The organism is Agrobacterium sp. 5Ca50 (assembly GCF_055381905.1).
Map to the genome: position 1 here is coordinate 576202 of NZ_AP026439.1, position 57671 is coordinate 633872.

Consider the following 57671-nt stretch of genomic DNA (forward strand, 5'->3'; position numbering starts at 1 on the left):
TGGCGTCGTGGTCGGACTGGTTGCCGGTTATTACCGTGGCTTCTGGGACATGCTGGTCATGCGCTTTGCCGACCTGCAGCTTGCCATGCCGTTCATCCTGTTGGCGATCACCTTCATTGCCATCGTCGGTGGCAGCCTGACCAACACCATAATTCTGCTGATCGTATCGCAATGGGTGCAGTACGCCCGTCTGGTGCGTGGCTCGGTGCTGACATTGCGTGAGCGCGAATTCATTCTGTCGGCGCGAGCGATTGGTGTCAAAGACTGGCGCATCATCTTCCAGCACCTTCTGCCGAACCTGATAGGTCCGGTAATCGTGCTGATGACCCTGAACGTTGCCAACAATATTCTGCTGGAAAGCAGCCTGACATTCTTGGGCCTTGGCGTTGATCCGACAATTCCGAGCTGGGGTGGCATGCTGGCAGACGGCCGCACCTACCTGCAAACGGCCTGGTGGGTCAGCGTATTCCCCGGTCTGGCCATTCTGTTGACCGTTCTTGGCCTAAACCTTCTGGGTGACTGGCTGCGTGACAGTCTCGACCCTACCGGCCGTACTTCGAGGTAAATTGCCATGACAATTCTATTCGACCGCCGTTTGACGCGCACGCTTGATACTTTGCTTGCAGAAGCGTTGCCTGGCAGCACATTGCAGGCCTGGACTTTCGACGACCGGGCAAGCCGCCGTACCGCCGAGCGCGCTTTTGCTGAAAGAGGCATTACGGCGCGGCTGCGCAGCGCCTACAAGCCGCTGCTTTATGCTTTTTTGGAAGAAATTAATCTCGACGGCGTTGAAAGCATTGAAGTGTTTTATCCAGTGCATCCCAATGCACCGGAAAACAGGTTTCGTCTCGAGGCCTATCCCCTTGCAGAAATGGTCGGAGCGCGCGCGATAAGCTTCACCGCTCGCAAGGACGCGAACCTGCATTATGACGTTGTCCTACATCGAATGGGTCGGACAGAGACCATCAAGGTCCTTGCTCCCAACCGTGTGCATGTTGATGCGGCGGACGAAACCAATCTGTCTCCGACCGGCTGGGTGCAGCGTGACGACGAGCCAGGGGTGCGATTGGAAACCGATTATGAATCGCTGTTTGCCTCTGCGATCGACGCTGTTGCCACTTACGACTGGGGAATGGATGAGCCTTATTTCGAAGAGCTCAATATTCGTGTTGCATTTCCTGCCGACGATGAGCGGATTGCGGTTGGCGACGAGGCGATAAGCCTGCGTGAAGCGCTGCACGAAGATTTCTACTTTTCGCTTCTGGAATTTTTCCAGAAAAAGTCCGGCCGTCCCATTGGCGATCGCGGCTTGAAACCGGGCCAGATTGTTCCTGAGATCCTCAGGGACGGAAATGCCGTCTCGGTCTGCGTTTCTCTGCGCCCGCTGACGACCGGCTACCTCGATGGTGAGGTCCAGAATCTCGATACGGCGACACGCCCGCTAGCCACGCAGCAGATCGTTACCGCACTTTCCGAGGTGGGTGGCGAGGCCTTTGAGGCGCGCTCCAGAGCAGGACGTGTGCTGCATGCCCGTTATATCAATGGTACTGACGCTGCCGTGATGATCAGCGGTGGTCAACATCCTAATGAGACCACTGGCATTTGCGGCGCGGTCAGGGCCGCAAAACAGCTCGTGCAACGGCCGGGCGCACATTTTACGATTTCTCCGCTGGAGAACCCGGACGGTTACGCACTACACCAGCGCCTTTGTGTCGATAATCCGCGCCATATGCATCATGCCGCCCGCTACACGGCACTTGGTGACGATCTTGAGTATCGCACCGAAGAAACCGCAGCTGGCCATATCAACGAAAAGCAGATCCGCTTTGATGCGCAGCAATTGAGCGGCGCGTTGCTGCACGTCAATCTGCACGGTTACCCGTCCCATGAATGGACGCGTCCGCTTTCGGGTTATGTGCCGCGCAATTTTGCGATGTGGACGTTGCCGAAGGGCTTTTTCCTGGTGGCGCGTTACCACGCCGGTTGGGAACCGCAGGCCGAACGTCTACTGGACCGTGTCACACAGCACCTCAGTGCGATACCGGGCCTGCTGGCCTATAATGAGCGCCAGGTTGCGCTCTATGAAATTCATGCTGGAGAAACCGGTTTCCGTGTCATCAATGGTTTCCCATGCCTGGCATCGGTTGATGATCGCCACACGGTGCCAATGACGCTGATTACCGAATATCCTGATGAAACCATCTATGGTGATGACTTCATTGCCGGTCATACCGCGCAGATGGATACGGTACTTTCGGCCTATGAGGCCTGGCAGGATATCGTTGCAACATCCTGAACAGCCCTGACCGCATTATAAAATAAGGGCGACTTCATACGGCAAGATGAGGTCGCCCTTTGTTTTTATCAGAGCGCGTGCTGCCGGTTTAAGCCGGATGTTGCTGTACGCTCAATCCGCCGTCGACGGTCAGGCATGTGGCATTCATGAACGGGCATTCGTCCGAAATCATGAACACCGCTGCCATGGCGATTTCTTCTGGCGTGGCGATGCGGCCGGTCGGGTGCAGTTTCATGGTTTCGGCCTTGGCGGCTTCGGGGTCCGGGAAACTGTTCCAGTAGTCGATGACTTTCTGGGTCGAGACATAACCAGGTGCCAGCGCGTTGACCCGTACATTTTGCCCCGCATATTCAAGACCGAGCGACTTCGTCAGTCCCAGCAGCGCATGTTTGGCTAGTGGGTACGGGAATGTGTGCGGAATAATGGTGAATGCATGGGTCGAAGCAATATTGAGGACAACGCCGCCACCTGTTGCGATCATATCTGGCAAAACCGCGCGGCAGCAATTCCAGGCGCCCTTGAGATTGATATCAAAGCAACGTGTCCATTCTTCATCGGTGGTCGACAGCGGATCGGAAAACACGTTCACGCCGGCATTGTTCACCAATGCGTTGAGTGTTCCAATTTCGTCCTTTGCATAGGCTATGGCCTCAGCCATTGTGGCAGCATTGGAGATGTCACCAGTGCGGTGAGCGATCTTGTTGCCGGACTGTTTCAAACGCTGTGCCGTTGCAGCCAGCAGATCGCCATCGAGGTCAACCAGCAGCAGATCGGCACCCTCGCGCGCGAATGCTTCCGCGATAGCAAGGCCGATACCTTGCGCGGCACCCGTGATCATGATGCGTTTGCCGTTTAATCTGCTAGTCATTTGATGATTTCCTGAATTGGATGCTGAAACCGGACTGAAGTTGCTGGCCGTTTTCAAGGAGGACCAGACCTCCAAAGTCAGCCAAATGATGACCATTGGGAAGATGTGTCATCGGCTCGAAACAAAAGAAGTCGCGACGTTCGGTTGGTGTGTAAAACATGACGACGTCGTTGTTGGGCGTTGCCTCAAGGTCTGCGTTTATGCCGAGTTCCGGCCAGATGATTTCAGCGCGACCATCCCAACCCGAAAACGCATTGTTGATAAAACGGGCGGGCAGGGTGGTACCATCAGAAAGATTGATATCTGCAGGAATAGCAGCGCTCGGCCCCGGTAGATGCCCTTGGCGTTCTGTCCAGAAGGTCTGGACTGCCGCCTTTACCGTAACAGCTTCGGTGCGGGCAAAAAACGGATGAAAACCAAGGCCAAATGGCATGGGCTTGGCCGCTTCATTCTGCACCGACAGTTCCATTGTCAGGCGCCCTTCGAAGACAGAGATCCTTTGATGTGCGACATAGTCATACGGCGTTATATCATTGGCGCAATGACGCAGCGACAGTTCAATCGTCTGTGAGTTGCTATCGGTGATTGTCCAGTCTTCCAGCCAGCCATCGCCGTGCACATAGAGTGGATCACTGCTGTTCGGCTGAAAGCGATAGACCTCATCTCCAACATTGAAGCTGTTGAATTCTACCCGATTGCCAAATGGCACCAGAGGAAAACATGCAGCCTGTCGGTCTGGTCCGCCAGCCGCCACAAAGACAGGTGTTCTTTCAAAAAAGGCGGCGCTTACGCTACCGCCTTTTGTTGAAACCCATACGTCGAGCTGTCCGTCGTGCAGATGATGTCCTGTCTGTTCTGTCACTGGCGGCGACCGGCTGCAGAGGAGCGCAGATTGTCGAGCAACACGGCCAACAACAAGATCAGGCCACGCACCACATATTGGTAGAAAGCCTGAATGTTCAGGAGGTTCATGACGTTTTCGGCAATCCCCATAATGAGGACACCAACGATAACGCCGCTAATGGCCGCACGACCACCTGCCAGGGACACGCCCCCAAGCACGCAAGCCGAGATAACTGACAGTTCAAGGCCGGTCGCGGCATTGGGCTGGCCAGAGGTAATTCTGGACGCAAGCAACACACCGGCCACGGCGCAGACCAGACCCTGCAACATGAAAATCCAGACACGCATGTTGACGACATTAACGCCGGCAAGACGCGAGGCTTCCGGGTTGCCGCCGATTGCCAGTGTGTTCTTGCCGAACACGGTGCGGTTCAGCAGAAATCCGAAGGCAATAAACATAGCAGCCATGACCCAGATCGGTGTGGGAATGCCCAGGAATTTGGACAAGGCCAGCTGGTAAAAGCTCGGATCATTAATGCCTACGGCGCGACCATCCGACGCGATAAGCGCAAAACCACGGACAATCTGCATGGTGGCAAGCGTGGTGATCAGCGCATTGATGCGGAATTTCGCAATCACCAGACCATTGATGAGGCCAACGGCGCCACCGCACAGCAGCGCCGCGATCAGGCCGAGAATGATGGAGCCGGTGGCGTTGGAGGCCATAACGGCCACCATGCCTGAAAAGGCAACGGTCGAGCCGACCGAGAGGTCAAAGTCACGTGAAGCCAGGCAGAACATCATGGTGCAGGCAACGATGCCGATCGTCACGACGGATTGCAGCAGGCCAAGCATGTTGCGTTCAGTCAGGAAGTTCGGAACGGTCAACGCCACGATCACGAAGGCGATGGCAAAAAGAACGACGAGCCCCTGTTCGCCGAGAAGGAGTTTTTTCAGAGAGGTCATCGTGCTTGTACCTGTTGGGTTGGAAGTTCGCTCGCGTTGGACACATCAGGCAGTGCCGCCGCCAATATGCGGTGTTCGTTGAAATCGGGCCGTTCGACATCGACTGCGACACGGCCTTCGCACATCACCAGGATGCGATCGGAAATGCCCATGATCTCAGGCAATTCACTGGAAATGACGACAATCGCCATGCCCTGCGCGGCCAGTTCATAGAGGATTTCGTAAATTTCGGCCTTGGCGCCGACATCAATACCGCGCGTTGGTTCGTCGATAATCAGGACTTTGACGCCCTGTTCGGACAGCCAGCGTGCCAGGATGACCTTCTGCTGGTTGCCGCCCGACAGGTTGATGATGTCCTGCTGACGTGACGGCGTGCGCACACGCAGCTTTGCGATGAAGGTGTCGGCCAATTCTGCTTCTTTTTTCGGCTTCAACACGCCAAATGGCGAGAAATGGCGCCGCGAGGAAATTGAAATGTTTTCCTCGATGTTGCGCCCCTGAATGATGCCGTCAAATTTTCGGTCTTCAGGGCAAAGAACAATGCCGGCCCGTATGGAGTGGGGAGGGCTGTCAGCCGCGACAGCTTGTCCGTCGACAGTGACTTTACCTTGCGAACGGGTGTCGGCACCATAAACCAGGCGCGACATTTCGCTGCGGCCGGCACCAATCAGACCGAAGAAACCAAGAATTTCTCCCTGACGGACGGAGAAACTGATCGGCTTGGGTAACTTATGGCCACTGAGGTCTTTCACATCAAGGCGAACTTCGCCTTTTGGACGGTCACGCCAGCCCCAGATGTTCTTGATTTCGCGGCCAACCATCTCTGAAATGATCTGCTCGCGTGTGACATCTGCAATATGAGGGTGATGTGCGGCAAGTTTGCCGTCACGCAGCACCGTCATGCTGTCGCAGAGGCGGAAAATCTCATCCAGTCGATGGGACACGTAAAGGATGACGATGCCCTGAGATTTGAGCTTCTCGATCAGTGCAAACAGGATTTCGCTTTCACGGGACGAGAGCGATGAGGTGGGTTCATCGAGCGCTATGACGCGTGCATCCGCCATGATCGCCTTGGCAATTTCCACCATCTGGCGTGCGCCAATCGATAACGAAGCAACCTTGTCGGAGGGGTCGATATCGATGCCGATTTCGACGAGCTTCTGTTTGACGACGCTGATCATTTCGCGGCGGTTGATAACACCAGCCTTGCCCGGAAACCGGCCAAGCCAGAGGTTTTCCGCCACTGTCAGCTCAGGAACGAGTTGCAGTTCCTGATGGATGACGATGACGCCGGCATCGAATGCATCACGCACCGATCGATAATTTTGAACGGCACCATCGATAAGGATTTGCCCCTCATCAGCCGCCTGATCGCCCGACAGAATACGGATGAGGGTCGATTTTCCCGCCCCGTTTTCACCCATTAGGCCGTGCACGCAACCTTTGCGTACGCCAAGAGAAATGTCAGCGAGCGCCTGCACGCCGGGATATCCTTTGGATATCGACCTGAATTCCAGAAAATCTTGCATAGTGCACTCCGACAGGAAATCCGGCCGCCTTACGCGGCCGGTCATTGCTTTTCGGATCAGTGGTTATTCAATGCCGAGGTCGGCACGAACTGCCTCGTAGTTATCGCGCAGCGCGACCTGACCAGCCGTCAGAATAAGCTTTTCCGGCTCTTTGTCGTTGGCAATCCACTCATACATGTTGAGAGCGGTTTCATAACCGTGGCGCTTCGGGGAAATGATGACGGTACCGAAGAAACCGGTCGCGTCAGCCTTCTTGAACTCGTTGATCGCGGATTCTGCGCCGCCGATTCCAACACCGATCATGTTGTCAGCCGTAATGCCAACGCTTTCCGTTGCGCGGACCGCACCGAGGACGGCTTCGTCGTTGAGGCCGACGGCGACCCACTTCTTGATCTTGGCATTCTTGTTGAGAACGACAGTAGCTGCGTTGAGAGCGGCTTCCGTATCAGTTTTTGCCTGTGGCGCATCAAAGATGTTGGCTTCCGGAAAACCTGCAGCTTTCAGAGCGTCAAGCGCACCGTTCACGCGGTCAACGGCCGTCGGCAGCTGGTCGTAGGAGACGCGGATTGCGCCCACTTCGTTCATGTCCCAGCCGCGCTTCTTGATTTCATCCACGATTGTCTGGCCAGCGGCCTCGCCAATCTTTGCGGCAGAAATGCCCATATGCGGCACATCTTCAATCGGGCTGCCATCTGCATTTACCAGGCGGTCATCAACAGTCATGATCTTCAGGTCGTTGGCTGCCGCCTTCGCAACGATGCCGGGGCCGAGCTTCACGTCGGGGGTGCAGATGATGAAGCCCTGCGCGCCCTGTGCGCCTAGGTTGTCGATGGCGGATTGTACCTTTTCACCATCTTCAGCGCCAATTTTGACAAGGGTAAAACCCTTTTCCTTTGCGGCGATGTCAGCGAATTTCCATTCGTCCTGGAACCACGGTTCTTCCGGCTGCTTGACGATGAAGCCGATCTTGACGTCGGCGGCGAATGCGGAGGTCGCGGCGAATACGGCGACAGTGCCAGCCAGTATGGCTGTTTTAACAAAGCCCATTGTCTCTCTCCCTAGGTGACTGCCTTTGCAGTGTATGTTGTTTAGTTTCTTTCATCATATTCGTCAATTGCATTTGTATGATGAATAAAAAGTCAGTATATGACATATAGCGGTCGTGATATGCGACACGGCATCGCCATGTGAGTGAAACTGCGATAAGGATCGCGACATGTGGCGAAGCAAGCGGGAGGTTAAGAGTGGCGTTGCAAGAACGGCAGGAACAGGCTGTGCCAGCCAATGGTGCCGGGAGCGTCAAACGCCCTCGTGTCCAGAAAAATGTAACGCGAGCGATTGCGACTGATATCTTTGCCGATGTGTTTCCCGCAGGAAGCATGCTGCCCACAGAAAACGAGCTGTGCACGCAATATTCCGTCAGCCGGACAGTGATCCGGGAATCGTTGAAGATTCTCGAATCCAAAGGCCTGGTACGTGGACGTTCCCGTATCGGCACGCAGGTCTGCGTCAAGGAAGACTGGAACATCCTCGATCAGCAGGTTCTGGAGTGGATCGGTCCGCGCATTTTTGAACTGGATCTTTTGCAATGCGTGCTCGATGCCCGCCGGGCAATCGAACCATTTGCCGCCGAACTTGCCGCGCAACGCGCCAGCATGCAGGAGATTGCCGAGATAGAGCAGGCTTGGCAGCAGATGCGTGATTCTGAAGGTGATGTGGAGAAATTCACGCAGGCGGATGTTGCCTTCCATGCCGCTTTGCTCAAAGCCAGTCACAATCAGGTTTTCATGCAGCTTTCGAGCATTATTAGCGCCGCGCTGGAGTTTTCCCTGCACGCCTCCAACGAGGCAGTGGATACCTCGGGTCGAGGCGCTGGATGTGCACTATCAGCTTGTTGAAGCCTTGCGTGTGCGTGATGCCAATGCGGCACGGACATGCGCCAACCACATGCTCGAAATTGCAGCGCGCGATCTTGCAATCGCTGTGCGCAAACATCCCGATCACTGTCCCGTCTGATCGCGGATTTCCCTTCCGGACTTTATTGCTAGATGAGTGAAGCTTCATGAAAATTACGAAACTGACGACCTACATTGTCCCTCCGCGCTGGATGTTCCTGAAGATAGAAACGGATGAGGGAATTGTCGGGTGGGGTGAGCCGGTTGTCGAAGGCCGTGCGCTGACCGTTGAAGCAGCTGTGCATGAACTGGCCGATTATCTCGTTGGCAAAGATCCAATGATGATCGAAGACCATTGGCAGGTCATGTACCGCGGTGGTTTCTATCGCGGTGGTGCCATCCACATGAGTGCGCTTGCCGGTATCGATCAGGCGCTTTGGGACATCAAGGGCAAGGCGCTGGGCCAGCCCATTCACGCTTTGCTGGGTGGACAGGTTCGTGATCGGATCAAGGTTTATTCCTGGATCGGGGGTGACCGGCCGAGCGATGTGGCCAACAATGCCCGTGATGTGGTTGCCCGTGGTTTCAAGGCAATCAAGCTCAATGGCTGCGAGGAAATGCAGATCGTTGATACCTGGGAAAAGGTTGAAAAGGCCGTTGAAACCATCGCGATAATTCGCGAGGCCGTTGGCCCGCATATCGGCATTGGCGTTGATTTCCATGGCCGGGTGCACCGGCCGATGGCCAAGGTCCTGGCCAAGGAATTGCAGCCCTATAACCTGCTGTTCATTGAAGAGCCCGTGCTGTCTGAAAACCGGGAAGCGCTGAAGGAAATCGCCAACCATTGCTCGACGCCGATTGCGCTTGGTGAACGTCTCTATTCACGTTGGGACTTCAAGTCTGTTCTATCTGACGGTTATGTCGATATTTTACAGCCGGATTTGTCCCATGCTGGCGGCATTACCGAGTGCCGAAAGATCGCGACGATGGCGGAGGCCTATGACGTGGCGCTTGCTCCGCATTGCCCGCTTGGTCCAATCGCTCTTGCTGCCTGCCTGCAGGTTGATGCCGTGAGCTACAATGCCTTTATTCAGGAGCAGAGCCTCGGCATTCACTACAACAAGTCCAACGATATCCTTGATTACATCTCCAACAAGGACGTGTTTCAGTATGCCGATGGTTTTGTTGGCATTCCGCAGGGACCTGGCCTCGGTGTTGAGGTTGATGAAGCCTATGTGATTGAGCGCGCCAAGGAAGGGCATCGCTGGCGCAACCCCGTCTGGCGCCATGAAGATGGCAGCGTCGCTGAGTGGTGATACAGCAATAGGTGCGGTGATAGAGTTCACCAAAAGCAAACGCCGTGACATATCGCTGTCACGGCGTTTTGTCGTTGTCTATTTATGGCCGGAATTTGTTTTGGCGGATACGACTAGTCGACGCCACAATCATGTTTTTTTAGGCAGAAAACCGCCGAAATTTTTCGACGGTTTTCCTTAGCTTCAGACTTTCGGCGGGATCAGATCATTCTGCTGCAAGCTGCTTAGGGCTCAGGCGCAACGCCGCAGCGCGGCGGTGACCTTCAAGCTGTTCTGTCGCGCTCTGGCGAACAGCGGCAGGAGCAACCGCAGCAACGCCACGCTCATCCAGCCACTGGTGGGTGGCGATCTTTACATACGAACCAACCCAAAGGCCTCCAGTATAACGACCCGCGGCCATCGTTGGCAGCGTGTGGTTGGTTCCGCAGCACTTATCGGAGTATACAACGCTTGCGAGTTCACCGATAAAGATGGAACCATAGTTGCGCAGCTTCCTCGCTGTTGCCATCGCGTCGCGCGTGTGGACCTGAAGGTGCTCAGTTGCGATGTAATCGGAATAGGCGATCATCGTTTCCTCGTCCTCTACGAGGGTAACTTCGCCGTAGTCCTTCCACGCGACACCGGCAACAGCAGCCGTCGACAGTGTTTCGAGCTGCTTCTCGACTTCCTTTATGGTCTCATCTGCGATCTCACGGCTGGTCGTTACAAGACCAACACGAGTACGCACATCGTGTTCGGCCTGGGCCAGCATGTCGGTCGCGAGTGTTGCTGGGTTGGCAGTTTCATCGGCAACGATGAAGATTTCACTCGGTCCCGCCAACTGGTCAATACCGACTTGACCAAAGACCTGACGCTTCGCTTCGTTGACAAATGCGTTGCCCGGGCCGACGATTTTATCGACGGCAGGAATGGTCTCGGTCCCGTAAGCCATTGCTGCAATAGCCTGTGCACCGCCCACTCGGAAGATACGGTCTGCGCCAGCGAGGTGGCAGCCAGCAATCATGGCAGGATGTGCATTTGGGGGTAGGCAAGCAATCACCTGGTCGCAGCCAGCTACCTTAGCGGGGACTATCGTCATAACCGGTGCCGAAAGAAGTGGATAGCGTCCACCTGGCACATAGCAACCGACGATCTCAATGGGAATAACGCGGTGCCCCAAGTGCAGGCCCGGAAGACTCTCGATTTCGAGCGGAAGAATGGTGCCGAGCTGAGCCTCTGCGAAGCGGCGGACGTTTGCTATGGCAAACTCGGTGTCTTCGCGTGTCTGTGGGTCAAGATCAGCAAAAGCCTTCTGCTTCTCTTCCTCTGTGACTTCAAAGGTAGCGACATCGGCTTTGTCGAAAGCGAGCGAGTATTCACGAACCGCTGCGTCGCCACGCTCGCGGACATTAGCGATAATGTCCTTCACCGTTTTTTCAACGGGAGCCGTGTCGGAGACAGCGTCTCGCGTGGGTTCTTTAATCTTTATAAATTTGCCTTTCAGCGCATTGAGACGCGACGTCATCGAAACCTCCTATGTGGTATGATTGACGTGAGCATCTTCCACGACGAGCTTTCCGGCAATTGCCCCTAAACCACTTGTTCATTATATTCACCACATGAAGTGTATTTGCTGGGGCTGGGTATCTCACCCGGGCTTGGGGTGTCATGGTCGTCCGCATGCTGAAACAGAAGGGTCTGACTGATGCCTAAAATTGGGAGTAAACTTCGAGAGCTCCGCCGCCGCCGAGACTTGGGCGTTAGGGAGCTGGCAGCGCGCTCGGGAATATCGCATTCGACGATTTCCTTGATCGAGCGTGACCGGATGAGCCCGTCTATAGATACGCTTGGTGCGGTTCTGGATGCACTTGGTACAACACTTCCCGGTTTTTTCTCTGATCTGCAATCCAGTCTGCCGTATTCACCCTTCTACTCGTCCGCAGACCTCGTGGAGATTGGAAAGGTTGATACAATTTCATATCGCGTTATCGGACTGGACCATCCCAACCGGCAACTCCTGATGCTGCATGAGCGCTACGCGCCTGGTGCAGACACCGGCGAGGAATTCACTCACGCAGCCCAGGAAGCGGGCATGGTGCTGTCGGGAATGGTTGAGATCACTGTGGGCAATGTTAAAAAGGTCCTGAAGCCTGGGGACGGATATTATTTTGATAGCAGGCTTCCCCATCGCTTCCGCAATGTTGATGAAGGGCCTAGCGAAATCCTGAGCGCTATTACACCACCGACTTACTGATGTTCAAACCTGCAGAAGGGTGGTGAGTATAGTGAACAAGGTGGTTAACCCCGCTTTTCAAAGTTTGGAAACGTGCTTTCCTATTGGCCGGTCGATAACACAAAGGGGAGCGTCCGATGAAAATCTTTAAAGCTACAATCATTGCATCCACCATCCTGATGGCAGGCAGTTTGAGTGCGCAGGCACGTGATCTGACAGTCGTGTCTTGGGGTGGAAACTTTCAGGATGCTCAGCGTAAAATCTTCTTCGAACCCTATGCAGCCGAAACTGGTAAGCCGGTTCTCGACGAAAGTTGGGATGGTGGCTACGGCGTTTTGCAGGCCAAGGTCAAGGCTGGCGTGCCCAACTGGGATGTCGTCGAAGTTGAGGCTGAAGAACTGGCGCTGGGTTGCGCCGATGGCATATATGAAAAAATCGACTGGGAAAAACTTGGCGGTAAGGACGCCTACCTTGCTGCCGCGGTCAGTGACTGCGGCGTTGGCAACATCGTATGGTCGACTGGTCTCTCTTATGACGGAGAAAAACTGAAGGAAGCCCCAAAGACCTGGGCAGACTTCTGGGATACCAAGAAGTTTCCTGGCAAGCGCGGCTTCCGCAAGGGTCCGAAATACGCTCTCGAGTTCGCTCTGATGGCTGATGGTGTACCTGCCAAAGAGGTCTACGACGTTCTCAGTGGTGAAGGTGGTGTTGATCGCGCATTTAAAAAGCTCGATGAATTGAAGGCCGACATCATTTGGTGGGATGCAGGCGCTCAGCCACTGCAGCTCCTGTCGTCGGGACAAGTGGTCATGACCACGGCCTACAATGGCCGTATCAGCGGTATCAACCGCTCGGAAGGCAAGAAGTTCGGCTTTGTGTTCCCGGGTAGCATCTACGCTATCGACAGCTGGGTGATTTTGAAAGACAGCCCAAACAAGGACGCAGGCATGGATTTCATTAGCTATGCGAGCAAGGCCGAAAATCAGGCCAAGCTGCCCGAGTATATTGCTTATGGTCTGCCCAACCTGGGAGCGACCAAGTTGGTCCCTCAGCAGTTCCAGGAAGAACTTCCGACGACTGAGGCAAACATTAGTGACGCAATCCCGCTTGATGTAGACTTTTGGACCGACAACGCGGAGGAGCTGACGCAACGCTTCAACGCCTGGCTCGCGCAGTAAGCGCCAGCCTTTTCATGTCCTGATATCCGTTGCCCGAAAAAGGGCAACGGACCTTCCCTCATCAGAGAGAGGAGGGAGGTTGCGTTATCCAATACGAGCGTAGGTTATGATGAGCGACGCGTTTATAAATTTCGACAAAGTCAGCAAAGCGTTCGGCATCATGACTGTCGTTGATAATCTAGACTTGTCTATCGGCAAGGGCGAGTTCGTCAGCATGCTTGGGCCTTCCGGGTCTGGAAAGACGACGCTTCTCATGATGCTGGCAGGGTTTGAGAGCCCGACCAGCGGTGCGATCTCCGTAGCTGGTAAGCGCGTCGATTCCCTTCCACCCCATAAGCGAAATATGGGTGTCGTTTTTCAGAACTATGCACTCTTTCCCCACATGACCGTTGCTGAGAATGTGGCGTTTCCGTTGAGAATGCGTGGCGCCTCCAGGAGTGAGATCGTTGAACGGGTGACGAAGGCGCTCGACATGGTTCAGCTCGGTGCGTTTCAGGAACGCAAGCCCATACAACTGTCCGGTGGGCAACAGCAGCGCGTTGCTTTGGCCCGCGCATTGGTTTTCGAACCAGAGGTCGTCTTGATGGACGAGCCATTGGGCGCTCTCGACAAAAAGCTTCGCGAGCAGATGCAAATGGACATTCGCGATCTTCATCACCGCTTGGGGCTTACCATTGTCTTCGTTACGCACGACCAGACAGAAGCACTGACAATGTCGGATCGGATTGCGATCTTCAATCATGGAAAAATTGAACAAATCGGAGGTCCGTCGGAAATATACGACAGGCCAAGAACTCAGTTCGTCGCCGAGTTTATTGGAGAAACAAATCTTCTCTCTGGAAAGGTGACGTCTTCATCTAACGGCCTTCTTAACGTTACGTTGGAAGGCAGTCAGCCGATAAAGGTAGCTTCTACCGCAACTTATGAACCTGGAAAGCACGTTAAGGTATCGGTGCGCCCAGAACGTATTGAGCTCGGCGCGGTCGGTGAGGGCCAAAACGAGCTCAAGGTGAGAGTGACTGACATTGTCTACCACGGAGACCATCTTCAAGTGGAGGTCAATGCTGGTGGTCGGAGGCTTGTCGTCAAAGCCAATCGAAAGGCAGTGGCTCCAGAGATTGGGCAAGACATTGTAGCGTCGTTCAGCCCCGAACAATGTTGGATCGTAACATGACGCAAACATCGTGGCTCTCCAAACAAACCAAGTCGTTTGCGCTCATTGCACCACTCGCAATTTTTCTGGTTTTCTTCTTCGTGGCGCCTCTCTTCACGATGATGAAGTCCGCTGTTTCTGATCCGGTCGCGTCAAATGCTCTTCCTACGGTTTCAGAGGCGTTGGAAGGTTGGGATCGGTCATCGACACCTTCTTCAGAGGCACAAGCGTCGCTGGCCGCTGATATACGTAATATCAGTGACGATCAGTTATTTGGTGATCTCGTCCGTCGACTGAACAGTGCTAAGTCCGGTTTCCGCACTCTGATGACCAAGACACGTAATGCTGTAGCTGACCAGACAGTTACCGACTTGGTGTCCGTTGATGCGCGGTGGAGCGACCCGGCATTCTGGATCGCCGTCCAAGACGCCGCGAGCGCTTCCCTTACAGACAGAAACCTGCTGGCAGCTGTCGATCTGCAACGAGACGCCAGCGGCAACATTGCGAACGCTCCAGAGGGTACCTCGGCCAATCGCACTACGCTGATCCGTACATTGATCATGGCTGGCATCGTGACAATCTGCTGCATCGCCGTGGGCTTGCCGTTCGCAATGGTTGCTGCATCAACGACCGGGTGGAAACGCCAACTGCTTCTGGGAGCTGTACTTCTTCCACTCTGGACTTCATTGTTGGTGCGCACTGCCGCCTGGTACATTATCCTTCAGGACAACGGTCTCATCAACTTGACGCTTCAAACGCTTGGATTGACGAGCGGGCCTGTTCCTCTGATCTTCAACCGGCTCGGCGTTGTTATTGCGATGACCCATGTGCTCCTACCTTTCATGGTCCTACCAATTTTTAGCGTTCTTATCGGTATTCCCAAGAACCTTATGCCAGCGGCAGCCTCATTAGGCGCTTCACCTATCCGCGCATTCCTGTTGGTTTTACTTCCGCTCAGCCTTCGCGGTGTCGTATCAGGCGCGCTGCTCGTCTTCATGAGTGCTCTCGGCTATTACATCACGCCTGCGCTTATCGGTGGAGCACAAGATCAGATGATAAGCTCGGTTATCGCCTATTACGCGACTGGTGCGGCAAACTGGGGCATGGCTGGCGCTCTCGGTATGGTTCTTTTGGCAGCAACGATGATCCTCTATGTTGTATACCTTCGCCTTTCCTCCGAGGAGGCGCGCACATGAAAACGCTTACCGCCAGCAAAGCCGTATTCGGATCGACCGTAATTTTCTTCCTTATGGCACCGCTGTTCGCAATTCTTCCGCTCGCTTTTACAGACAGCATATTTCTCAACTATCCCATCCCTGGGTTTTCATTCAGGTGGTTCCATGAGTTGTTCACGGCTGACGCGTGGCGTCGGTCCATAATCAATAGTCTTTTGATTGGAAGCGGAACGACTATTTTAGCGACCATCATGGGAACTGTTGCAGCTCTTGGATTGCGAGGAAAATCAGTTTCGCTGTTGTTTAGTTTCTTCCGGACTTTGTTCCTCCTACCAATGGTTGTTCCGGCAGTCGTGTTGGGGGTGGGTATGCAATTGATGTTTGCTCAGTATGGTCTCGCCAACACATATGTTGGGGTTATCATCGCGCACACTGTTATTGCTATCCCATTCGTCGTGGTCAACGTTACTGCGGCGCTGCAAGGCATTGATCGACGGCTTGAGAATGCCGCAGCAAGCCTTGGCGCATCGCCAGTTGTCGTCCTTCAGAAAGTGACCTTGCCGCTTGCCATGCCGGGTATTGTGTCGGGTGCTGTTTTCGCCTTCGCCACATCCCTGGACGAAGTTGTTCTAACGCTGTTCGTCGCGGGCCCCAATCAGCGCACTGTTGCCCGCCAGATGTTTTCGACAATCAGGGAAAACATCAGCCCTGCAATTGCTGCTGCAGCATTGCTGTTCATTGTGGGAACCGTGCTCATAGCGGGACTAGTCCTTTTGGCTCAGAAAAAGAGCCCGCGGGCGTAAAGACAAGTCACCTGCGCTGCCGTCCTTCGTTAGTGACGCAATAACATGACACTTTGTGGTGAAGAGGACGTTCCAAAGCCCTCGAAAGGACGAGTTCTGTTTGTGGAGGATTTGCCTTTATCCGTACCCGGCTATTCTCACATTTACGGGTGTCAAGGCTGGCGGCAATGATTTCGTCGTCGGTCGTTCTGTGTTGATCAGCAACCTTAGAAAACAGCCAACTTCCAACGAGGTTGATAGCGACCCAAAGAGAAACTTCGCGACTTTCCCTTTGGGCCGTTTTCTCATGTACTGGGCTCAGATTGCTGTGTGGAATACTTTAGTGGTGTGCCGTGGTCGATGAATGCCTCAATGCGCTCACGCCACGGCTTGATGTCCAGCTTCTGCTCTTCAATCCATTTCGGATTGTAATAGGTTGCGGAGTAACGGTCTCCGCTATCACAGATCAGGGATACGAGTGATCCGTCCTTGCCTTGGCGCATCATTTCGCTGGCAATGCACAAAAGACCGAAGAAGTTTGTGCCGGTTGAACCACCAACACGACGGAAAAGCCGGTCGGACAGGACGTGGGCGGCAGCAATTGAAGCGACATCCGGCACGCGGATCATATGGTCGATCACGCCGGGTACGAAGGAAGGCTCGACGCGTGGTCGGCCAATGCCTTCAATGCGACTGCCCGGAGCAGTTTTTTCCATGTCGCCACTTGCCCAGGCATCATAGAAGGCAGAACCCTCAACATCGACGACCGCGAGGCGCGTTTCGAGGTTCTTGTAGCGGATGAACCGACCAATCGTTGCCGATGTCCCGCCTGTGCCAGCGCTCATCACTACCCAGTCCGGGACGGGATGACCCTCATATTGCATCTGTTCGAACACGCTCTGGGCAATGTTGTTGTTACCGCGCCAGTCCGTTGCTCTTTCGGCATTGGTGAACTGGTCCAGATAATGGCCGCCAGATTCAGTGGCGAGTTTCTGCGCCACGGAATAGACGTCGCCAGCATGGTCTACGAAATGGCACTTGCCGCCGAAGCGCTCGATCGCCTCAACTTTCTGCGGGCTGGTGGAGCGCGGCATGACGGCGATGAAGGGGAGATCCAGCAGGTTCGCAAAATAGGCCTCTGAGACTGCGGTCGAGCCGGAAGATGCCTCAACAAGCGTTGTGCCCGGACCGATTCTGCCGTTACAAATCCCGTAAAGGAAAAGAGAGCGTGCCAGACGGTGCTTGAGGCTGCCCGTCGGGTGTGTGCTTTCGTCCTTCAGGTATACGCTGATGTTTTTCAGGCCGGGAAAAATCGGTTTGACGAGGTGCGTGTCTGCAGAGCGATGTCCATCGCCCTGCAGAATATTCAATGCGCGTCGCGTCCATTCGCGGTCAGCCGCTGCTATCGGCAGTTCAAAGTGATGTTCGCAACACATGTCAGTCATGTCAGGCGTCCTTGAGGGCGATGACAGCTTCGATTTCGATCTGGGCACCCTTTGGCAGCGCCGAAACCTCGAAGGTCGCGCGGGCGGGGAAGGGCGCCTTGAAGAATTCTGCGTAGGCGGCGTTAATGTCTGCAAAGCGCGACAGGTCGCGTACCAGCACTGTTGTCTTGACGGTTCTGGAAAGATCCGTACCAGCGGCCTCTGCAATGGCTGCGAGATTGCGCAGGCACTGGCGGGTCTGTTCAACCGGGTCGTTGGACGAAAATTCACCGGTGGCCGGGTCGATTGGGATCTGTCCTGAGACAAAAAGCAGTCCGTTCACGGCGATAGCTTGTGAATATGGGCCAATGGCGGCTGGTGCGGCGTCGGTGGAAACAGGCTTCATGGAAATCTCACTTTTGGTTTTGTCGGGCGTTGGTGTCGCAGCGGTGGCGTCACTGCGATGATTCTTGTTGTGCAATATGGTGCTGCCACACTGGGACCTGTCAACGTTATCGCATGTGAAGGCTTGTCCAAAGCCAATTACGTCACCGTTTGCAGATGATTTTTCCAGACTTGTTTGCAGCTGTCCGGGCGAGGTTGGAGGTTTTTTTAAGGTTTTCCAATGATGTAGACCAACCTGTCATCCAGAATAAAAAATCTGTCGTACAGATTTGACAAAATCTGATATTTCTGTCTAATTATGTCAGGCAGAATGATGAGGGCGTGATGCGCCCATGCTTGCATACGGGAGGAATTATGATCATCACCGACGTCGAAGTGCGCGTTTTCCAAACGACGACCCGTCGCCATTCGGATAGTGCCGGTCATGCACATCCCGGACCCGCGCATAAGGTGGAGCAGGCCATGCTCACCATTCGCACCGAGGATGGTCTGGAAGGCCACTCATTTACGGCGCCTGAAATTGTGCGCCCGCATGTCATCGAAAAATTCGTGAAAAAGGTACTGATCGGTCAGGACTACCGTGACCGTGAACGCTTGTGGCAAGACCTTGCGCACTGGCAGCGCGGCTCTGCCGCGCAGCTGACAGATCGCACTCTGGCGGTCGTGGACTGCGCATTGTGGGATCTTGCCGGCCGGGCTTTGAACACACCTGTATACAAGTTGATCGGCGGTTATCGCGACAAGGTTCTCGCCTATGGTTCGATCATGTGTGGTGACGAACTTGAAGGTGGACTGGCGACTCCGGAAGATTACGGTCGGTTTGGCGAAACGCTGGTCAAGCGTGGCTACAAGGGCATCAAGCTGCACACCTGGATGCCGCCTGTCAGCTGGGCGCCTGACGTGAAAATGGACCTGAAGGCGTGCGCTGCAGTTCGCGAAGCTGTTGGTCCTGATATTCGCCTGATGATCGATGCGTTTCACTGGTATTCGCGCACCGATGCGCTGGCGCTGGGCCGCGGACTTGAAAAGCTTGGTTTCGACTGGATTGAAGAACCAATGGATGAGCAATCCATGTCGTCCTACAAGTGGCTTGCCGATAATCTCGATATTCCGGTTGTCGGGCCAGAAAGTGCAGCCGGCAAACATTGGCATCGCGCAGAGTGGCTGAAGGCAGGCGCTTGCGACATTCTCAGAACGGGTGTCAACGATGTCGGGGGTATAACGCCAGCATTGAAGACCATGCATCTTGCGGAAGCATTCGGCGTTGAATGCGAAGTGCACGGCAATACCGCCATGAACCTGCATGTGGTCGCCGCGACCAAGAATTGCCGCTGGTACGAGCGTGGCCTGCTGCATCCATTCCTCGAATATGACGACGGTCACGATTACCTGAAGTCGCTGTCAGATCCGATGGACAGTGACGGTTACGTCCATGTGCCGGATCGTCCTGGCCTCGGTGAAGACATCGACTTCAACTTCATTGAGAACAACAGGGTTCGGTGATCGCATCATGAAGTCGGTTCTTGCATTCGGAGACAGTCTTACATGGGGTGCCGACCCAACGACCGGCCTGCGCCATCCGGCCGACTATCGCTGGCCGGATGTGCTGGAAAAAGAGTTGGGTGGCCAGGCGAAGATCCTTTCAGAAGGGCTTGGCGGCCGTACCACATGTTATGATGACCATGCCGGGCCGGCCTGCCGCAATGGCGCCAAGGCGCTGGAAGTTGCGCTGGCAAGCCATATGCCGCTGGACCTCGTCATCATCATGCTTGGCACAAATGATATCAAGCCAACCCATGGCGGGCGTGCCGAGCCCGCCGTGACCGGCATCCGCCGGCTTGCGCAGATCGTTGATACGTTTCCTTACAAGCCGCGTGATGCAAAACCGAAGTTGATGATCGTTGCGCCACCTGCCTGTGTTGCCGGTGCGAGCGGCGTTCCCGCCGCCGGTCGCGATATCGCGGAATCGCAGCGTCTTGGCCCCCTTTATCGCAAACTTGCCGCAGAACTTGGCCATTTCTTCTTCGATGCTGGTTCTGTAGCAAAGTCATCCCCGGTTGATGGTGTTCATCTGGAGGCTGACGAAACTGCAAAGATAGGAAAAGCACTGGCAGCACCTGTTGGTGAGATCCTTCGCTGATCCATCCGGGCCTGTGGAGGAACAGGCCGGTCTGTATATTGAAAACTTGGAGAGCCGTCATTCCAAAGGAAACGGCAAATTGGGAGGAAATATGAGACACTTTCTTGCTACCGCGGCCCTCGGCGCGCTTTTGATCGGCGCTTTGCCAATCAATTCGTTTGCCGAAACACCCAAGGATCAGCTCGTCGTTGCGACAACAATGAGCAATATTCTGACGCTTGATCCCGCTGCAATTACCGGCCGTGAAACCGTTCAGGTTCTCAACAATACCTATGACACTCTGGTCATTCTGTCGCCAGAAGACCGAAGCATCCAGCCGCGCCTTGCAGAGCGTTGGGAAGTCGCCGAAGACCGCATGTCCATTCGCTTCCATCTGCGCAGTGATGCCAAGTTTGAATCCGGCAATGCCGTGACTGCACAGGACGTTGCCTGGAGCCTGAAGCGTCTGCTGGTTCGCAATCTCGCGCAGTCTTCGTTCCTCAAGACCCGTGGTTACAAGGTTGAGAACGCTGACAAGCTGTTTGTTGCTGAAAACGACACCACATTTGTCCTTAACCTGCCGCAGCCGGATGACCCGAGCCTGCTGCTGATGATCCTTGCCCAGAACGGTCCGGGCTCCATCATCGACAGCAAGACAGCTCTGGCCAATGAAAAAGATGGCGATCTTGGTGCAGGTTGGCTGACACTGAACTCGGCGGGTTCTGGACCTTTCAAACTGACTCAGTGGAAGTCGAACGAATTTATCATTCTTACCCGCAATGACGACTACTGGGGTGAGAAGCCAGCGATGAAGCGCGTTCTCATGCGCCATCTGCCGGAATCACAATCCCAGCGCCTGATGCTTGAAAAGGGAGATATCGACGTCGCGTATTCCTTGCAGGCACCTGACCTGCGTTCACTTGAAGCAGACAAGGATATCGCAATTGAATCGACGCCCGGTTCGGGCTTCTATTACCTCAGCGTCTCGATGAAAGACGAACGTTTCGCCAATAAGAAAGTGCGCGAAGCACTGCGTTACCTGATCGATTACGAAGGTCTCGACAAGGCAATCATGCCGTATTACGGCAAACTGCATCAGCGCCCGATCAGCACCGGTTTCCTCGGCTCGTTGCCGGATGAAGGTTACAAGCTGGATATCGAAAAGGCCAAGGCTCTGCTGGCCGAGGGTGGTTTCCCGAACGGTTTCAAGACCACACTGCGTGTTCTCTCCGAAGATCCGTTCATGAAAGCCGCAACAGCCATCCAGAACACACTGGCACAGGCCGGTATTCAGGCTGAAATCATCAGCGGTTCCGGCGACCAGATTTACGGTGCGATGCGTGAGCGTAAGTTTGAACTGCTGCTTGGTCGCGGTGGTGGCGGTCAGCAGCCACACCCTGACAACAATCTGCGTTCTATCGCCTACAACCCGAATAACGCAGACGATGCAAAGCTGACCAACTATCAGGGATGGCGCACCAGCTTTTACGACGAGAAGCTGAACAAGATGATCGAAGATGCGTTGCTTGAGCGTGATATCGCCAAGCAGGGCAAGCTCTACGAGGACATTCAGACCTACATGGATGAAATCGTCATGTCGATCCAGCCGTTCTCGGAAGTCGTTGATACCGCTGCTTTCCGCAGTGACGTGAAAGGTATGATTGTCAGCCCTTGGCTTTCGCGTTTTGAAAGCATCAGCAAGGATCGTTGATCCCGCCTTATCCTCCCAAAGGCAAAGAAAGGCGCGTGTTACCACGCGCCTTTTCTGTTTTCGGTATGAAACCTGTGTCGCTAGATGACGACCGGTACTGCCCAGGTCAGGCGAACATGCCCGCCGGGTGCACTCTCATCGTAATCCAGTGTCGCATCCAGTGTCTTGCACATTGCCTTGATAAGCTTGGTACCAAGACCGGTGCCCTTTGGAGGTTCCGACGGATTGAAACCGATCCCGTCATCATCGACACACAGCTGAAGTTGGTTGTCCTCCGTCTGGCGTAACGTGACTCCAATCTGTCCCTTGCCTTCCGGGTAGGCATATTTGAGGGCGTTGGAGACCAGTTCGGTCACGATCACACCCAGCGCCACGGCCTGATCGGCGGTGACAAACACTGCCCTCAGGTCGGTGGTAACAATGATCTCAGGGGATGCGCCACCGGTGCGTTGCAGGTCGTCGATCAAAGCGCCGAGATAGACATCGAGGGCGACAGCGCCGACATTTTCCGAGGTGTAAAGACTGCGATGAACGCCAGCGATCGCTGCAATGCGACTTTGGGTTTCCTGAAGCGCGTTCTTGGCTTCATCACTGATGACGGTGTTGGTCTGCAAGCGGATCATGGCCGAAACAAGTGACAAACTATTGGCTACACGGTGGTTCATCTCAGCCACCATCAGTTCTGCCCGTTCCTTGGCAACGATCAGCAACCGGTCGGCCTCGTCCTTTTCCCGTCGTAGTCTGGCATTGTTCAGTGCCTGATCGATGGCACTGGCCAAGAGCGGGAAAAAGTCGTCGGTTACCGTTTTGATCACGTAGTCCGCAGCGCCGCCCTTAAGCGCGTTAATGGCAATCTGCGCATCGCTGGACCCTGTTACATAGAGAATGGGAACCAGTGTAGATTTACACCCAATTTCCTCTAGAAAATGTAAGCCAGTCTTGTCCTGAAAATAATGGTCCAGGACAACGGCGTCATAGGTGTCAGCCATGAAGGCCTCAATGCCGGCTGCAACGGAGGCTGCATGAGTTACACTGTAATCGTAGCGGCCAAGAATACGCTGCGCCAGCCTTGCCAATGCCGGATCGTCGTCAATGTATAAAATGCGAGCCGGCATTGAATTCCTCAAGGCACCTGAATAACGGAGAAAAACAGGCCCAGATTGCGGATGGCGGTCGCGAATCCATCATAATCGACCGGTTTGGTAATATAGACGTTTGCGCCAAGGTCATAACATTTTTGGATTTCACGTTCGTCGTCAGTTGTTGTCAACACCACGACCGGAAGCCGGCGCGTGTGTTCATTTGTCTTGATCTGTTCCAGGATATCGATGCCTGACATGTCCGGCAGGTTCAAATCCAACAGAATGAGCAGATAGCGGTCCTTGCTCGGCAGACCATCACGGTTTTCGCCCAAGATGTAGTCGAGCGCCTTCTTGCCCAGGGTGAAGGGGACGATCTCGTTATTGACGCCGGCGCGGCGGACATTTTTCTCGATAAGACGGGCGTGTCCCTCATCGTCCTCGATCATGACGATAGTGACTTCCTGGCCAGAAGCTTTCATAGCTCGTTACTCCTTGGGATTTTGGTCAAATCTGAAGGCAAAATCAGCCGGAAAGTGCTGCCTTTGCCTGGTTCAGAATCCACCGTAATGTCTCCTCCTAAATTTCTTATTAGTGACCGGACGTGGGCAAGTCCAATTCCTTCGCCTGGTTGGTCCTGCTCACCCGCACGCCGGAACAGTTCGAAGATGCGTTCCAGGTCCTGACGTCCGATCCCGCGACCATTGTCTTTGATGTCAATGCGCACACGGCCATGTCCATTGCTGTAACTTCTGACGGAAAGCTGCAAGGGTCGACCAGGTTGCTGATATTTAACTGCGTTGTCGAACAGGTTGCCAAAGATTTGGTCTAGCGAAATGCGATCGCTGATAACGTGACGCACGTCCATCGAAATGGAGATATCGCCACCTGAACTGGTGACCTGGTGATGGACGCTGGCTGATGCCGTATCCAACAAGGACTGAAGGTCTATCTTTTCAGGGGTTAGTTTGCGGCGTCCGTCGCGGGATATCTTCAGGATGGCATTGATCAACTGATCCATCTTGCGCGTCGATGAGCGAATGAAGGTGATTGCCTCCGGCAGGTCTTCTTCTACGGCAAGGCGAGCATTGCGAATGTCCTGCTCGTCAGGCTTTTTTTCATCCGCCAGAACATAGGCGGTGAGGTGTTTGACCGAACTTTCAAACTCGCTCAAAAATCCCATGATATTGACAAGTGGCGCACGCAGGTCATGGGTAACGATATAGGCGAAACGCTGGATTTCCTGATTGGCGCGAATAAGGTCTTCGGTGCGTTCGTTCACGCGTTCTTCCAGCCCCTTGTTAAGATATGCCAGTTCCTCCTGAGCGCTTGAAAGAGCACGAATGTGCTGGACGATGATCGCAAGCGCACCACCAACAACGCCCAGTATGGCAATAGCAGCTGTTATTGTTAGCCATTGCAATATTCGCGCGATATCAATCTGCTCGGAAACAATGATGCGTAACCTGTCGTCTACCGTGGTTTGGTAGGTGGAGAGGATATCGCGAATTTCATCCATGTACCGGAGACCAGAATCCGTCCTGAGTAGCGAGATAGCGCCGTCAAAATCGCCGTTCTCGGCCAGGGCAAGCGTGCGGTTTGTCTCTTCAATTTTTGCGTCTGTAAGCTTGTCCAGTTCTGGCAGCTTTGCGGCAAGTACCGGGTTGTCGGAAAGGCTTTCCCGCAGCTTCGGCCTGATATCCGGCAGTCGCGCCATTGCTTCGTTGTATGGTTCGAGATATTTTTCATCACGCGAAAGTAAATAACCCCGCTGGCCAGTTTCAGCGTCTTGCATGGATGTCAGCATGTTAAGAACGTGCGCACGGATGGTGCGAAGCTGAAGAATTTCCCGGGAATAATCGTTGTTGGCGTTAACGAGCCATAACGATGAACCAACCATAACGATAAGCAGAGCAATGCCTGCGACCAGCATGAGCAGGGTTGATCGTGCAAAGTTTGTGATTCGTGCCATGAAAAATCCGGGTCGGGTGAGTGCCTCAAATATCTAGAGGCAAGGGGAGGGTCGATATGAGGGAGGGACGTATCACACTTCTGTCAAGAATGTTGCGTGGTTATCTAATGAAGTGTTGTTCGTCTCATGTCCTTGCCCGTTTCACCTAATGCGACCCAAAATAACGCGTGGAGCGTATTTTCGTTCCATGCGCTGCTCGATTTTTTTGTTCGATGCTGTGATTTGTCAGGCAGGCATCGTCTCATCTCTGCTGTGCAGTGGGCTTTGGCGCATTTTTTGGTCCGGGGGCGGAAAAAATGCGTACCGAATTGTGGAAAACTGTACGGCCGATTTTGCGAGCACAGTACAATCCAAAACTGTATTTCAGGCCTGTTGTCATTTGTGTCTCGTTGACTGAAACGTTGCAGTGGGTATGAATGTTTCAAGAGCGCCCGGGTGAATCGCCTATTGTTGCGAACTCTAGCGGGCGTTTGAATTTTTGTTGCGCGTCACGGCTGTTTTCGTCGTCGGTGTTATCCACTCAGGCGCTTTGTATAAATTGCCTTCAAATAAATGACCATACACTTATGCAACCTATGAGGGATTAAATGCTGTGGGTTCAGCGCTGAATTGATATCATTCGATGGGAAGTATCTTGCTTTCCATTCAAAACTGTCATTCCTTGCCCATTCCTCGAAAAATCTGGGAGATAAAAAATGAACTCATTCAAAACAACAACAAGAGCAGCTGTTCTGCTCGGTTCCCTCCTCATTGGCGCAAGTTCAGCCTTGGCTGAGACCGTTCTTCATCGTGGCAACTCGGGTGAGCCACAGACCCTCGATCAGGCGCAGACTTCGATCAATATCGAAGCGTTCATTGTCAAAGACCTCTATGAAGGTTTGACGATTTACGATGCTCACGGCAAGATCATCCCTGGTGCGGCAGAAAGCTGGACCGTTTCTGATGATGGCACCGTTTACACTTTCAAGCTGCGTGCCAACGCAAAGTGGTCGGATGGAACGCCTGTAACCGCGCAGGACTTCGTTTTCTCCTACAAACGCGTTGAAGACCCGGCGACTGCAGCGAAATACGCGAATATTCTTTATCCGATCAAGAATGCCGAGAAGGTCAACAAGGGTGAAGCGCCTGTTGACGAACTTGGTGTAAAGGCCGTGGACGAAAAGACGCTCGAAATCACGCTTGAGCGTGCGACGCCATTCTTCCTCGAGCTTCTGGCTCACCAGACTGCATTGCCGGTTTCGCAGGCAAGCATTGAAAAGAACGGCAAGGACTTTGTTAAGCCCGGCGTGATGGTGTCCAACGGCGCCTACAAACTTCAGGCACACGTTCCAAACGACAGCCTGACTGTTGTTAAGAACGAGAATTTCTGGGACGCAGAAAACGTAAAGATCGATAAGGTCGTTTTCTACCCGATCGAGGACCAGGCTGCATCGGTTCGCCGTTTTGAAGCCAAGGAAATGGATCTGGCCTACAACTTCTCGGCAGATCAGATCGACCGCCTGACAAAGGCCTATGGCGATCAGGTTCACGTTTCGCCGACGCTGGCCACCTATTATTACGCTTTCGACACCCGCCAGGAGCCTTATAGCGATGTTCGCGTGCGTCAGGCCCTGTCCATGGCCGTTGACCGTGACTTCCTTGCCAAGGAAATCTACAGCGGTTCGCAGGTTCCTGCCTACTCCATGGTTCCTCCTGGTATCGACAGCTATGGTGAGCCATCAAAGGCCGACTTTGCTTCGCTCTCACAGCTTGATCGCGAAGACAAGGCTATCGAACTGATGAAGGAAGCCGGTTACGGTGAAGGCGCAAAGCCGCTGGAAATCGAAATCCGCTACAACACCAACCCGAACCACGAGCGTGTGGCAACCGCTATCGCGGATATGTGGAAAAACACATTCGGTGCCAAGGTTTCCCTGGTTAACCTCGACGTGTCCTCGCACTACGCTTACCTGCAGGAAGGTGGCAAGTTCAACGTAGCCCGTGCTGGCTGGGTTGCTGACTATGCCGACGCTGAAAACTTCCTTGCGCTTTCGGTTTCCACAAATACGACGTTCAACTACGGCAAGTTCAAGAATGATGAATATGATGCCTTGATGAAGAAGTCGTATGAAGAGGCCGACATGACTGCGCGTGCAAAAATCCTGCACGAAGCAGAGGCTATCCTGTCTCGCGAGCAGCCGGTTGCTCCGCTTCTGACTCAGGCTGATCTTTGGCTCGTTTCCAGCCGCGTAAAGGGCTGGGAAGATAATGCCGCAAACGAGCACTTGAGCCGTTTCCTGAGCATCTCTGAGTAACAATAAGTGGCACGGCGGCGTCCCCGCCGTGCCATACCGGAGTTAACGTACCATGTTATCATTTATTCTGCGCCGATTGGCGAGCGCGGTGCCGACACTGTTTATTGTCGTCACGATTTCGTTTTTCCTGATGCGCTTTGCGCCGGGTGGACCTTTCAACCTTGAACGTCCGTTACCGCCTCAGACGATGGAAAATCTGATGAGGACCTATCAGCTGGATCAGCCATTGTGGCGCCAGTACATTCACTACATCACGAATGCCGTGACCGGTGATTTCGGGCCGAGCTATATCTACAAGGACAACACTGTCGCCGAGTTGATCGGAAAAGGTCTACCTTATTCACTCGAACTTGGCTTTTACGCGCTGCTGTTGGCACTCGTCGGCGGTGTATTGGCTGGTACATTGGCTGCCTTGAGGCAGAACAGTACCTTTGATTTTTCACTGATGTCGGTTTCGACCGTTGGTATTACCGTACCGAACTTCGTTGTCGGTCCTGTGCTGACACTGGTTTTTGCCGTTCTGCTCGGTTGGTTGCCAGCCGGTAGCTGGGGCGACGGATCGCTGCGTTATCTCATCCTGCCGATGATTGCACTTGCCCTGCCTCAGTTGGCGGTGATTGCCCGTCTGACGCGTGGTTCGATGATCGAAGCACTGAGGATGGACCACATTCGCACCGTCAAGGCCTATGGTCTTCCTGCAAGAACGGTTGTCATCATCCACGCAATGCGTGCCGCCATGTTGCCGGTTGTTTCCTACCTCGCGCCTTGCGCAGCAGCGTTGCTGACGGGTTCGGCTGTCGTTGAAACCATCTTCACCATTCCAGGCGTCGGGCGCTACTTCGTCCTCGGTGCCATCAACCGTGATTATACGCTTGTTATGGGCACCGTTGTTCTCATTGCGATCTTCGTCATCGTTTTCAATCTTGTGGTCGACATCCTTTACGGCCTTCTTGATCCGAGGGTTCGCCATGACTGATATGTCTGCAAATACGGCTCCGCTGCCGTCTACAAAAAGTCGCAGCCTTTTCCAGCTTGCCGCTCTGCGGTTCCGTAGAAACCGTGCGGCAATGGCCGGTTCGATCATGCTGGCGCTGATTGCGCTTTTTTCCTTCATTGGTCCACATTTCCTGAACCACACCTATGACCAGGTGTTCCCATCCTATGTGTCCATCCCGCCGAGCCTTGAACCACGTCCGGATGTCACCAATCTTCAGGGTGTTGTTGAGGGAATTGCTTCGCGTGCGCGCGTTGATCTCAAAGAGTTCGAGGTCAGCGGACAATCTTTTACCGCGACCGTAACCTCGGATAGCGAGATCGATCCGCGCACCACGCGTTATTTCGATCGCGCCAATGAGTTCGAAAACACCAAGGTAACAGCAACCGAAGACGATGGCCGTACGCTGAAGTTGGAAGGCAATGTTAACCGCGAATACTTCTTCTTCGGTACCGATTCCAACGGCCGTGACCTTCTGGTGCGTGTCATGCTCGGTGGTCAGATTTCGATTGCTGTCGGCATCCTCGCAAGCCTTGTGTCACTGGGCATTGGCGTTATCTACGGCGCGACGTCTGGTTACATCGGCGGACGTGTCGACAACGTCATGATGCGTATTGTCGAGATCCTCTATTCACTGCCATTCGTCTTCCTCGTTGTGGTGCTGGTGGTGTTTTTCGGTCGCAGCTTCATCCTGATCTTTCTGGTGATTGGTGCGGTCGAGTGGCTGGATATGGCGCGTATCGTGCGCGGGCAGACGCTTGCATTGAAGCGGCGTGAGTTTGTCGGTGCGGCGCAGGCGTTGGGATTGACGGATTGGCAGATCATTCGCCGTCACATTATCCCTAACACGATTGGCCCCGTTGTGGTGTTCGTTACCGTTGTTGTTCCAAAGGTCATTCTTCTTGAAAGCTTCCTGTCCTTCCTTGGTCTCGGTGTTCAGGCGCCGCTGACAAGTTGGGGAGCGTTGATTTCAGAAGGCGCAAACAACATCCAATCTGCACCATGGCTTTTGATTTTCCCGGCCACCTTCTTCGTTCTGACGTTGTTCTCTTTGAACTTCGTTGGTGATGGCCTGCGCGATGCGCTCGATCCGAAGGACCGCTGACATGAATGACACATCACAAACCATTCTTGCCGTTCGTGGACTGAAGGTCGATTTCACCACGCCTGACGGCACGGTGAATGCCGTCAAGGGCATCGACCTCGACGTCCGGGCAGGGGAGACGCTGGCCGTTGTGGGTGAATCTGGTTCCGGAAAAAGCCAGACCATGATGGGTATCATGGGACTTCTGGCAGCAAATGGCCAAGTGCAGGGTTCCGCCAAATATCGCGGCCATGAACTTGTCGGCTTGCGTTCGGATGAGCTCAACACCATCCGCGGCGCCAAGATCACCATGATCTTCCAGGAACCGATGACCTCGCTTGATCCGCTCTACAAGATCGGCAAGCAGATTGCCGAGCCGATCCTGCATCACCGCGGAGGCAGTCGCAAAGAGGCACGCGCCCGTGTTCTGGAATTGCTGGAACTGGTTGGTATTCCTGATCCGGCACGTCGCATCGACAGCTATCCGCACGAGCTTTCTGGTGGCCAACGTCAACGTGTCATGATTGCAATGGCACTGGCCAATGAACCGGACATTCTGATTGCCGACGAGCCGACAACAGCACTCGACGTGACAATCCAGGCCCAGATTCTTGACCTGCTCAAATCCTTGCAGCAGCGTTTTGGTATGGCCATCGTGTTGATTACGCATGATCTCGGAGTGGTGAAGCACTTTGCTGATCGTGTCACGGTGATGCGTCGGGGCGAGGTGGTTGAGGCTGGTTCCACAGTGGACATTTTTGAACGTCCTCAAAAGGAGTACACGAAAATGCTGCTGGATGCCGAGCCAAGCGGGCGCAAGCCGAACGTGGCCGATAAGGCGCAGGTCGTGCTGTCCGGGCAAGCCGTAACCGTCGATTACCAGATTGCTGGCGGGTTCCTGTCGGGCAAAAAAAGCGCGTTCCGTGCTGTCAATGGTGTCGATGTCACGTTGCGACAGGGACAAACAATTGGCATTGTCGGGGAGTCCGGTTCCGGAAAATCCACGCTCGGCCGTGCCCTGTTGAAACTGGTAGAGGCCAAGGGAAAGGTCGTATTTGAAAAGACGGATATTTCCGCTTTCGATCGAAAAGCCATGCGTCCCCTGCGCAAGAAACTGCAACTGGTGTTTCAGGACCCTTACGGTTCACTTTCGCCGCGCCAGACGGTCGGTGAAATCATCACCGAAGGTCTGTTCGTGCACGAGCCACAACTGAGCCGGGCAGAGCGAGACCAGCGTGCCATCAAGGCGCTGCAGGAGGTTGGCCTCGATCCCGACGCCCGCAACCGTTATCCGCATGAGTTTTCAGGCGGCCAACGACAGCGTATCGCCATTGCGCGTGCCATCATCCTGAAGCCCGATGTCGTCATTCTCGATGAACCGACGTCAGCCCTTGATCGCTCGGTTCAGGGACAGGTTATCGATTTGTTGCGCAACCTGCAGAAAACGCATGGTCTGTCCTACATTTTCATCAGCCACGACCTGTCGGTTATCAAGGCTATGTCAGACTACGTCATGGTGATGAAGGACGGCAAGGTTGTTGAGGAAGGCACGACAGATGCAATCTTCGAGGCACCGCGAGAGACGTACACGCAAACGCTGATGAACGCCGCTTTTACAGCGTAAAACTGGATTGCCATAGACCAATAAAGATCCCCTGGGTTTAGTGATCCGGGGGATTTTTATTCGTTCCAGCTTACCGGTGCGCTGGTGCAAGCAAGTAGTGCCCAACCCCCCAGACGTTGCCGTTATCATGACCAAATAGGCCAGCCGTTGCCAAGAAGAACAATCGCCAGCGACGCTCCCAAAGATGAGTGTCCTTACCATAGACGGTTTTGAACAACGGCCTTATCTGGTCGATTTCGCGGTCGAAATTTGCCAGCCAATCGAGAGCCGTCTGTTGATAATGTTGGCCAGACCAGCGCCAATCCTGTTCAACGGTGAAGCTCTCTCCAAAGCGATAAGGCAGATCATAAGCGGGCATGATGCCCCCCGTGAAGAAATGATGTGCAATCCAGTCGGCGGGATTGTCGTGGTCGAAACGATAGGAGCGGTTCTTGTGCGTGAAAACATGCAGGAACAATTTCCCGTCCGGTTTCAGCCATCCATGCACACGTTCAAGAAGGGTGTGCCAGTTGGACATGTGCTCGAACATTTCCACCGAAACCACTCGATCATATGTTTCTTTTGTTTCAAAAATATTCATGTCGGCCGTGACGACGCTGAGGTTGGTATGGCCTTTATCCTGAGCTTTGGAGGTTATGTATTCGCGTTGCGAAGCTGAATTGGAAACAGACACGATGGTGGATCTGGGAAAGTTTTCGGCAAGCCAAAGGGAAAGCGAACCCCAGCCGCAGCCGAGTTCGAGGATTGTCATGCCATCTTCAATTCCGGCATGTTTGACTGTCTGTCTCAGCGCCTCACGTTCCGCGTCAGCAAGGGAGGTGTTTGGATCAGGATAAAAACAGCACGAATATTTTCGCCGCGGACCGAGCACCAGCGAAAAAAACTCCGCAGGTACTTCGTAATGTTGCCGGTTGGCATCACTCGTATGTGTTGCAACGGGAAACTTAGCCATCTCAGACACAAATTCAATTTCCCGGCCATGGGGAATGGTTTCCAGACGGCGTTTGGTGCGGTTACACAGGAAGTCAATTCCAGCAAGTGTCATACCGTCTGATAATGGCATTCTCTCCGCGGCATTGATGGCAAAGGCCAGCATGTTCATTGTGTTGCTCCTTGTTCAGTGGCGGAGTTCGTTTTGCGTGGACCGGGGAAGAAAGCGTTGACACGTGCCTGCAAGGCTCGAAATTTTTCACCGCGACTTCTCATCATATGTTCTTCAAGCGGTGGAATGCCGGAAACATGAACCAGCAGCCAGTACATCATGGCGGGCGCGAGCAACGCCAACCAGCTCCAACCGTTCGCGTTGATTGCCAGCAACGGCCAGGTGCACCAGAATAACCATTCAAAAAAGTAATTCGGGTGGCGAGAGTAACGCCACAATCCAATTTCACAGACACCCGTTTTGGCTTCTGGTGTTTTTCTGAAACCCGCCAATTGAGCGTCTGAAAGGCTTTCGCCTGCGAGAGCTATGACGGCGATGCCAAGTGCAATCAAATCAACAATCCGAGGAAACGGGCTTTCGTTGCTGGCGGCTAGATACACTGCCAAAACCAGTACAAATGCTGCGACAGCTTGTATCTGCAAGAACCAGAATAATCTGAACGAGGCTGCCTTTCCCCATTGTTCAATGAACTTGGCGTAGCGGGGATCTTCCTTGGCGCCCTTTGAGCGTGTCCCGATGTGGGCTCCAAGTCGCAACGACCACAATGCGATAATGACGAAGATCATGATGCGGCGTTCGCTTGCGCCATCAGCCCAAATTGCCGATGCAATGCCACCAAGTCCGACCGCAAATGACCAGATTGTATCGATCCAGCCGCTGTTGCCGGTCCTGCGCTGCGTGGCCCATGCACCGATCATTGCAAGAGAAAGACCACCTGCTGCGAAAATGAGAAAACTGAAATCCATTTCTACCGCCTGTTGAACAGCAATGTCACATTGCTTTCATCACCTATCTACGGAACTGACGGCATTCTGGTTTCGTTTAATGGGCAAAATATTCAAATAAAGATTCCTGGCGGAACTGAACCGTTTCCAACAGTCACTCGTATTGCTTCTGTATATGTGAATTCGCACCAGTCGCTGTCCGCGACCTGTTGCTCCAGTCGGTTCAATGCGATTGGAGCGTGAAGAGGAGTGTAGGGTATGAAATGGATATTACCAGTTTCAATCATCCTTTGCCTTGGCTCGAACTCTGCAATGGCAGAGGATATTTTCGGGCAATGGTCGCGCGGTGATGGCAATGCCAGGGTGAAGATCGACCAGTGTGGAGCCAATATCTGTGCGACGAATACGTGGATAAAACCGGGTACACCGAAAGAAAAAACCGGTGACAAGCTTGTCATGACCATTTCGCCTGCCTCAGATGGGAAATATTCCGGAACCGCTTTCGATCCGCAGCGCGATCTTACCTACAAGATCAGCGTTGATGTGAAGGGCAACAACATGACGACCAAGGGCTGCGTACTTGCCGGTTTGCTGTGCAAGGGCGTTCGATGGACAAGGCTGGATTGACGTCATGACTATAATCGACATGAATGCCAATCAGTGAGAATGTCAGGAGAAAAATGGTCATTCGGGGCGTTTTCTATGTTGTTCTCGGCGCTCTCATGATGACGTTGGCATCAGGGATAAAAGCTCCAACTTCCGCAAATCCGGTCGAGGACGAACGCCTTATCGATGTTGGCGGGTTCATGATGAACAGCCTTTTGCTGGAACCCGGACACAAGGCTGATTTGCCGCCGATTGTCTTTATTCACGGTGCCAGCACCAGTCTGTATGATCCATTGATCGCCTTTCGCTCCAGTTTGGAGGGGCGAGCCAGACTGCTGTTTGTTGACAGGCCTGGTCATGGTCGTTCGCAGATCGGCGGCAAGGGCAACATTTTGCCGGATGGACAGGCGGATGCCATTGCAAGTCTGATGGACAAGCGCGGCATCAAAAGTGCAATCGTGGTTGGTCACTCTTACGGCGGCGCAATTGCTGCTGCGCTTGCTTTGCGTCATCCAGAGAAGGTGAAGGGACTGGTTTTCCTGTCGCCTGCGGTTTATGACTGGCCGGGCGGCGTCTCGTGGTATTATGACGCTGCGCGTATCCCGGTTACCGGTGTTTTGTTCAGCACCCTTGTTGCGCCACCGGCAGGGCTGTTGGCGATTGGAGCTGCGACAAAGTCAGTGTTTGCACCAAACCCCGTACCGCAAAACTATATAGTTCAAACCAAAGCATTGCAGGCCTTGCGCCCGGTTGCCTTCCGTCACAACGCATTGGAAGTAGCATCTTTGAATGCGTGGGCCAAAACGGCATCCCGCCAATATTCCGAGATAAAAGCGAGGACAATTATCATCACAGGTGATGTTGATAAGGTTGTGTCGCCGGAGATACACTCAAAACAGCTGGCACGCGCCATCAAAGGCTCGAAGCTGCTTGTCGTGCACAATCTTGGACACAAGCCGGATTACATCGCGGGCGATCTTGTCGTTGCAGCAATTGAGGTTACGGCCGGCAAAAAACGGGATCTTTCACGGATACTAAAATCTGTCGAACGACGCATAGCTGATGATAGGCCTATGTGAGCCACGTCATATGTTGCTGACGGTGAAGAAAAACTGCGCAAATGGTATTTGCACAGTCTTAAACGGCAGTTGGGTGGCGGTTGGCAAGCCAGTTTAACGGCAGCGAACTTTAGTCTTCTCGCAACCGATACGGTTCATCGTGACGTTGACAGGGGGATATGCGAAATCATCTTTTTTCTGGTCGGAACCTGCGTTTACTGCCGCCATGATGACAACACCTATCAGGCCACCATTGCTACCTGAAGCCATGCGTTGTTCGGCAGACTTATTGATTGCGGTCACGTTGCTGAAACTGGTTCTGTAGCCCGCAGCGTTGCAACTCACTGAAATCGGGCGTGATGCATAGCCGTAATCGGGAACACGCACCTCGGCTGGCGTTTTTATAGATGCGCTGTAGCCGTCGCTTTCCAGCTTGCAACTAACTCCATCGATCTCCGTGCGGGAACTAAATTCCGCACCACCCTTGTTCACATATTCATATGTGCGGATGGTCACAATTTCATTGCCTTTGAGTGCAGGGATATCTTGGCCAGCTGCACGTTGAGGAGCTAGCATGTCTCCGTGCTGTATGCCCGAGGCAGTCGGTGTGGCGGCAACGCTCATGGCAAGTGGCTTTCCAGTCTGGCAACCGGTTAATCCGGTAAGAGCGATAACCATGCCTGGAAACAGTAAGCGCGAAATCATTTATGCAACCCTGAATATGCGAATGGCTGCCTTTTATTGCAGTATGAGCACCAGTCAATCGCCAAGGTAGACGTGGGATAGCATAACGAAATACAAGGTAATCAAAGCGTTATGACGATATATCGCTTTGGAACTTTGATTATCGGTCAGCATCAAGCATCACGTTCGCAGCACTTCATCCATGATGCCTTGACATTTCGAGGCACGTTTTTTCTTACCTCTAACCTCGCCATGTAACAAAACGCATAGGACAGGATTTCAATGGCTGCCGTGTAATCTTCGAAACTCAAACCGAGCAGGATACGCTCGGCCGGTTCCTTATGGCGGCCTCGCAGTCGCGTAAATCTTTGACGCCGATATTTGCAAATGCGGAACAGCGAGTGTCGGTATGATGTCAGCCGAGGCCAGCCAGAGATAATTTCGCACTGGGGGGTGTCGCTAGTTTTTTCCCGCAGCGGTCAACAGTGCTTGGTGGCTTAATTCAGATCTACCTAAGATGGCGATGGTTTTCACAAACGCGTGATAATTGATCTGGTTTTCATACTTTCCTATCCAGCGACCTCTAAGTCAGACAACTCCACCACGTCCGAGCCATTGAGTGATTATGACGAGTACATTTTTTCCTTCCATCGACGATCTGTTTGCTGCAGTCGAAGGAAGTCAGTTTGTGCCAGCATTCCAACCATTTATCGATCTTGAAACACAAAGGACGATCGGCTTTGAGGTTCTGGCGCGCTGGGATCATCCTGCTCACGGTGTGATAAATCCGGATGCATTCATCTCGACAGCCGAAGCTGCCGGTGCCATCAACTCCATTACTTTGCAGGTACTGGAGAAGGCATGCCGAGAGCTTTCCTGCGCGCCGCGAAATTTAACGCTCGCTCTCAATCTGTCTCCGGTACAGTTCCGGAATGACGAAATCGTTTCCTTGATTGGTGGGGTTGTCTCAAATGCGGGACTGCTTCCATCTCAAATAGAAATCGAACTGACGGAAAATGCGCTTCTCGACGATGTTGAAACCGCTCACCAGGTTGCAAAACGTTTCAGAGACGAAGGTTTTCTGCTGTCGCTGGATGATTTCGGGACCGGTTTTTCAAGTCTCACGCGCTTGCATTCCCTGCCTTTCAACACGCTGAAAATAGATAAGCAGTTTGTTGGCAGCATGGACCAGAACCCTGCGAGCCGACGCATCGTGGCCTCTGTAATCGATCTTGGCCAAAGTTTGGGTATGAGAGTTGTTGCTGAGGGGATTGAAACGCCACACCAACTGGCTTTGCTGCAACGGATGGGATGCAATGTGGGCCAAGGGTATCACCTTGGCCGCCCGACATTGGGAAAGTTGCCAAGAGAGCTTCGTTATCCTTTCGGCGGTCGTGCGAAAGGTTCCTCCGGGGCCTCTCGTTATCAACGCAAATTTCACTCTGAGGCCATCTATGAAAACAGCCCGTGCGCGCTAGCGCTTCTTGATGGGGATGGACGGATTTTGCGAATGAATGAGCAATTCGCCCACGTCATGAGTCTGGTTGAAAAGCAATCAATCGGTTCGCATTTTGCGCAGCACTTTGACAGAAAGAACGCCTTTAGGATCACGCAAATTTTGGCCCATATGGCGCGTGGGCGTGAAATCAGACAGCAGGAAGTGAAGGATCGTCGCTCCGGTAAAACTTTCGTCGTGAATTGCACACGCGTCAACGACGACGATGGCGGTTTCATCGGGTTTTCACTTGCGTTAACCGACATTAGTCGCCTCAGGCAGGTTGAGGCAGTCTTGAAAGCCGATGAGGGTCATGCGCGGTTGTTGGCGACGGAGGAAAGACTTCACATCATCTGGGCGGCAAACAGCGCAGGGACCATCGACTATCTCGGGCCGACGCTGTCTGCGACTGAAAGTGTTGGCATGGAGGACCGTATCAAGGACTGGTACGGGCGTATGCACCCAGATGATCATATTCGAGTCCGCAAAAAGTGGCTGGAATGGTTGCCGTCAAAATTGCCTTTTGAGACAAACTTCCGGGTTCGGGATGTGTCAGGGCATTGGCGACAGGTACGCAGTGCTGCTAAGCCAAGTTTCGACAGTGCTGGTCAGGTTGAAAGCTGGATTGGTCTAATAACGGATTGTGCGGATCAATCGCCGCAGATACAAAAAGGTGATGAGAGCCCCCATAGCCCTTTGCTCGCTAAACTTACAGCGCAGCAACTTGACCTTCTCACATGGGCTGCGGCGGGGAAATCAAATGCCGACATAGCGACGATTACAGGTCTATCGCGGCGTGGCGTGGAGTATCATATGGAGCAGATACTCAAAAAGCTGGGTGTGGCCAGTAAATTGCAAGCCGCAGCCCTTCTGGGCCGACACGGCCCTCAAGGATCACCGAAAGAGTAAATCTGTGGTGGCATACCCTAGGTCGTTTGTGGTTTACAACTGGTTACCAAACCAGTCCTGATTGTGATTATTGTAAAGTATGACGTGTCGCGTGAACCTCTAAAGTTCAGTGATTCACATATCTTCTCGCCGTTTCTCAACACTACTTTCTGTGTGCCGCCGGGGAGATGAGGTGGCCAATGATTGGTTGCTGTACGTGCATGCTTATGGTCCAGATTTGCAATCTTTCAGCACGAGAAAGTTGGACTTGTTATTTTGAGGTAATTCATGTCCTTCCTCGCAAATTCAAAGATCAAAACCAAAATTCTTTCGCTAATTTTGCCGCTTAGTCTTCTCGGAGTCGGCGGAGTGTCTGTGGTCTCCTATACGTATATGAAAACAGATGCGGCCTATTCCGATATGCTTGCCAGCGATGTCGTTCTTGCCACCACGCTGAACCGTTCAACGATTGCAGCAATGTCTATTGCCTATACGGCCAACCAAGTCCGATTTTACGAAACAGGTTCTGCGGAATCCATCGCTGCTTTGAAACAATACGAAGCTGATAAGCTTTTGCTGACAAGCAGATTAGACAATGCAAAGATGATGTCGCAAAATCAGTCGGGGGCTATCGACGGCTACATTCGCCTTGCAAACGATATTATCAAATTGACTGATGATGCGATCGCATTCGATAGCAAGGATATGAATGACGAGGCCGTCAAATCACTTAAACAAGTCGATCCACTCATCGTTAAACTACGCAGTGACTTGCGCTCTGCAAACGAAGAAAATGACGCCAATATTGCTGCTGAATCTGACAGCCTATCAGCACAAACCATATCTACAATCACAACGACATTAAGTTTGTTGGCGATACTGTTCGCTTTTGTCATCACCGCTTCGCTCGTTGTTGCGTCTCGCGGCATCAGTGGCCCGATTGCAGCATTGCAGCATCGCATGCGCACATTGGCCGACGGAAATGTTGAAACCGGTATTCCTGGTGAAGACCGTCGAGACGAAGTTGGAAGCATGGCAAAAGCTGTGGTCGTTTTCCTGGAAAATACGCGCCAGCGCTTGCGGCTTGAAGCGGAGGCCGATGCCAATCGCTCACTTAGTGAAAAAGAACGTATGGAGCGGGAGCGCAAAGCCGCAGAAGATGCTGCCAACGTCAAGTTCGCGGTGGATAATCTCGCAACTGGCCTGTCCAGACTGTCGGATGGCGACGTGACCTACCGTATCAACCACTCCTTTGTCGCCACACTAGATGGCGTCAGGATTGACTTCAATAACTCCGCTGAAAAGCTTCAGCTGGCGCTTGGTCGCGTCGCAAACAACGCGCGCGGGATCGATGCCGGCGCAAATGAAATCCGTTCCGCCGCTGACGATCTCGCCAAGCGTACGGAACAACAGGCTGCCGCTGTCGAAGAGACTGCTGCTGCACTGGAACAAATCACCACGGCCGTCAAGGATTCCAGCAAGCGGGCACATGAGGCCGGGCAACTGGTTGCTCGCGCCAAATCAGGTGCAGAGAAATCCGGGGATGTCGTGCGCAGTGCTGTTATCGCCATGGAGAAGATCGAAAAATCCTCGACGGAGATTTCCAATATCATCGGTGTGATCGATGAAATCGCCTTCCAGACAAACCTTCTCGCATTGAATGCCGGTGTCGAAGCTGCGCGCGCCGGTGAGGCAGGCAAGGGCTTTGCGGTGGTCGCACAGGAGGTGCGTGAGCTGGCGCAGCGTTCCGCTGCCGCAGCAAAGGAAATCAAAGCGTTGATCCTGATGTCGACTGATCAGGTTCAGGAGGGTGTTCAACTTGTTGATGAAACAGGCAAGGCACTCGAAGCCATCGTTGCCGAAGTTCAGGAAATCAATCGACATGTTTCTGCGATCGTTGACGCTTCCCAGGAGCAGTCATCCGGTTTGCAGCAGATCAACACTGCCGTAAACCAGATGGACCAGGACACGCAGAAGAATGCGGCCATGGTCGAGGAGACCACTGCTGCAAGTCATGGTCTTGCGCGTGAGGTTTCATCGCTCAACCAGTTGCTCGCCCAGTTCAAGACAACGTCGGACGCAGCAAGCGCGGTACAGGCTGCACCATCGGCAAATGTGCCAAAATATAGCGCGTCCCCCGTTCGTTCATTGACGAACAAGCTTGCAACGGCCTTTGTCGGCAATGCGGCGCTCAAGGCGGATTGGGAAGAGTTCTGATAGCGAAGCAGAACCCAGCCACAATGAAGACCCCGATGTGATGCGTCGGGGTCTTTCTGCTTCTTACCAGACGGGACTTTTCGCCAGAGCGATTTCTAATTGATCATTGTTGCGGTGTGTCTGGTCGTTTCCAGCGGAATCGCAACAAATTTGTTGTATTTTGTCTTCTGCCACTCAGCAAAGTGGCAGCACTTTCCATATCTGCTTGCAATAGACCAAGTACCCGGTAACATACCAGACAGATTTTGTGCAGGTGAGGCGGCAATGGACGTGGAAAGCAGAGCGGGCGTAGAACACGGTAAGTCGCTGGCGTCGAAAATCAGCTCTGCGCTGCGGCGTGATCTGATGGAGGGTGTTTTCCGCCCGGGAGACAGACTCCCCAGCGAAAGCGCTTTGAGCCGCGAGTATTCGGTCAGTCGCACGGTTGTGCGTGAAGCGGTTGCCATCCTGCGTGCAGATGGCCTTGTGCACGCTCGCAAAGGTGCTGGAATATATGCGCTTGAATTGCCGCAGGAGCAGGACAAGCCTTTCAAGGATCTGACGACTGAACGCATTTCATCGGTTATCGAACTGCTTGAACTGAGGACTGTTTTTGAGGTCGAATCGGCCGGTTTGGCGGCGTCACGACGCTCTGCGGCGCAGATAGAAATGATTCTTGATGCTCACCGGAATATTGGAGAGTGTCTTGCCACGGGCATGCCGACCCGTGATGCCGACTTCAATCTTCACCTCGCCATTGCCGAGGCTACCCAAAACCGGCGTTTCCCGGAGTTTCTGCAGCTTATCCGCTCTGGCATCATCCCGCGTGGCGAGTTGCAGGGATCTGCTCCGGGCTCTCGGCCGAAAGACTACAATCTTCACCTCCAAGAAGAACACGGCCTGATCGTTGATGCGATCATTGAGGGCGATCCTGATCTGGCTCGAGAACGCATGCGCGCACATCTGCGTGGCAGTCTGGATCGCTACAAAGTGTTGTTGCGCTCAAAAGCCAAGGAAAGTGAAGAAATCACTCAGGCATAAACAGCCGTATTGTCAGACAGGCTGAGATATATGTATGATGACATGTTTAGTGTCATCAAGGAGGCCTATATGACCCTTCCCAAGTTCCCGGTTGTTTCACCGGACGCCGGCGTTCTCCGTCAGGTCCTTTCCGAATCCCCAGAGTTGATGGTTGTTTCATTCCGCTTCGAAACTGGAGCAGAAGGTAAGCTTCACAAGCATCCACACGTCCAATCCACCTATGTTTCCAAAGGAAAATTTCGGTTTTTCCGTGATGGCGCAGCCTATGAATTGAAGGTTGGCGACAGTCTCGTCATTCCTGGAAACATTGAACATGGCTGTGAATGCCTGGAAGAGGGGGAGTTAATCGACTGCTTTACACCCCGCCGGGACGATTTCCTGTAAGCGATGTAACTTGACAGATTTATAAACCTGTGACAGGTTGGTCAAAATTTGTCAGACAGGACGGGAGCCTGTTAAGGCGCGCTTCCCGCGGCTGGCAAACGGAGGAAACATGTCATCACGTCGCGTACAATTTAATGGTTGGGCCGAGCAGATTGGAACCATAGCGGTCACCCTGCTCGGCTTGCTTATGCTTACTTTCTTTATCGGTCGCATGATGCCTGCCGACCCGGTGCGGGCTATTGTCGGTGAAGATGCGACACGGGAGACCTATGAGCAGGTCTTTCGTTCGCTCGGTCTCGACCGCCCCGTGTGGGAGCAGTTCTTCTTATATCTGCGCGATGTGCTGACGGGTAATTTCGGCACGTCTATCCGCACCGGTCAGCCGGTCATCCAGGATATCCTGCATGTCATGCCGGCGACGATTGAGCTGGCAACCTTTGCCATCATCATTGGTGCAGGCCTTGGTGTGCCGCTTGGCGTGTTTGCGGCTGTGAACAAGGATCGCTGGCAGGATCATGCCGTGCGCGTCGTCAGTCTGTTCGGCCATTCCATGCCGATTTTCTGGACCGGTATGATCGCGCTGATCGTGTTTTACGCCCATCTTGGTCTTGTCGGAGGCAGTGGCCGTATGGACCAGTTCTATATCGGACTTGTCGATGAACGCACGGGCTTCCTGCTGATCGACAGCCTGCTTGCCGGTGACATGGATGTGTTCTGGTCGGCGGTAAACCACCTCATTCTTCCCGCCAGCCTGCTTGGTTATTCCTCATCGGCCTATATCACCCGTATGACCCGCAGCTTCATGCTGGATCAACTGGGGCAGGAATATGTGACGACGGCACGAGTAAAAGGCCTTTCCAGCCGCCAGACCGTCTGGCTGCACGCCTTTGGCAACATCCGCGTCCAGCTCGTCACGATCGTGGCGCTGGCCTATGGCTCACTGCTTGAAGGTGCCGTGCTGATTGAAACGGTTTTCGCATGGCCCGGTTTTGGCCAGTACCTCACCAGCAACCTGATTATCGGCGATATGAACGCGGTTATGACCTGTGTTCTGATCGTGGGCGTCATCTTCATCGGGCTTAACCTGTTGTCTGACGTTCTCTACCGCTTCTTTGATCCGAGGACACGCTGATGACCACGCAAATACAAAGCACAGTGCGTCTTCCCGCCTGGTTGAATGCCCTGAAAAATATCTTTGTTTTCCTGCTGAAAAGTCCGACCTCGACCTTTGGTCTGATCGTTCTGGGACTGCTTATTCTGGCGGCGGTTTTTGCGCCATTCATTGCAACGCATGACCCCTATGCTCAGGATCTGGTCAACACCCTGCAGGCGCCCGGTAACGGACATCTGTTCGGTACGGACGAGTTGGGACGTGATATTTTCAGCCGTCTGATCTGGGGCGCCCGTATCACACTGACGATCATCTTCCTTGTGTCGATCATTGTTGGCCCGATTGGACTGATTGTCGGTACGGCTTCCGGTTATCTCGGTGGCAAGTTTGATACGGTGATGATGCGCATTACCGATATCTTCCTGTCCTTCCCGAGCCTCATCCTGTCGCTGGCCTTTGTTGCGGCATTGGGACCAAGCCTCAACAATGCAATCATCGCCATTGCCTTGACCTCCTGGCCACCGATTGCCCGTCTGGCACGTGCTGAAGCAATGACCTTCCGCAATGCCGATTACATCGCAGCCGCACGTCTTCAGGGTGCGTCACCCATGCGCATCATCGTCAAGTCGATCATGCCGATGTGTCTGCCATCTGTTCTCATTCGCCTGACACTCAATATGGCAACGGTTATCCTGACAGCTGCCGGTCTTGGCTTTCTCGGTCTCGGTGCACAGCCACCATTGCCGGAATGGGGTGCGATGATCGCGACTGGACGGCGTTACATGCTGGATAGCTGGTGGCTGGTGACTTTCCCGGGCGTTGCCATCCTGTCGGTCAGTCTTGCCTTCAACCTGTTGGGCGACGGTCTGCGCGATGCACTCGACCCGAAGCAGATGAACCGGAGATAAGACGATGGAAAAGACCATTCTTGACGTTGAAAATCTCCGCATTCGTTATGGTGGCTCCGCCACGGAAGCCGTGCGCGGAGTGTCATTTACCCTTGGACGCGAACGCCTCGGCATTGTCGGAGAAAGTGGCTCTGGTAAATCGACCGTAGGGCGTGCGCTGCTGAGACTGCTGCCCGGTGCGACCATTACCGCTGACACGTTGCGTTTCGACGAACTCGACCTTCTATCGCTCTCGGAAAAAGAGATGCTCAAGGTTCGCGGTCGTCGTATGTCGATGATCCTTCAGGATCCGAAGTTTTCGTTGAACCCGATTCGTCGGGTGGGCGATCAGGTGGCTGAAACCTATTTGCGGCATTTCAAATGCGCCAAGTCGGAAGCGAAAGACAAGGCACTGGCCATGCTGGAGGCGGTGAAGATCCGTGACCCGCAGCGTGTCTATCAGCAGTATCCGCACGAAATTTCTGGCGGTATGGGCCAGCGCGTGATGATTGCCATGATGCTGTTGGCCGATCCTGATCTGGTGATTGCCGATGAGCCAACCTCGGCACTTGATGTGACCGTGCGCCTTCAGGTGCTCAATATTCTCGACAGTCTTGTGCGCGATCGCGGTATTGGCCTGATCATGATCAGTCACGACCTTAATCTGGTGCGCAATTTCTGTGACCGCGTTCTTATCATGTATGCCGGTCGCGTTGTGGAAACTCTTGAGGCACGTGATCTCGATAATGCGCAACACCCTTACACACGTGGTCTGCTGGCTGCACAGCCGCGTATTGGCGGCGCGCGCGCGCCGCTTGCGGTGCTCGACCGTCGTCCTGAATGGCTGGAGGAAACTGTCTAATGTCCGTTTCTGTTGAAACTCGCGATCTGTCCATTTCCTTCGGTACTGAACCCAATGCGGTCAAGGTTCTGCCCGGTGTATCGTTTTCTGTTCAGCCGGGAGAATGTTTTGGCCTCGTCGGTGAATCCGGCTCTGGCAAGTCCACCGTCCTGCGCTGCGTTTCCATGCTGACGGATTTCTGGAAGGGTGAGGTGCTGATCGCGGGCAAATCCGTTCGGGATATGCCGCTGATCGACCGTTGCCGCATCCTGCAAATGGTGTTTCAGGACCCCTATGGTTCCTTGCATCCGCGCCAGTCGGTGCGCACAGTTCTGAATGAACCGCTGGTGATCCACAAGCTGGGAGACAGGGAAGAACGGATGCGCAAGGCCATCACCGATGTGGGGCTGCCGGTTTCCTTCCTTGATCGTTTTCCGCACCAGCTGTCCGGCGGTCAGCGCCAGCGCGTTGCTATTGCCCGCGCGCTGATCCTGGAGCCATCCTTGCTGCTATTGGATGAACCAACTTCGGCACTGGATGTGTCTGTTCAGGCGGAAATTCTCAACCTGCTGCAGCGTCTTCGCGAAGAGCGTGGTTTTACCTACATCATGGTCACACACGATCTGGCTGTGGTTGATCATATGTGTGACCGCTTTGCGGTGATGTTGCGGGGCGAAATCACTGAAATCCTGCCGCGCCAAGCCATCGCTGGAAACGGTGCCACGCATGATTATGCACGTGAACTGATTGGCGCATCTCTGGAGTATGAAGGCGCACATTAAAGTGCTTGGCGCTTAACCGCGCAAAAGGTGTTTCGACTATACCAAACCGGCGTAATCTTCGCCCCTATATGGGGTGTGCTTAAGCCGATATATCGCATCTTCTATCGGGCCGCACCTCCATTGCGGCCCGTGTCCCGGGGCATCAGCCCAACTCCTCCCCACTTGCCCGGCATTTTTGCCGGGCATTTTTTCTGCGAAGTGTTTTAGATGGCCGCTAGGATGCGGTTGCAGATCGGTTTGCTGGCTGCTTTCTGCATGGTCACTTTTTGCTCGACTGCTTGAATGATTGTGTCGCTGAAGTCTACACCGCTCAATTCTTTGATATTCCACAGGCCGCCCGGCGAAAAAACATTCACTTCCAATATCTTGTCACCGACAATATCGAGACCGACAAGGAACATTCCGTCCTCAATCAGCTTGGGGCGCATGACCTCTGCAAGCGCCAGAATGTCGTCATTGATTTTTACTGCCTCCGCAGTCCCCTTTGCATGAATGTTGGAACGCAGATCGCCCTTGGCAGGGACGCGTCTCAGCGCCGCATGCACGCCATTATGGACAAGTGGCTTGCCATTCATCATGAAAAACCGAACGTCACCTTCGGTCGCAGCTGGCAGATAAGCCTGCGCAATCAAATAGCCTTCGACGCTGATAGCTTCGAAAATCTGGTTAAGGTTGGCTTCCTTGCTGGAGCTGATTTTAAATACGTTCTTTCCGCCTGATCCCTGTAAAGGCTTTACGACAACCCCTTTGGGATGCTGTTCCACAAAGGTGCGCAGTTCATCCGGATTACGGGTGATCAGTGTGGTAGGGCGCACAATTTCCGGAAAGCTTTGAAAATAGAGCTTGTTCTGGGCCTTTGTCAGTCCCTCGGGATCGTTGAGGACAACCACACCGCGTTCTGCCGCCATTCGTCCGAACAGCACACCGGCATGAACCGCCCAAGGGCGGGCTGTCAGGTCAAGCGACGGGTCGTTGCGCAACATCAATGCATCGATTTCGCTAACATCGAATGTCTTGCGTTCCAGAGCCTTGTCCTGCAAAGCGGCATGGAAGGTTTCCGGCTTCTTATATTTAGCGTGGGGCAACACTGCTGCATGAACAGCGAGGCTGTCGTCATCACGCAGGCTGAAATCGCCGGGGCAGAGGTATACGACCTCATGCCCGCGATTGAGTGCTGCCATAGCCATCAGTGCGGTTGCAAACTGTGGGCCTTCTGACTCGATGGAATTTACGAAAAATGCAATACGCATATGTCCCTCCTAAAGATTTGCCATGTCCGATATTGGCAATCCCTTGCTGATGTCTTCCAGTCGCTTTTTTGCGCTGACGTCAGCGAGAAATGCCGGATAAATATTTGGTGAGCGCAGGAGGCCACGTTGTGCCAATTCCTGCATAATGGGAAAATGATCGGCAGCAATTTTGCCCATCCAGAATGGATCAAGTGATCCGCCATCGCGCAGATGAAAGACCACCTGGGCCAGACCGCGAAGATAGATAGCATCCTTGCTCAAGCCACCACCGCGATAAATCCTCAGTGCCAGGTTGAAAGCACCCGCAGCACTCAGTCCGTGGGTTTTGGTCATCAGGCGAAATGTTTCGGTAAATGATGCGCCGTCAAGCATGGCCGCGCAGGCAACGACCCGCGCTGCAATCAGGCGCAGGCGTTCGCGAGTCATGCCGCCTGTGAGATATTCAGCCAGCACGGCCAGGCCTTCCTGAACACCTTCGTAGCCGGAAAGGCCATTTCTGAACACTCGCAGGCCCTGCGAGGAGCCGTTGAAGTATGTTAAAAGATGCACGCCGATTTCATGGGAAAGAAGGGCATCGATGCGTCGCCGTTCCATCAATGTATGGCGTGAGACAAGCAACTTGCTGCCGGTGACCATAAGGCCGGGTGGCAAGTCGTCCCGTATTTCAACCCTCGCCGAAAACTCGGGTGAAACATCATGATATGCCGCCACCATGTCACGGGACTTTTGAGCCACTTCATAACAATCTGCCATGGCGATCTCGCTTGCATCGTCATCCAGTTTGCAATGTGCAAGCACATCTTTGGCAAGAGAGAGCAGGCTGTCCTCAACCGGACCGTAAAGGGCGCGGCTGAAATCCGTGAAGCTGTGGGTGTTCAACGATCGTAACATCGTCAGTTGCAGGTCTGTCTCCTGCTGCTTTTCTCTGTAAAGACGATAAAGAACCGGATCTTCCAGATGTTCGAAAGCGATAGAATAGAGTTTTCGTTTTTGTGCTTCCACGTCCACGCCCAATGGACGGTAGAGGAACTTTGGCTCACGCTCAAAATCGCTTTTCTCAAAATCCTTGAATGCCTGACCGGCATTGATGGGCGTGACGGCGAGTAGAAAATCGAAAGAAGAAACGATCTCGTCCATAGCGCGATCTGCACGACGCACAGCGTCGACGAAAGCTTTACGGCCAAGTGCGCGGTGTGAAGCAGTTTCGAGCGCTCCGGTCTTGCTGCTATAGGCCGCGAAAGCCTGTAACCCTGCATCGGAAATGTTGGAGATCAGACGTTCCCGCAGGTCTGGATAAAAAGCACCGGATTCGGGTTGTCGATAGATTGGTGCATAACGCACGGTGATACTGGGAAAATCGATGCCAGCTTTGCGCAATTTAAGCTGCGGGTCGTCTTCTGGACGCGGTGCTGTAATACGCGGTATTCGGAACATGACCTCTGCATCGCAGACAGCCTTGATGAACGCCTCCATGGCGATATGTATTTCAGGCCCGTTGCTCGCTGAGACAGAGACATTGAAATGTGGAAGATATGGCGAGTCATCGGCAAGAAGGATGTCATGCTCGAGTTCGCCCACATCCAGCAGCATGAATGCGCCAAAGGTCTTTCGCATGGCGTTGCCGACCGCGCGGATAAGCGGGGCGGCTTCATTCAGTGTATTGGCGATGAGATAAGATGCATTTGCAGCGACGACATCGCGGGCAGCGAGGTCCTTTGTACCGCCTGCAATGTGAACACACAGGAATGGCAATGGCCGGTCGATGTGCAAACGCCCCGCCGTGCCGATATCTCGGCGAACGGGGGTGCCCGCCTGAAGACAGTTGACGACATCATCCAGCAGTTCGTCCTTCGCTGTTGTACTGATTAGAGGAACAACGCTCATCGGGCATCCCGTACCACGCTCTCAAGCATCTTGGCGCCCGCTGATACAAGTTCTCTCAACTCCGTAATCGCCTGCTGATCTGGCTCGCCGGTCCATTCATCCATGAAGATTTTCTTGAATTCGACTGCTATTGCGCAGCCGGTCTGCGGAAAGCGCTCGTGAATGAAACGGGTCTGCTCACCTTTGCCTTGAAATGCCACATTTTCGCGGACGTCCAAAAGACGGCCTTTTATCCGGCGTGATGCAAAAAGCTGTCCGAGTGCCGTTACAACATTGCTCCAGCGCTGCGTATCCATCGACCATGTTCCGATGTTAATATCAGGGGCGTCAGCTTGCGGAGTAGGGGCAACATCTGCGCCGCCACGGCGATGGTTGTAGCTGTGGACATCCAGGACGATAAACTGGCCGTGCCGCTTTTCCATGCGCTTCAACACAGTTTCGAGCGTTGCGTAATAGTCATCATGAAATGAAAGGGATTGTTCAACTTCGTCAGGGGACAGGGGCCTTTTCCAGACCTCAAGACCCCAGGATTGTTCCGGTCTGGTGTAGACCGCATCCGGTTTGGCGCGGTTGAGATCGGTTTCAAACCGCGAGTGATGGACGATGATGCGGTTCTGGACGTCGCGAATAATCTCGCCGGTAAACGGATCTTCTTCACGTAGCCTTTGATCAGCCGAAAGTGCCATGATGTCGCTGATATCAGGGCGCACAGCATGTCCGTCATGTATGGCAGTGGCAATAACGGGGCTATCGGCAAATTCCAGCGTCCAGAGTTTCCCTGTTGCTGTCTTTTTGAAGCCGTCGTCGATATGCATACTGTCCCAATCCTTGCTTATGTTTTCTGGATTGGGAAATGATTGGCCAGGCTTGTTTGTTCCCTTGATGCGTGTCCATAGACAGCAATTTCTGGTTTTAGATGGGGGATACGCAGCGCGGCAAAGGCGATTGGCCGATGGAAAAGACTGGTGGGATGTGGCCGTTTTTTATGTCCGCGGCTGATGCATTTTACGGCAGCTTTACATACTGGCGCAATTAATGCGCTCTAATGGATGTTAAACCCAATGTGGCAAGCAGACCCAACGTTAGGTGCGCCATCGCTTGCTTTCCGTCCGATATGCATCAGCAAACGGTTTGGTAGCGCTGGACGATTGTCGACAGTACCTCGTCCACTGGACGGGCCAGCCAGCGGTGCGAGAAAATTTCCACCTCTTGGGGGCCATGGAAACCGGCAGCCTCTATCATGCGCCGGAAGCCTTTCAGGTCGATGACGCCATCTCCCATCATGCCGCGATCATTAAGCGGGTCCGTGGTTGGGACAAGCCAGTCGCAGATATGATGCGCCAGAATTTGACCGTTGCGACCAGCGCGTGCCACCTGTTCCTGAAGCTCGGGATCCCACCACACATGATAAACATCAATGGCGACGCCTGTGCCGTCTCCAAGCCTGTCACAAAGGTCGAGCGACTGCTTGAGTGTGTTGAAACATGCGCGATCTGCTGCATAAAACGGATGAAGAGGCTCGATGGCCAGCGGAACGCCGGCCGCACGGGCATAGGGCAAAAGTGCCGCCATGCCATCCTCAACCATTTGTCTTGCTCCTACAATATCGCGAGAGCCCTGTGGTAATCCGCCGACCACCATGACCAGGCAATCTGCGTTCATGGCGGCTGCTTCATCTACAGCGCGACGGTTGTCTTCGAGAGCTTTTTGTCGTCCGGCTTGGTCCGGTGCGGGGAAAAAACCACCGCGGCAATGGCCGCTGAGGCGTATGCCGTTTTGTTCGATGATTGTGGCAGCCTCTTTCAGACCAACACCGTGAACCTGATCGCGCCACGGAGAAATGGTGGTGATACCGTGGGCAAGGCAGGCATCGATCAGTGCGCCGAATGAACCACCCTGTTTGATCGTCGCAAAATTGATCGAAAGACCGTCGATAGTCATTATGTTCTCTCCTGATCTGACGAAGATGTTTCTAAGGCGCTAAATGTGGCTTTCGCCGCATTGGCAGCGACCCCAAGCCCCTTGGCCGCGATAACTGTCGCCAAAGAAATCTGGCCGTTGACGGCATTGAGTTTGGCTCGGCTGTCGCCTGCATTACGGTAGAGATCCGGATGCGCACTCAGCCAGGCGTGGTTTTCACTGTCTGTTGCTCCGGCCATGCCGTTAACATAGTGGTGACCGTTTCGCTCGATGTGGCCAAGGCCGAGCAGGGCGGCTAGCGTCAAATCCTGCTGAACTGCGATGCCAGCCTGTGTGGTCAAATCTTCCGCCGACATGAAGTAACAGCCGCTATTTTCGCCATTCCATTTTGAAATGCGCATGGCGTTCAGAACCGAACGGTAAAAGCCCTTGCATGATTTCGATGAGATGCCGCGATACCCCTGCGCTTTCGCCAACAGGAAAGCGTCTGGTGTGCCATCCGATTCATCAATTTCAACCGGTACCTTGGCGGCAAGGCGGGATACAGATTGATTGAAAGCATTATGCCTGGCTATCGGCTGTTCGATGAACAGCAGGGAGCGTCGCAACTGTGCAAGTGCCGGTTCAGCATCAATCCGCGCCAATAGATCGAGCACACTGTCTTCATCTGCGAACTGTTCGTTACCATCAAGTGTCACCCGATAGTCTGGCAGGGTCGCCAGAACTGCTGCTATGGCCTTCAGTCTTTCCGTGTCTTCTTTTGGTCGTCCCGATACCTTGAGCTTGAAGTAGCGTATGCCGTAGGTCGCGATTTCTTCTTCCAGGCATTCCGGTAAGCCGTCATTGAGGCGAGGGGCCTTGATGTCATCAGGTCGCAGCGCATCTATGTAGCCGACCGTATGACGCAGAAAGAGGCTTGGTTGTGGTTTTAAACCTTCGAGGAAAACGCGCATATCAAATGCGGCAAGATCGGGCGTGGTCGATGCATTGATGCCGGGTAGGTTTATGCGGATTGCGTCTGTAACGGACAAATCATTGAGCCTGCAAAGTGCGTCGAGAATGGCACGGTCGACAAGGGCAAGTCCAAATGATGCGATAAGGCCGTTAAAACCGCGCTTTGCCGCATCATTGTGATGCTGAGGCTCCATCCTCGCATGAAGCTCAAAAGCCGTTGCACGCTCTGCCGTTCTAGCAAGGGCGACCGCCATATGCAGCGATTGGCGCAGTTGATCTTCGTTCTCTGCATTTCCAAGATCCGGGTTCTTGTCGAACCATTTGGGCACCATCAACTCGGCTGCATAACCTTCCGCTACGCGTCCCTTGCTGTCCTCGATCGTCAGCGAGAGAAAAGCCTGCGTTGCTTCGGTTACGGTGGCCGCACCAAAACGAAACGGCACCCGCATGGCAAGACGCCGTTCGTAAATTGCGGCGTCCTTGATTTTCAAGACAGGTGTTTCGGACATCTCAATTGACACCTCGAACAGCGAGAAATGCTTTCATGCGATGTGTGGCTTCATCCGGGTCCGCCAAGACATTGGCCTTGTCAGCCAATCGAAACAGCTCTGCAAAATGTTGAGTCGAACGGGTACTTTCCTGTCCACCAATCATGGTGAAATGGTTTTGTAGTCCATTGAGGTAAGCAAGGAAGACAACGCCAGTTTTATAAAAACGGGTTGGTGCCTTGAATATATGGCGCGACAACGCAACGGTTGGCTCCAAAATGTCGAAGAACTCATTGTTGGCACCACGTTTCAGACTGGCGAGTGCCTTGGACGCGGCGGGCGCGATGGAATCAAAAATGCCAAGCAACGCGTCGGAATGGCCGTGCTCATCACCGGCAATGAGTTCGGCGTAATTGAAGTCGTCGCCGGTATACATGCGCACACCAGATGCCAGTCGGCGACGCATCAATATTTCCTTTTCCTTGGAAAGAAGAGAAATCTTGATGCCGTCGATTTTGTCGGCATTGGCAGAAATCATTGCAAGGCAGGTATCCATCGCCGCCATATGATCGCCCGATCCCCAATAACCTTCCAGCGCGGGATCGAACATTTCACCCAGCCAGTGGATGATAACCTTCTCTTTTGCCTGTGCGAGAACCCGTGCATAGGTTTCGAGATAATCGTCAGGTGATTTTGCTGCGGCCGCCAATGCGCGACTTGCCATCAAGATGACCCGTCCACCTTCGCCTTGCACGAAATCCAGCTGTTCAAGATAGGCGTCAACAATCGCATCGAGGCTGTAATCGGTGCCGACCAGATGATCAGTACCGACGCCGCAGGCGATCAATGCGTCCTTGCGACTTGCAGCTTCCTTCAGGGAGCGGGAAATCAGTTCCTGCGCCTGTGGCCATGCTAGTCCCATACCACGCTGGGCGGTATCCATGGCTTCGGCAACACCGAGCCCCAAATCCCACAGCCGGTGGCGGAAATGCAGCGTGCCTTCCCAGTCAATGGCCGGGGTCAGCCATGGGTCGTTTTCTGCAAATGGGTCTGCGACAACATGGGCGGCTGCAAAGGCCACGCGGTTAAAATCTGCGGCACTGCGCTTTTCGAGCGCTATAGGTGTACCACTCAGTGTGTAAAGCTCGATCGAGCGATCATCTTTCGGCAGCTTGAGTTCGGTCATTGTCGCCTCCCTCAGGAAATGGCCGGAACATCGAGCCAGCGGCGTTCCTTCCAGGATTTTAGCCCCAGTTCCGCCAGCTGTACGCCCTTGACGCCTTCGATCAGGCCGTATGGCCAAGGATCATTGTCAACCAGATGCCGAACGAACATTTCCCATTGGGCTTTGAAGCCGTTGTCGTACGCGGTGTTGTCAGGCACTTCCTGCCATGTCTTGTAAAAATCGATTGTCTGCGGCTGGTCCGGGTTCCAGACCGGTTTAGGTGTGTTGGTGCGATGCTGTGTCCAGCATTTCGTCAGGCCGGCCACGGCAGAGCCATGGGTGCCATCCACTTGAAAGGTGACGAGATCGTCGCGACGAACGCGAACTGCCCATGACGAATTGATGTGAGCGATAACGCCACCTTCAAGTTCAAATGTGGCATAGGCGGCGTCATCGGCGTCGGCAACGTAAGAGCGGCCTTGTTCATCGAAACGCCGTGGAATATGCGTTGCACCAAGGCAGCTCACAGCTTTGACTTCACCAAACAGATTGTCGAGCACGTAGCGCCAATGGCACAGCATATCGAGAATAATGCCGCCGCCATCCTGCAGGCGATAATTCCAGGATGGACGTTGCGCTGGCTGCCAGTCACCTTCAAACACCCAATAGCCGAACTCGCCACGAACCGAGAGGATTTTGCCGAAGAAGCCGCTATCGCGCAGCATTGCCAATTTGCGCAGGCCCGGCAGGAACAGCTTGTCTTGTACAACGCCATGTTTTATGCCCGAGTTTTCCGCAAGGCGCGCAACTGCAATCGCTTCTTCCATGTTGTCGGAAATCGGTTTTTCACAATAGACATTCTTGCCCGCCTTGATGGCCTTCGTCAGCAGGCTGCCGCGCATCTGGGTGGTGCCAGCGTCAAAAAACAGCGTATCGTCCGGGTTGGCCAATGCGGCGTCAATATCTGTCGTCCAGCGCGCAATGTTGTGTTTCTTGGCAATAGCCTCGATTTTTTCACCGTTTCGCCCGACGAGAATCGGATCAAGCATAACTTTTTCGCCACTTTTTAGTGTGACGCCGCCCTGATCACGAATGGCAAGAACAGAACGCACAAGGTGCTGGTTGTAACCCATGCGGCCAGTAATGCCATGCATGATGACGCCAATACGTTTCATGATATTTCCTCCCATGACCACCTTCTCCCAAAGGCGGTGTCTCCTCAGACAATGGCAACTTGTAACCATTTGGTTATTTGTGAAATTGAAAGGCCTGTTCTGTCAAGATGTTTTTCAAAATATGGAGGCGCCATTTTCCTGTGCCGTGAGGCGGCAAGGGTGATGCAAGGCAACGACGGGCGCGCAGCGGCGCGCGCCTTTAAGGCATCAGATGTATCTGAATCGATGGTGACGTCAGGGTCTTATGCTGGCTAGCACGGTATCGACAATATGCTGTCCCCATTGATCGAGTTCTGCCGGTGCGGCAAGGTCCCGCTGGAAAATTGTTGAAAGCGTGTAGCGGTTCGACAGGTAAAAAAATCCGAGTGAAGCGATGGTCAGATAAACGTCGACCGGATCAAGGCCGGCTCGAAATTCACCGCTTTCAGCGCCACGCTTCAGCACGTTTTCCAGTTCCGAGATAAAGTTGGAATGCATCTCGGTAATCGTTGTGGATTGCCTGAGATAGCGGGCCTGATTGAGGTTCTCAGTTGCGAGAATGCTGAGAAATTCCGGGTGATCCAGAAAGTAATGCCAGGTAAAAAGCGCGAGTTCTTTTAGACCTGCAGACGGTGCCTTGTGGGTCAGGTCCAGTCTGTGTTCTGCGTGACGAATGTGGTGATAAGCGTCTTCAAGGACTGCAAGATAAAGCGCATCTTTGTCACCAAAATAGTGATAAATCATGCGCTTGTTTGTGCCGGCCCTGCGCGCCACAACATCAATACGTGCTCCGGCCAGGCCCTTCGCTGCGACCTCGCGACGGGCCGCCTCTAGAATGGCCGCGCGTGTCCGTTCCGGATTGCGCTGCTGTGTAGACCCGCGTTTGCGAACAGGCTTCACGCTCTCGTTCGTGTCCGGATCAATATTGTTATTCGTATTTGTTTTATCCATCACGACACCCGCTTGACAATGCGTTCGATCAGTGTTCCCATGTAACCAATTAGTTATAAAACAGCAATAGCTGTTCTCGAGCATCATCAATTGGCATTCAATATGGGAGGAGTTGCCAATGTCCATGACGCTTCACAGGCGCACTGTGCTTTCGGGAGGCCTTGCGGCCTTAACTCTTGCAACTCTTGGCGGTGGTTCTGCCAATGCGCAGGCTGCGCGCCTCCGCATGTTATGGTGGGGTTCGCAGGAGCGAGCTGACCGTACCAACAAGGCCATTGAGGCCTATAAGGCGGTAAAGCCCGACCTTGCGATTGCGGGAGAATTCGCAGGCTGGAGTGATTACTGGCCACGCCTTGCGACACAGGTTGCCGGGCGCAATGCCCCAGACCTGATCCAGATGGATTATCGTTATATTTTTGAATATGCGCGCCGCGGCGCGCTGGCGCCACTTGATGATTATATTGGCAAGGCGCTGAAAATTGATGATTTCGGCAAGATGAACATCGATTCCGGCCGCGTGGATGGCAAGCTTTACGGCGTCAATCTCGGTGTGAATTCCAGCGTTATGTTCTTTGATGCCGCAGCCTGGGAAAAAGCCAAAGCAACGCCACCATCGGCCGGCCAGACATGGGAAGAGTTTGCAGAAAATGCCACGATCTTTGGCAAGAACAAACCAAAGCCCGGTTATTTTGCAACGGCTGACTCCAGCGGTCTAGAGCCCAGTTACGAAAACTGGCTGCGCCAGAACGGCAAGTCACTATTCACGCCGGAAGGCGGTCTGGGATACGATGCTAGCGATGCCGCCAAGTGGTTTACGATGTGGGCCAAGATGCGTGAAGCTGGCGCCTGTGTGCCCGCAGATATCCAGGCCCTTGATCAGCTGAACATTGAAACAAACCCGTTGACCACGGGCAAGTCGGCGACGGCTTTTGCTCACTCCAACCAGTTTGTCGGCTATCAGGCACTCAACAAGGCTAAGCTGTCGTTGACCTCCTATCCAAAGGTTTCCAAGGATTCGCCATCCGGTCACTATCTCAAGCCGTCCATGCTGATGAGCGTTGCCAATGGCAGTGCGGGTGCTGAAGCGGCGGTTGAATTTATCAACTTCCTCGTATCTGAGCCGGAAGGCGTTGATATCCTGGGTGTGGAACGCGGCGTGCCAGCATCAGAAGCCATGCGTAGCCAGTTGGGTCCAAAGCTGAACGACGTCAGCCAGGCAATGGTGAAATATATCGCCGACATTACCCCTGATGTCGGTGACTTGCCGCCTGCACCACCACCCGGCGCCGGTGAGCTGGCGTTCGTACTGACCCGCACCAGCCAGGAAGTATCGTTTGGGAAAATGACGCCGGAGCAGGGCGGTGAGCGCCTTGTCACAGAAGCTGAAGCTGTTCTGAAGCGGAAGTAATCGCAAATGACCATGCAGTCTGACATTCTTGCGAGGGAGGGCCGTGAAACGGCTCTCCCAAAACGGGGCGGTTTGCGTCGTGTTTTTGATCGCAACTTCCACGCCTATATGTTTCTACTGCCATGGCTGATCGGCTTTTTCGGCCTGACGCTGGGCCCTGCTTTGGCCTCGCTCTACCTGTCATTCACCAATTATGATTTGCTGCAGTCGCCCGACTGGGTGGGGGCATCCAACTATGTGCGCATTGCCACGGCGGATCCGAAATTTGCCGCAGCGATGAAGGTGACCTTTACCTATGTTCTGCTGTCGGTGCCGCTGAAGCTGGCTTTCGCCTTGCTGGTTGCGATGGCGTTCAATCGCGGCATCAAGGGCCTGACGCTCTACCGTGCTATCTTCTACCTACCGTCGCTTCTCGGTTCCAGTGTGGCAATTGCCGTATTGTGGCGTCAGCTGTTTGCCTCCGACGGTCTCGTCAACATGGTCCTGTGGCAATTGTTCGGTTACGAGGGACCAAGTTGGGTCTCCAACCCTGATTATTCGCTCTACACGCTGGTTATCCTGTCCGTGTGGCAGTTCGGCTCGCCGATGATCATCTTCCTGGCCGGTCTTCGCCAGATCCCGCAGGACATGTATGAAGCGGCTGAAATGGACGGTGCCAGCAAAACACGTCAATTTTTCCGCATTACGTTGCCGCTGCTGACGCCAGTGATTTTCTTCAATGCGGTGATCCAGACAATCGACGCCTTCAAGGCATTTACGCCAGCCTTCATCATCTCCGAGGGTACCGGCGGACCGATCAATTCGACATTGTTCTACACATTGTATCTCTATCAGGAAGCCTTTGGTTTCTTCCGTATGGGATACGCCTCCGCTTTGGCATGGATCCTGGTTGTCATCATTTCTTTGTTCACAGCCTTCTCCTTCCTCAGCGCACGTTATTGGGTGCATTACGATGACTGATGCTGTTACCGCCCCACGTCCGGGAACCGAAGTTCAACGTTCGCCGCTTCGCTCCACCTTGTTGCATGTGGCCCTGATCATTAGTTCGATCGGCATGCTCTATCCCATCTTGTGGATGATCTCCGGCTCGTTCCGACCGCAGGAGGAACTGTTCGGTTCCTCGTCGCTTATTCCATCGGCACTTGATCTCGGCGGTTATATCCGTGGCTGGACAGGTTTGCAGGTCAGTTTCGGCCAGTTCTTCTGGAACTCGTTTTTCATCGCAGTGCTGGCAACCATAGGCAATGTGGTCGGATGTTCGCTGGCGGCCTTCGCCTTTGCGAGACTACGGTTTGGTGGGCGCAATTTCTGGTTTGCCTTGATGCTGGGCACATTGATGCTGCCCTATCACGTTGTGCTCATTCCGCAGTACATCATGTTTTTGGAGCTTGGCTGGGTCAACACATCACTGCCGTTGATTGTGCCAAAATATCTGGCGACCGATGCCTTCTTCATCTTTCTTATGGTGCAGTTCTTCCGTGGTATTCCGCGAGAACTGGACGAGGCTGCGGTGATGGATGGATGCAGCCCCTTCCGTATCTACTGGAAGATCATGCTGCCCTTGTCTTTGCCGGTCCTTGCCACTGCCGCGATCTTCTCTTTCATCTGGACCTGGGACGATTTCTTCGGTCCGCTGATCTATCTGAACGATATCAATACCTACACGGTGCAGCTTGGTCTGCGCTCCTTCATCGACTCCACCGGTAGCTCCGACTGGA

At 53.7% G+C, this 57671-nt stretch carries 50 protein-coding genes and 1 pseudogene (2 of these 51 only partly in view); 29 read left to right on the forward strand and 22 right to left on the reverse strand.

Annotated elements, in window-relative coordinates:
- Both ACZ5FM_RS20230 and ACZ5FM_RS20235 read left to right on the forward strand, forming a co-directional pair.
- Nucleotides 1–565 carry the 3' portion of an ABC transporter permease gene (locus ACZ5FM_RS20230; protein WP_250985705.1) on the forward strand. Its footprint begins 284 nt before the window's first position, so only the last 565 of its 849 coding nucleotides appear in the window; the start codon falls outside the window, past its left edge; its stop codon occupies nt 563–565.
- A 6-nt stretch (nt 566–571) separates the two neighbouring features.
- On the forward strand, nt 572–2296 hold the full coding sequence (locus ACZ5FM_RS20235; RefSeq protein ID WP_464040551.1) for a M14 family metallopeptidase: 1725 nt from the start codon (nt 572–574) through the stop codon (nt 2294–2296).
- Between the two features lie 88 nt (nt 2297–2384).
- On the opposite strand, the gene ACZ5FM_RS20240 is transcribed toward ACZ5FM_RS20235, so the two are convergent.
- From ACZ5FM_RS20240 to ACZ5FM_RS20260, 5 genes are all read right to left on the reverse strand, one after another.
- A complete protein-coding gene (locus tag ACZ5FM_RS20240) occupies nt 2385–3164 on the reverse strand; it encodes an SDR family oxidoreductase (protein WP_464040552.1) in 780 nt (259 codons plus the stop codon).
- Complete coding sequence (locus ACZ5FM_RS20245) at nt 3157–4026, reverse strand: aldose 1-epimerase (RefSeq protein WP_464040553.1); 870 nt, start codon at nt 4024–4026, stop codon at nt 3157–3159. Before ACZ5FM_RS20245 ends, ACZ5FM_RS20240 begins: the two co-directional genes overlap by 8 nt.
- The gene (gene araH, locus ACZ5FM_RS20250) at nt 4023–4973 is read right to left on the reverse strand and encodes an L-arabinose ABC transporter permease AraH (protein WP_464040554.1); all 951 of its coding nucleotides are present in this window, start codon (nt 4971–4973) and stop codon (nt 4023–4025) included. Before araH ends, ACZ5FM_RS20245 begins: the two co-directional genes overlap by 4 nt.
- The gene (araG, locus tag ACZ5FM_RS20255; RefSeq protein ID WP_464040555.1) at nt 4970–6502 is read right to left on the reverse strand and encodes an L-arabinose ABC transporter ATP-binding protein AraG; all 1533 of its coding nucleotides are present in this window, start codon (nt 6500–6502) and stop codon (nt 4970–4972) included. Before araG ends, araH begins: the two co-directional genes overlap by 4 nt.
- A 63-nt stretch (nt 6503–6565) precedes the next feature.
- A complete protein-coding gene (locus ACZ5FM_RS20260; RefSeq protein WP_250985711.1) occupies nt 6566–7549 on the reverse strand; it encodes an arabinose ABC transporter substrate-binding protein in 984 nt (327 codons plus the stop codon).
- Nucleotides 7550–7752: 203 nt separating this feature from the next.
- On the opposite strand from ACZ5FM_RS20260, the pseudogene ACZ5FM_RS20265 reads away from it, so the two are divergent.
- Nucleotides 7753–8518, forward strand: a pseudogene (locus ACZ5FM_RS20265) (FadR/GntR family transcriptional regulator).
- A 46-nt stretch (nt 8519–8564) separates the two neighbouring features.
- A complete protein-coding gene (gene dgoD, locus ACZ5FM_RS20270; protein ID WP_259149767.1) occupies nt 8565–9713 on the forward strand; it encodes a galactonate dehydratase in 1149 nt (382 codons plus the stop codon).
- A gap of 205 nt (nt 9714–9918) precedes the next feature.
- Here the strand turns inward: dgoD and hisD are convergent, their stop codons facing one another.
- Nucleotides 9919–11217 carry a histidinol dehydrogenase gene (gene hisD / locus ACZ5FM_RS20275; protein ID WP_464040556.1) on the reverse strand — a complete coding sequence of 433 codons (1299 nt, stop codon included), beginning with the start codon at nt 11215–11217 and terminating at the stop codon, nt 9919–9921.
- A 180-nt stretch (nt 11218–11397) separates the two neighbouring features.
- Between hisD and ACZ5FM_RS20280 the strand changes: the two genes are divergently transcribed.
- From ACZ5FM_RS20280 to ACZ5FM_RS20300, 5 genes are all read left to right on the forward strand, one after another.
- A complete protein-coding gene (locus ACZ5FM_RS20280) occupies nt 11398–11946 on the forward strand; it encodes a cupin domain-containing protein (protein WP_192489347.1) in 549 nt (182 codons plus the stop codon).
- Between the two features lie 116 nt (nt 11947–12062).
- Nucleotides 12063–13103: an ABC transporter substrate-binding protein gene (locus tag ACZ5FM_RS20285; RefSeq protein ID WP_250985714.1), complete on the forward strand. Its 1041-nt coding sequence runs from the start codon at nt 12063–12065 to the stop codon at nt 13101–13103.
- Nucleotides 13104–13212: 109 nt separating this feature from the next.
- On the forward strand, nt 13213–14277 hold the full coding sequence (locus tag ACZ5FM_RS20290; RefSeq protein WP_259149816.1) for an ABC transporter ATP-binding protein: 1065 nt from the start codon (nt 13213–13215) through the stop codon (nt 14275–14277).
- Nucleotides 14274–15452, forward strand: coding sequence for an ABC transporter permease (locus tag ACZ5FM_RS20295; protein WP_259149766.1), 1179 nt, complete (start codon nt 14274–14276; stop codon nt 15450–15452). Before ACZ5FM_RS20290 ends, ACZ5FM_RS20295 begins: the two co-directional genes overlap by 4 nt.
- Nucleotides 15449–16234 (forward strand): ABC transporter permease, encoded by a 786-nt coding sequence (locus ACZ5FM_RS20300; RefSeq protein WP_250985716.1) that lies wholly within the window; start codon nt 15449–15451, stop codon nt 16232–16234. The genes ACZ5FM_RS20295 and ACZ5FM_RS20300 overlap by 4 nt, the downstream gene beginning before the upstream one ends.
- 284 nt (nt 16235–16518) lie before the next feature.
- Here the strand turns inward: ACZ5FM_RS20300 and ACZ5FM_RS20305 are convergent, their stop codons facing one another.
- Together ACZ5FM_RS20305 and ACZ5FM_RS20310 are read right to left on the reverse strand one after the other, a co-directional pair.
- The gene (locus ACZ5FM_RS20305) at nt 16519–17658 is read right to left on the reverse strand and encodes a PLP-dependent cysteine synthase family protein (protein WP_275642476.1); all 1140 of its coding nucleotides are present in this window, start codon (nt 17656–17658) and stop codon (nt 16519–16521) included.
- Nucleotide 17659: 1 nt separating this feature from the next.
- Nucleotides 17660–18043 carry a RidA family protein gene (locus tag ACZ5FM_RS20310; protein WP_250985717.1) on the reverse strand — a complete coding sequence of 128 codons (384 nt, stop codon included), beginning with the start codon at nt 18041–18043 and terminating at the stop codon, nt 17660–17662.
- 353 nt (nt 18044–18396) lie between these two features.
- On the opposite strand from ACZ5FM_RS20310, the gene ACZ5FM_RS20315 reads away from it, so the two are divergent.
- The 3 genes from ACZ5FM_RS20315 (at nt 18397) to ACZ5FM_RS20325 (ending at nt 21872) form a co-directional block, all read left to right on the forward strand.
- Nucleotides 18397–19545, forward strand: coding sequence for a mandelate racemase family protein (locus ACZ5FM_RS20315; protein WP_192489342.1), 1149 nt, complete (start codon nt 18397–18399; stop codon nt 19543–19545).
- 7 nt (nt 19546–19552) lie between these two features.
- Nucleotides 19553–20182, forward strand: a complete 630-nt coding sequence (locus ACZ5FM_RS20320) for an SGNH/GDSL hydrolase family protein (protein ID WP_259149765.1) — start codon at nt 19553–19555, stop codon at nt 20180–20182.
- A gap of 91 nt (nt 20183–20273) precedes the next feature.
- On the forward strand, nt 20274–21872 hold the full coding sequence (locus ACZ5FM_RS20325) for an ABC transporter substrate-binding protein (RefSeq protein WP_259149764.1): 1599 nt from the start codon (nt 20274–20276) through the stop codon (nt 21870–21872).
- Nucleotides 21873–21952: 80 nt separating this feature from the next.
- On the opposite strand, the gene ACZ5FM_RS20330 is transcribed toward ACZ5FM_RS20325, so the two are convergent.
- Genes ACZ5FM_RS20330 through ACZ5FM_RS20340 form a run of 3 tightly spaced genes read right to left on the reverse strand, consistent with a single transcriptional unit; the run spans nt 21953 to nt 24923 of the window.
- A complete protein-coding gene (locus ACZ5FM_RS20330) occupies nt 21953–22987 on the reverse strand; it encodes a sensor histidine kinase (protein ID WP_259149763.1) in 1035 nt (344 codons plus the stop codon).
- Between the two features lie 8 nt (nt 22988–22995).
- The gene (locus tag ACZ5FM_RS20335; protein WP_192489338.1) at nt 22996–23433 is read right to left on the reverse strand and encodes a response regulator; all 438 of its coding nucleotides are present in this window, start codon (nt 23431–23433) and stop codon (nt 22996–22998) included.
- Entirely contained in the window at nt 23430–24923 is a 1494-nt protein-coding gene (locus ACZ5FM_RS20340; RefSeq protein WP_250985722.1) for a sensor histidine kinase, read from the reverse strand. The genes ACZ5FM_RS20335 and ACZ5FM_RS20340 overlap by 4 nt, the downstream gene beginning before the upstream one ends.
- A gap of 695 nt (nt 24924–25618) precedes the next feature.
- Between ACZ5FM_RS20340 and ACZ5FM_RS20345 the strand changes: the two genes are divergently transcribed.
- Genes ACZ5FM_RS20345 through ACZ5FM_RS20360 form a run of 4 tightly spaced genes read left to right on the forward strand, consistent with a single transcriptional unit; the run spans nt 25619 to nt 30919 of the window.
- Nucleotides 25619–27217 (forward strand): peptide ABC transporter substrate-binding protein, encoded by a 1599-nt coding sequence (locus tag ACZ5FM_RS20345; RefSeq protein WP_192489337.1) that lies wholly within the window; start codon nt 25619–25621, stop codon nt 27215–27217.
- A gap of 52 nt (nt 27218–27269) precedes the next feature.
- Nucleotides 27270–28193, forward strand: coding sequence for an oligopeptide ABC transporter permease OppB (oppB, locus tag ACZ5FM_RS20350; protein WP_192489336.1), 924 nt, complete (start codon nt 27270–27272; stop codon nt 28191–28193).
- Complete coding sequence (locus tag ACZ5FM_RS20355; protein WP_250985723.1) at nt 28186–29316, forward strand: ABC transporter permease; 1131 nt, start codon at nt 28186–28188, stop codon at nt 29314–29316. The genes oppB and ACZ5FM_RS20355 overlap by 8 nt, the downstream gene beginning before the upstream one ends.
- Before the next feature lies 1 nt (nt 29317).
- Nucleotides 29318–30919 carry an ABC transporter ATP-binding protein gene (locus ACZ5FM_RS20360; RefSeq protein WP_464040557.1) on the forward strand — a complete coding sequence of 534 codons (1602 nt, stop codon included), beginning with the start codon at nt 29318–29320 and terminating at the stop codon, nt 30917–30919.
- A gap of 70 nt (nt 30920–30989) precedes the next feature.
- Here ACZ5FM_RS20360 and ACZ5FM_RS20365 read toward each other — a convergent pair whose 3' ends face one another.
- Both ACZ5FM_RS20365 and ACZ5FM_RS20370 read right to left on the reverse strand, forming a co-directional pair.
- The gene (locus tag ACZ5FM_RS20365; RefSeq protein WP_464040558.1) at nt 30990–32021 is read right to left on the reverse strand and encodes an SAM-dependent methyltransferase; all 1032 of its coding nucleotides are present in this window, start codon (nt 32019–32021) and stop codon (nt 30990–30992) included.
- Complete coding sequence (locus tag ACZ5FM_RS20370) at nt 32018–32827, reverse strand: DUF1295 domain-containing protein (protein ID WP_312947572.1); 810 nt, start codon at nt 32825–32827, stop codon at nt 32018–32020. The genes ACZ5FM_RS20365 and ACZ5FM_RS20370 overlap by 4 nt, the downstream gene beginning before the upstream one ends.
- A 237-nt stretch (nt 32828–33064) precedes the next feature.
- On the opposite strand from ACZ5FM_RS20370, the gene ACZ5FM_RS20375 reads away from it, so the two are divergent.
- Together ACZ5FM_RS20375 and ACZ5FM_RS20380 are read left to right on the forward strand one after the other, a co-directional pair.
- Nucleotides 33065–33433 carry a DUF2147 domain-containing protein gene (locus ACZ5FM_RS20375; RefSeq protein ID WP_464040559.1) on the forward strand — a complete coding sequence of 123 codons (369 nt, stop codon included), beginning with the start codon at nt 33065–33067 and terminating at the stop codon, nt 33431–33433.
- A gap of 53 nt (nt 33434–33486) precedes the next feature.
- Entirely contained in the window at nt 33487–34491 is a 1005-nt protein-coding gene (locus ACZ5FM_RS20380; RefSeq protein WP_464040560.1) for an alpha/beta fold hydrolase, read from the forward strand.
- Nucleotides 34492–34584: 93 nt separating this feature from the next.
- Here the strand turns inward: ACZ5FM_RS20380 and ACZ5FM_RS20385 are convergent, their stop codons facing one another.
- Entirely contained in the window at nt 34585–35175 is a 591-nt protein-coding gene (locus tag ACZ5FM_RS20385; RefSeq protein WP_464040561.1) for a hypothetical protein, read from the reverse strand.
- Nucleotides 35176–35779: 604 nt separating this feature from the next.
- Between ACZ5FM_RS20385 and ACZ5FM_RS20390 the strand changes: the two genes are divergently transcribed.
- From ACZ5FM_RS20390 to ACZ5FM_RS20425, 8 genes are all read left to right on the forward strand, one after another.
- The gene (locus tag ACZ5FM_RS20390; RefSeq protein ID WP_464040562.1) at nt 35780–37558 is read left to right on the forward strand and encodes an EAL domain-containing protein; all 1779 of its coding nucleotides are present in this window, start codon (nt 35780–35782) and stop codon (nt 37556–37558) included.
- Between the two features lie 267 nt (nt 37559–37825).
- Nucleotides 37826–39754, forward strand: a complete 1929-nt coding sequence (locus ACZ5FM_RS20395) for a methyl-accepting chemotaxis protein (RefSeq protein WP_464040563.1) — start codon at nt 37826–37828, stop codon at nt 39752–39754.
- Between the two features lie 264 nt (nt 39755–40018).
- A complete protein-coding gene (locus ACZ5FM_RS20400; protein ID WP_250985732.1) occupies nt 40019–40774 on the forward strand; it encodes a FadR/GntR family transcriptional regulator in 756 nt (251 codons plus the stop codon).
- Between the two features lie 69 nt (nt 40775–40843).
- Nucleotides 40844–41158, forward strand: a complete 315-nt coding sequence (locus tag ACZ5FM_RS20405; protein ID WP_192489327.1) for a cupin domain-containing protein — start codon at nt 40844–40846, stop codon at nt 41156–41158.
- A gap of 109 nt (nt 41159–41267) precedes the next feature.
- A complete protein-coding gene (locus ACZ5FM_RS20410) occupies nt 41268–42290 on the forward strand; it encodes an ABC transporter permease (RefSeq protein ID WP_192489326.1) in 1023 nt (340 codons plus the stop codon).
- Nucleotides 42290–43177, forward strand: coding sequence for an ABC transporter permease (locus ACZ5FM_RS20415; protein WP_464040564.1), 888 nt, complete (start codon nt 42290–42292; stop codon nt 43175–43177). The genes ACZ5FM_RS20410 and ACZ5FM_RS20415 overlap by 1 nt, the downstream gene beginning before the upstream one ends.
- A 4-nt stretch (nt 43178–43181) precedes the next feature.
- Nucleotides 43182–44018 (forward strand): ABC transporter ATP-binding protein, encoded by an 837-nt coding sequence (locus ACZ5FM_RS20420; protein WP_312947590.1) that lies wholly within the window; start codon nt 43182–43184, stop codon nt 44016–44018.
- A complete protein-coding gene (locus ACZ5FM_RS20425; protein ID WP_192489323.1) occupies nt 44018–44779 on the forward strand; it encodes an ABC transporter ATP-binding protein in 762 nt (253 codons plus the stop codon). Before ACZ5FM_RS20420 ends, ACZ5FM_RS20425 begins: the two co-directional genes overlap by 1 nt.
- Before the next feature lie 203 nt (nt 44780–44982).
- Here ACZ5FM_RS20425 and ACZ5FM_RS20430 read toward each other — a convergent pair whose 3' ends face one another.
- From ACZ5FM_RS20430 to ACZ5FM_RS20465, 8 genes are all read right to left on the reverse strand, one after another.
- Complete coding sequence (locus tag ACZ5FM_RS20430; protein ID WP_464040565.1) at nt 44983–46029, reverse strand: glutathione synthetase; 1047 nt, start codon at nt 46027–46029, stop codon at nt 44983–44985.
- 9 nt (nt 46030–46038) lie between these two features.
- The gene (locus ACZ5FM_RS20435) at nt 46039–47913 is read right to left on the reverse strand and encodes a flavohemoglobin expression-modulating QEGLA motif protein (protein ID WP_464040566.1); all 1875 of its coding nucleotides are present in this window, start codon (nt 47911–47913) and stop codon (nt 46039–46041) included.
- Nucleotides 47910–48728 carry an N-formylglutamate amidohydrolase gene (locus tag ACZ5FM_RS20440; RefSeq protein WP_312947594.1) on the reverse strand — a complete coding sequence of 273 codons (819 nt, stop codon included), beginning with the start codon at nt 48726–48728 and terminating at the stop codon, nt 47910–47912. The genes ACZ5FM_RS20435 and ACZ5FM_RS20440 overlap by 4 nt, the downstream gene beginning before the upstream one ends.
- 304 nt (nt 48729–49032) lie before the next feature.
- Complete coding sequence (locus tag ACZ5FM_RS20445) at nt 49033–49854, reverse strand: sugar phosphate isomerase/epimerase family protein (RefSeq protein ID WP_312947596.1); 822 nt, start codon at nt 49852–49854, stop codon at nt 49033–49035.
- Nucleotides 49854–51296 carry an enolase C-terminal domain-like protein gene (locus ACZ5FM_RS20450; protein WP_312947597.1) on the reverse strand — a complete coding sequence of 481 codons (1443 nt, stop codon included), beginning with the start codon at nt 51294–51296 and terminating at the stop codon, nt 49854–49856. The genes ACZ5FM_RS20445 and ACZ5FM_RS20450 overlap by 1 nt, the downstream gene beginning before the upstream one ends.
- Before the next feature lies 1 nt (nt 51297).
- A complete protein-coding gene (locus ACZ5FM_RS20455; protein ID WP_464040567.1) occupies nt 51298–52461 on the reverse strand; it encodes a dihydrodipicolinate synthase family protein in 1164 nt (387 codons plus the stop codon).
- A gap of 11 nt (nt 52462–52472) precedes the next feature.
- Nucleotides 52473–53615, reverse strand: coding sequence for a Gfo/Idh/MocA family protein (locus ACZ5FM_RS20460; RefSeq protein WP_464040568.1), 1143 nt, complete (start codon nt 53613–53615; stop codon nt 52473–52475).
- 234 nt (nt 53616–53849) lie between these two features.
- The gene (locus tag ACZ5FM_RS20465) at nt 53850–54545 is read right to left on the reverse strand and encodes a TetR/AcrR family transcriptional regulator (protein ID WP_312947979.1); all 696 of its coding nucleotides are present in this window, start codon (nt 54543–54545) and stop codon (nt 53850–53852) included.
- A gap of 118 nt (nt 54546–54663) precedes the next feature.
- On the opposite strand from ACZ5FM_RS20465, the gene ACZ5FM_RS20470 reads away from it, so the two are divergent.
- The 3 genes from ACZ5FM_RS20470 to ACZ5FM_RS20480 form a co-directional block, all read left to right on the forward strand.
- Nucleotides 54664–55953, forward strand: a complete 1290-nt coding sequence (locus tag ACZ5FM_RS20470; RefSeq protein ID WP_250985137.1) for an ABC transporter substrate-binding protein — start codon at nt 54664–54666, stop codon at nt 55951–55953.
- Between the two features lie 108 nt (nt 55954–56061).
- A complete protein-coding gene (locus ACZ5FM_RS20475) occupies nt 56062–56913 on the forward strand; it encodes a carbohydrate ABC transporter permease (protein ID WP_246787955.1) in 852 nt (283 codons plus the stop codon).
- Nucleotides 56906–57671: the 5' portion of a carbohydrate ABC transporter permease gene (locus ACZ5FM_RS20480; RefSeq protein WP_312947600.1), read on the forward strand. 110 nt of this gene lie beyond the right edge of the window; the window shows 766 of its 876 coding nt (coding positions 1–766); its start codon is at nt 56906–56908; its stop codon lies off the right edge, out of view. Before ACZ5FM_RS20475 ends, ACZ5FM_RS20480 begins: the two co-directional genes overlap by 8 nt.

Excerpts from the sequence above, each read along its gene's own strand:
- ACZ5FM_RS20235 (WP_464040551.1), top strand. The coding sequence starts at position 572 with ATGACAATTCTATTCGACCGCCGTTTGACGCGCACGCTTGATACTTTG.
- ACZ5FM_RS20240 (WP_464040552.1), bottom strand. The coding sequence starts at position 3,164 with ATGACTAGCAGATTAAACGGCAAACGCATCATGATCACGGGTGCCGCG.
- araH (WP_464040554.1), bottom strand. The coding sequence starts at position 4,973 with ATGACCTCTCTGAAAAAACTCCTTCTCGGCGAACAGGGGCTCGTCGTT.
- araG (WP_464040555.1), bottom strand. The coding sequence starts at position 6,502 with ATGCAAGATTTTCTGGAATTCAGGTCGATATCCAAAGGATATCCCGGC.
- ACZ5FM_RS20260 (WP_250985711.1), bottom strand. The coding sequence starts at position 7,549 with ATGGGCTTTGTTAAAACAGCCATACTGGCTGGCACTGTCGCCGTATTC.
- dgoD (WP_259149767.1), top strand. The coding sequence starts at position 8,565 with ATGAAAATTACGAAACTGACGACCTACATTGTCCCTCCGCGCTGGATG.
- hisD (WP_464040556.1), bottom strand. The coding sequence starts at position 11,217 with ATGACGTCGCGTCTCAATGCGCTGAAAGGCAAATTTATAAAGATTAAA.
- ACZ5FM_RS20280 (WP_192489347.1), top strand. The coding sequence starts at position 11,398 with ATGCCTAAAATTGGGAGTAAACTTCGAGAGCTCCGCCGCCGCCGAGAC.
- ACZ5FM_RS20285 (WP_250985714.1), top strand. The coding sequence starts at position 12,063 with ATGAAAATCTTTAAAGCTACAATCATTGCATCCACCATCCTGATGGCA.
- ACZ5FM_RS20290 (WP_259149816.1), top strand. The coding sequence starts at position 13,213 with ATGAGCGACGCGTTTATAAATTTCGACAAAGTCAGCAAAGCGTTCGGC.
- ACZ5FM_RS20295 (WP_259149766.1), top strand. The coding sequence starts at position 14,274 with ATGACGCAAACATCGTGGCTCTCCAAACAAACCAAGTCGTTTGCGCTC.
- ACZ5FM_RS20300 (WP_250985716.1), top strand. The coding sequence starts at position 15,449 with ATGAAAACGCTTACCGCCAGCAAAGCCGTATTCGGATCGACCGTAATT.
- ACZ5FM_RS20305 (WP_275642476.1), bottom strand. The coding sequence starts at position 17,658 with ATGACTGACATGTGTTGCGAACATCACTTTGAACTGCCGATAGCAGCG.
- ACZ5FM_RS20310 (WP_250985717.1), bottom strand. The coding sequence starts at position 18,043 with ATGAAGCCTGTTTCCACCGACGCCGCACCAGCCGCCATTGGCCCATAT.
- ACZ5FM_RS20315 (WP_192489342.1), top strand. The coding sequence starts at position 18,397 with ATGATCATCACCGACGTCGAAGTGCGCGTTTTCCAAACGACGACCCGT.
- ACZ5FM_RS20320 (WP_259149765.1), top strand. The coding sequence starts at position 19,553 with ATGAAGTCGGTTCTTGCATTCGGAGACAGTCTTACATGGGGTGCCGAC.
- ACZ5FM_RS20325 (WP_259149764.1), top strand. The coding sequence starts at position 20,274 with ATGAGACACTTTCTTGCTACCGCGGCCCTCGGCGCGCTTTTGATCGGC.
- ACZ5FM_RS20330 (WP_259149763.1), bottom strand. The coding sequence starts at position 22,987 with ATGCCGGCTCGCATTTTATACATTGACGACGATCCGGCATTGGCAAGG.
- ACZ5FM_RS20335 (WP_192489338.1), bottom strand. The coding sequence starts at position 23,433 with ATGAAAGCTTCTGGCCAGGAAGTCACTATCGTCATGATCGAGGACGAT.
- ACZ5FM_RS20340 (WP_250985722.1), bottom strand. The coding sequence starts at position 24,923 with ATGGCACGAATCACAAACTTTGCACGATCAACCCTGCTCATGCTGGTC.
- ACZ5FM_RS20345 (WP_192489337.1), top strand. The coding sequence starts at position 25,619 with ATGAACTCATTCAAAACAACAACAAGAGCAGCTGTTCTGCTCGGTTCC.
- oppB (WP_192489336.1), top strand. The coding sequence starts at position 27,270 with ATGTTATCATTTATTCTGCGCCGATTGGCGAGCGCGGTGCCGACACTG.
- ACZ5FM_RS20355 (WP_250985723.1), top strand. The coding sequence starts at position 28,186 with ATGACTGATATGTCTGCAAATACGGCTCCGCTGCCGTCTACAAAAAGT.
- ACZ5FM_RS20360 (WP_464040557.1), top strand. The coding sequence starts at position 29,318 with ATGAATGACACATCACAAACCATTCTTGCCGTTCGTGGACTGAAGGTC.
- ACZ5FM_RS20365 (WP_464040558.1), bottom strand. The coding sequence starts at position 32,021 with ATGAACATGCTGGCCTTTGCCATCAATGCCGCGGAGAGAATGCCATTA.
- ACZ5FM_RS20370 (WP_312947572.1), bottom strand. The coding sequence starts at position 32,827 with ATGGATTTCAGTTTTCTCATTTTCGCAGCAGGTGGTCTTTCTCTTGCA.
- ACZ5FM_RS20375 (WP_464040559.1), top strand. The coding sequence starts at position 33,065 with ATGAAATGGATATTACCAGTTTCAATCATCCTTTGCCTTGGCTCGAAC.
- ACZ5FM_RS20380 (WP_464040560.1), top strand. The coding sequence starts at position 33,487 with ATGGTCATTCGGGGCGTTTTCTATGTTGTTCTCGGCGCTCTCATGATG.
- ACZ5FM_RS20385 (WP_464040561.1), bottom strand. The coding sequence starts at position 35,175 with ATGATTTCGCGCTTACTGTTTCCAGGCATGGTTATCGCTCTTACCGGA.
- ACZ5FM_RS20390 (WP_464040562.1), top strand. The coding sequence starts at position 35,780 with ATGACGAGTACATTTTTTCCTTCCATCGACGATCTGTTTGCTGCAGTC.
- ACZ5FM_RS20395 (WP_464040563.1), top strand. The coding sequence starts at position 37,826 with ATGTCCTTCCTCGCAAATTCAAAGATCAAAACCAAAATTCTTTCGCTA.
- ACZ5FM_RS20400 (WP_250985732.1), top strand. The coding sequence starts at position 40,019 with ATGGACGTGGAAAGCAGAGCGGGCGTAGAACACGGTAAGTCGCTGGCG.
- ACZ5FM_RS20405 (WP_192489327.1), top strand. The coding sequence starts at position 40,844 with ATGACCCTTCCCAAGTTCCCGGTTGTTTCACCGGACGCCGGCGTTCTC.
- ACZ5FM_RS20410 (WP_192489326.1), top strand. The coding sequence starts at position 41,268 with ATGTCATCACGTCGCGTACAATTTAATGGTTGGGCCGAGCAGATTGGA.
- ACZ5FM_RS20415 (WP_464040564.1), top strand. The coding sequence starts at position 42,290 with ATGACCACGCAAATACAAAGCACAGTGCGTCTTCCCGCCTGGTTGAAT.
- ACZ5FM_RS20420 (WP_312947590.1), top strand. The coding sequence starts at position 43,182 with ATGGAAAAGACCATTCTTGACGTTGAAAATCTCCGCATTCGTTATGGT.
- ACZ5FM_RS20425 (WP_192489323.1), top strand. The coding sequence starts at position 44,018 with ATGTCCGTTTCTGTTGAAACTCGCGATCTGTCCATTTCCTTCGGTACT.
- ACZ5FM_RS20430 (WP_464040565.1), bottom strand. The coding sequence starts at position 46,029 with ATGCGTATTGCATTTTTCGTAAATTCCATCGAGTCAGAAGGCCCACAG.
- ACZ5FM_RS20435 (WP_464040566.1), bottom strand. The coding sequence starts at position 47,913 with ATGAGCGTTGTTCCTCTAATCAGTACAACAGCGAAGGACGAACTGCTG.
- ACZ5FM_RS20440 (WP_312947594.1), bottom strand. The coding sequence starts at position 48,728 with ATGCATATCGACGACGGCTTCAAAAAGACAGCAACAGGGAAACTCTGG.
- ACZ5FM_RS20445 (WP_312947596.1), bottom strand. The coding sequence starts at position 49,854 with ATGACTATCGACGGTCTTTCGATCAATTTTGCGACGATCAAACAGGGT.
- ACZ5FM_RS20450 (WP_312947597.1), bottom strand. The coding sequence starts at position 51,296 with ATGTCCGAAACACCTGTCTTGAAAATCAAGGACGCCGCAATTTACGAA.
- ACZ5FM_RS20455 (WP_464040567.1), bottom strand. The coding sequence starts at position 52,461 with ATGACCGAACTCAAGCTGCCGAAAGATGATCGCTCGATCGAGCTTTAC.
- ACZ5FM_RS20460 (WP_464040568.1), bottom strand. The coding sequence starts at position 53,615 with ATGAAACGTATTGGCGTCATCATGCATGGCATTACTGGCCGCATGGGT.
- ACZ5FM_RS20465 (WP_312947979.1), bottom strand. The coding sequence starts at position 54,545 with ATGGATAAAACAAATACGAATAACAATATTGATCCGGACACGAACGAG.
- ACZ5FM_RS20470 (WP_250985137.1), top strand. The coding sequence starts at position 54,664 with ATGTCCATGACGCTTCACAGGCGCACTGTGCTTTCGGGAGGCCTTGCG.
- ACZ5FM_RS20475 (WP_246787955.1), top strand. The coding sequence starts at position 56,062 with ATGTTTCTACTGCCATGGCTGATCGGCTTTTTCGGCCTGACGCTGGGC.